General features: G+C 64.7%; 51 protein-coding genes (2 of these 51 cut by a window edge). 28 read left to right on the forward strand and 23 right to left on the reverse strand.

All coding sequences use genetic code 11. From position 1 onward, the window contains the following. On the forward strand, positions 1–314 hold the 3' portion of the coding sequence (locus ASD45_RS22125; protein WP_156381042.1) for a hypothetical protein. It extends 109 nt beyond the left edge of the window; the window shows 314 of its 423 coding nt (coding positions 110–423); the start codon falls outside the window, past its left edge; its stop codon occupies positions 312–314. On the opposite strand, the gene ASD45_RS22130 is transcribed toward ASD45_RS22125, so the two are convergent. From ASD45_RS22130 to ASD45_RS22155, 6 genes are all read right to left on the reverse strand, one after another. Continuing rightward, the gene (locus ASD45_RS22130) at positions 295–1,146 is read right to left on the reverse strand and encodes a DUF2066 domain-containing protein (protein ID WP_056913865.1); all 852 of its coding nucleotides are present in this window, start codon (positions 1,144–1,146) and stop codon (positions 295–297) included. The genes ASD45_RS22125 and ASD45_RS22130 overlap by 20 nt on opposite strands. Before the next feature lie 187 nt (positions 1,147–1,333). Next, positions 1,334–2,056 carry a CarD family transcriptional regulator gene (locus tag ASD45_RS22135; RefSeq protein ID WP_082541117.1) on the reverse strand — a complete coding sequence of 241 codons (723 nt, stop codon included), beginning with the start codon at positions 2,054–2,056 and terminating at the stop codon, positions 1,334–1,336. 345 nt (positions 2,057–2,401) lie between these two features. Then, a complete protein-coding gene (gene fdxA, locus ASD45_RS22140) occupies positions 2,402–2,737 on the reverse strand; it encodes a ferredoxin FdxA (RefSeq protein WP_056913867.1) in 336 nt (111 codons plus the stop codon). A 100-nt stretch (positions 2,738–2,837) separates the two neighbouring features. Next, positions 2,838–3,137 carry a S4 domain-containing protein gene (locus tag ASD45_RS22145; RefSeq protein WP_244485617.1) on the reverse strand — a complete coding sequence of 100 codons (300 nt, stop codon included), beginning with the start codon at positions 3,135–3,137 and terminating at the stop codon, positions 2,838–2,840. Further along, the gene (locus tag ASD45_RS22150) at positions 3,134–6,415 is read right to left on the reverse strand and encodes a helicase-related protein (protein ID WP_056913868.1); all 3,282 of its coding nucleotides are present in this window, start codon (positions 6,413–6,415) and stop codon (positions 3,134–3,136) included. Before ASD45_RS22150 ends, ASD45_RS22145 begins: the two co-directional genes overlap by 4 nt. A gap of 555 nt (positions 6,416–6,970) precedes the next feature. Next, positions 6,971–7,879, reverse strand: coding sequence for a DUF3108 domain-containing protein (locus ASD45_RS22155; protein ID WP_082541118.1), 909 nt, complete (start codon positions 7,877–7,879; stop codon positions 6,971–6,973). 290 nt (positions 7,880–8,169) lie between these two features. Here ASD45_RS22155 and rpmB point away from each other — a divergent pair, with 290 nt between their 5' ends. The 3 genes from rpmB (at position 8,170) to ASD45_RS22170 (ending at position 15,820) form a co-directional block, all read left to right on the forward strand. After that, positions 8,170–8,466 carry a 50S ribosomal protein L28 gene (rpmB, locus tag ASD45_RS22160; RefSeq protein WP_056913869.1) on the forward strand — a complete coding sequence of 99 codons (297 nt, stop codon included), beginning with the start codon at positions 8,170–8,172 and terminating at the stop codon, positions 8,464–8,466. A 238-nt stretch (positions 8,467–8,704) separates the two neighbouring features. Then, entirely contained in the window at positions 8,705–13,261 is a 4,557-nt protein-coding gene (locus tag ASD45_RS22165) for an autotransporter domain-containing protein (RefSeq protein ID WP_162249485.1), read from the forward strand. Between the two features lie 63 nt (positions 13,262–13,324). After that, positions 13,325–15,820 (forward strand): PAS domain-containing protein, encoded by a 2,496-nt coding sequence (locus ASD45_RS22170; RefSeq protein ID WP_244485618.1) that lies wholly within the window; start codon positions 13,325–13,327, stop codon positions 15,818–15,820. Positions 15,821–15,831: 11 nt separating this feature from the next. Here the strand turns inward: ASD45_RS22170 and ASD45_RS22175 are convergent, their stop codons facing one another. From ASD45_RS22175 to ASD45_RS22190, 4 genes are all read right to left on the reverse strand, one after another. Then, positions 15,832–16,872, reverse strand: a complete 1,041-nt coding sequence (locus tag ASD45_RS22175) for an esterase-like activity of phytase family protein (protein WP_056913872.1) — start codon at positions 16,870–16,872, stop codon at positions 15,832–15,834. A 40-nt stretch (positions 16,873–16,912) separates the two neighbouring features. Further along, on the reverse strand, positions 16,913–18,808 hold the full coding sequence (cobT, locus tag ASD45_RS22180) for a cobaltochelatase subunit CobT (RefSeq protein WP_056913873.1): 1,896 nt from the start codon (positions 18,806–18,808) through the stop codon (positions 16,913–16,915). Between the two features lie 122 nt (positions 18,809–18,930). Continuing rightward, the gene (gene cobS / locus ASD45_RS22185) at positions 18,931–19,917 is read right to left on the reverse strand and encodes a cobaltochelatase subunit CobS (RefSeq protein ID WP_056913874.1); all 987 of its coding nucleotides are present in this window, start codon (positions 19,915–19,917) and stop codon (positions 18,931–18,933) included. Positions 19,918–20,110: 193 nt separating this feature from the next. Beyond that, positions 20,111–20,710, reverse strand: a complete 600-nt coding sequence (locus tag ASD45_RS22190) for a J domain-containing protein (protein ID WP_056913875.1) — start codon at positions 20,708–20,710, stop codon at positions 20,111–20,113. Between the two features lie 118 nt (positions 20,711–20,828). Here ASD45_RS22190 and ASD45_RS22195 point away from each other — a divergent pair, with 118 nt between their 5' ends. Next, positions 20,829–21,113: a BolA family protein gene (locus tag ASD45_RS22195; RefSeq protein WP_056913876.1), complete on the forward strand. Its 285-nt coding sequence runs from the start codon at positions 20,829–20,831 to the stop codon at positions 21,111–21,113. A gap of 18 nt (positions 21,114–21,131) precedes the next feature. Here the strand turns inward: ASD45_RS22195 and ASD45_RS22200 are convergent, their stop codons facing one another. From ASD45_RS22200 to ASD45_RS22210, 3 genes are read right to left on the reverse strand one after another with little or no spacing between them, the layout of a single operon-like run. Continuing rightward, on the reverse strand, positions 21,132–22,451 hold the full coding sequence (locus ASD45_RS22200) for a hemolysin family protein (RefSeq protein WP_056913877.1): 1,320 nt from the start codon (positions 22,449–22,451) through the stop codon (positions 21,132–21,134). Next, positions 22,448–23,584 carry a 3-dehydroquinate synthase gene (gene aroB, locus ASD45_RS22205; protein WP_056913878.1) on the reverse strand — a complete coding sequence of 379 codons (1,137 nt, stop codon included), beginning with the start codon at positions 23,582–23,584 and terminating at the stop codon, positions 22,448–22,450. The genes ASD45_RS22200 and aroB overlap by 4 nt, the downstream gene beginning before the upstream one ends. Further along, positions 23,581–24,174 carry a shikimate kinase gene (locus ASD45_RS22210; RefSeq protein ID WP_056913879.1) on the reverse strand — a complete coding sequence of 198 codons (594 nt, stop codon included), beginning with the start codon at positions 24,172–24,174 and terminating at the stop codon, positions 23,581–23,583. Before ASD45_RS22210 ends, aroB begins: the two co-directional genes overlap by 4 nt. Positions 24,175–24,351: 177 nt before the next feature. On the opposite strand from ASD45_RS22210, the gene ASD45_RS22215 reads away from it, so the two are divergent. Continuing rightward, complete coding sequence (locus tag ASD45_RS22215; RefSeq protein ID WP_056913880.1) at positions 24,352–24,504, forward strand: hypothetical protein; 153 nt, start codon at positions 24,352–24,354, stop codon at positions 24,502–24,504. 16 nt (positions 24,505–24,520) lie between these two features. Beyond that, the gene (locus ASD45_RS22220; protein ID WP_056913881.1) at positions 24,521–25,480 is read left to right on the forward strand and encodes a site-specific tyrosine recombinase XerD; all 960 of its coding nucleotides are present in this window, start codon (positions 24,521–24,523) and stop codon (positions 25,478–25,480) included. A gap of 24 nt (positions 25,481–25,504) precedes the next feature. Here ASD45_RS22220 and ASD45_RS22225 read toward each other — a convergent pair whose 3' ends face one another. Together ASD45_RS22225 and ASD45_RS22230 are read right to left on the reverse strand one after the other, a co-directional pair. Then, positions 25,505–26,452 carry a cupin-like domain-containing protein gene (locus tag ASD45_RS22225; RefSeq protein ID WP_056913998.1) on the reverse strand — a complete coding sequence of 316 codons (948 nt, stop codon included), beginning with the start codon at positions 26,450–26,452 and terminating at the stop codon, positions 25,505–25,507. 5 nt (positions 26,453–26,457) lie between these two features. After that, the gene (locus tag ASD45_RS22230) at positions 26,458–27,675 is read right to left on the reverse strand and encodes a GNAT family N-acetyltransferase (RefSeq protein ID WP_082541119.1); all 1,218 of its coding nucleotides are present in this window, start codon (positions 27,673–27,675) and stop codon (positions 26,458–26,460) included. A gap of 258 nt (positions 27,676–27,933) precedes the next feature. Here ASD45_RS22230 and ASD45_RS22235 point away from each other — a divergent pair, with 258 nt between their 5' ends. The 4 genes from ASD45_RS22235 (at position 27,934) to ASD45_RS22250 (ending at position 32,223) form a co-directional block, all read left to right on the forward strand. Then, entirely contained in the window at positions 27,934–28,902 is a 969-nt protein-coding gene (locus ASD45_RS22235) for an acetyl-CoA carboxylase carboxyltransferase subunit alpha (RefSeq protein WP_056913882.1), read from the forward strand. A 196-nt stretch (positions 28,903–29,098) separates the two neighbouring features. After that, a complete protein-coding gene (locus ASD45_RS22240; protein ID WP_082541120.1) occupies positions 29,099–30,598 on the forward strand; it encodes a L,D-transpeptidase family protein in 1,500 nt (499 codons plus the stop codon). Positions 30,599–30,629: 31 nt separating this feature from the next. Next, positions 30,630–30,884: a GIY-YIG nuclease family protein gene (locus ASD45_RS22245; RefSeq protein ID WP_056913884.1), complete on the forward strand. Its 255-nt coding sequence runs from the start codon at positions 30,630–30,632 to the stop codon at positions 30,882–30,884. Positions 30,885–31,062: 178 nt separating this feature from the next. After that, positions 31,063–32,223, forward strand: coding sequence for a PrpF domain-containing protein (locus tag ASD45_RS22250; protein ID WP_082541121.1), 1,161 nt, complete (start codon positions 31,063–31,065; stop codon positions 32,221–32,223). A gap of 15 nt (positions 32,224–32,238) precedes the next feature. On the opposite strand, the gene ASD45_RS22255 is transcribed toward ASD45_RS22250, so the two are convergent. The 3 genes from ASD45_RS22255 to ASD45_RS22265 form a co-directional block, all read right to left on the reverse strand. After that, positions 32,239–32,502 (reverse strand): hypothetical protein, encoded by a 264-nt coding sequence (locus tag ASD45_RS22255; protein ID WP_056913886.1) that lies wholly within the window; start codon positions 32,500–32,502, stop codon positions 32,239–32,241. Between the two features lie 32 nt (positions 32,503–32,534). After that, on the reverse strand, positions 32,535–33,113 hold the full coding sequence (locus ASD45_RS22260; RefSeq protein WP_056913887.1) for an HPF/RaiA family ribosome-associated protein: 579 nt from the start codon (positions 33,111–33,113) through the stop codon (positions 32,535–32,537). A gap of 88 nt (positions 33,114–33,201) precedes the next feature. Continuing rightward, a complete protein-coding gene (locus tag ASD45_RS22265; protein WP_056913888.1) occupies positions 33,202–33,606 on the reverse strand; it encodes a YccF domain-containing protein in 405 nt (134 codons plus the stop codon). Between the two features lie 183 nt (positions 33,607–33,789). On the opposite strand from ASD45_RS22265, the gene ASD45_RS22270 reads away from it, so the two are divergent. Then, a complete protein-coding gene (locus ASD45_RS22270) occupies positions 33,790–34,503 on the forward strand; it encodes an aspartate/glutamate racemase family protein (protein ID WP_056913889.1) in 714 nt (237 codons plus the stop codon). A 71-nt stretch (positions 34,504–34,574) separates the two neighbouring features. Here the strand turns inward: ASD45_RS22270 and secA are convergent, their stop codons facing one another. Next, positions 34,575–37,382, reverse strand: a complete 2,808-nt coding sequence (gene secA / locus ASD45_RS22275; protein ID WP_056913890.1) for a preprotein translocase subunit SecA — start codon at positions 37,380–37,382, stop codon at positions 34,575–34,577. Positions 37,383–37,727: 345 nt separating this feature from the next. Here secA and ASD45_RS22280 point away from each other — a divergent pair, with 345 nt between their 5' ends. From ASD45_RS22280 to ASD45_RS22295, 4 genes are all read left to right on the forward strand, one after another. Then, positions 37,728–38,681 (forward strand): peptidylprolyl isomerase, encoded by a 954-nt coding sequence (locus ASD45_RS22280; protein ID WP_056913891.1) that lies wholly within the window; start codon positions 37,728–37,730, stop codon positions 38,679–38,681. Positions 38,682–38,896: 215 nt separating this feature from the next. Further along, complete coding sequence (argJ, locus tag ASD45_RS22285) at positions 38,897–40,132, forward strand: bifunctional glutamate N-acetyltransferase/amino-acid acetyltransferase ArgJ (RefSeq protein WP_056913892.1); 1,236 nt, start codon at positions 38,897–38,899, stop codon at positions 40,130–40,132. 99 nt (positions 40,133–40,231) lie between these two features. Next, the gene (mutT, locus tag ASD45_RS22290) at positions 40,232–40,630 is read left to right on the forward strand and encodes an 8-oxo-dGTP diphosphatase MutT (RefSeq protein WP_056914000.1); all 399 of its coding nucleotides are present in this window, start codon (positions 40,232–40,234) and stop codon (positions 40,628–40,630) included. A gap of 34 nt (positions 40,631–40,664) precedes the next feature. Then, positions 40,665–40,844, forward strand: a complete 180-nt coding sequence (locus ASD45_RS22295; RefSeq protein ID WP_056913893.1) for a Flp family type IVb pilin — start codon at positions 40,665–40,667, stop codon at positions 40,842–40,844. A gap of 16 nt (positions 40,845–40,860) precedes the next feature. Here ASD45_RS22295 and ASD45_RS22300 read toward each other — a convergent pair whose 3' ends face one another. Next, on the reverse strand, positions 40,861–41,751 hold the full coding sequence (locus ASD45_RS22300) for a methyltransferase domain-containing protein (protein WP_056913894.1): 891 nt from the start codon (positions 41,749–41,751) through the stop codon (positions 40,861–40,863). Positions 41,752–41,767: 16 nt separating this feature from the next. Here ASD45_RS22300 and ASD45_RS22305 point away from each other — a divergent pair, with 16 nt between their 5' ends. From ASD45_RS22305 to ASD45_RS22325, 5 genes are all read left to right on the forward strand, one after another. Further along, entirely contained in the window at positions 41,768–42,574 is an 807-nt protein-coding gene (locus ASD45_RS22305) for a ComF family protein (RefSeq protein WP_082541122.1), read from the forward strand. A gap of 30 nt (positions 42,575–42,604) precedes the next feature. Beyond that, on the forward strand, positions 42,605–42,874 hold the full coding sequence (gene grxC / locus ASD45_RS22310) for a glutaredoxin 3 (RefSeq protein WP_056913895.1): 270 nt from the start codon (positions 42,605–42,607) through the stop codon (positions 42,872–42,874). Continuing rightward, the gene (locus ASD45_RS22315) at positions 42,871–43,752 is read left to right on the forward strand and encodes a carbon-nitrogen hydrolase family protein (RefSeq protein WP_056913896.1); all 882 of its coding nucleotides are present in this window, start codon (positions 42,871–42,873) and stop codon (positions 43,750–43,752) included. The genes grxC and ASD45_RS22315 overlap by 4 nt, the downstream gene beginning before the upstream one ends. Continuing rightward, positions 43,749–44,207 (forward strand): DUF1178 family protein, encoded by a 459-nt coding sequence (locus ASD45_RS22320; RefSeq protein WP_056913897.1) that lies wholly within the window; start codon positions 43,749–43,751, stop codon positions 44,205–44,207. The genes ASD45_RS22315 and ASD45_RS22320 overlap by 4 nt, the downstream gene beginning before the upstream one ends. Before the next feature lie 154 nt (positions 44,208–44,361). Continuing rightward, positions 44,362–45,321, forward strand: coding sequence for a hypothetical protein (locus ASD45_RS22325; protein WP_056913898.1), 960 nt, complete (start codon positions 44,362–44,364; stop codon positions 45,319–45,321). Between the two features lie 23 nt (positions 45,322–45,344). Here the strand turns inward: ASD45_RS22325 and ASD45_RS22330 are convergent, their stop codons facing one another. From ASD45_RS22330 to ubiG, 3 genes are read right to left on the reverse strand one after another with little or no spacing between them, the layout of a single operon-like run. Next, entirely contained in the window at positions 45,345–46,232 is an 888-nt protein-coding gene (locus ASD45_RS22330) for a DMT family transporter (RefSeq protein ID WP_056913899.1), read from the reverse strand. 16 nt (positions 46,233–46,248) lie between these two features. Beyond that, positions 46,249–46,596 (reverse strand): hypothetical protein, encoded by a 348-nt coding sequence (locus ASD45_RS22335; RefSeq protein ID WP_056913900.1) that lies wholly within the window; start codon positions 46,594–46,596, stop codon positions 46,249–46,251. Positions 46,597–46,620: 24 nt separating this feature from the next. Further along, positions 46,621–47,403, reverse strand: coding sequence for a bifunctional 2-polyprenyl-6-hydroxyphenol methylase/3-demethylubiquinol 3-O-methyltransferase UbiG (gene ubiG / locus ASD45_RS22340; protein WP_056913901.1), 783 nt, complete (start codon positions 47,401–47,403; stop codon positions 46,621–46,623). 72 nt (positions 47,404–47,475) lie between these two features. Between ubiG and ASD45_RS22345 the strand changes: the two genes are divergently transcribed. From ASD45_RS22345 to ASD45_RS22375, 7 genes are all read left to right on the forward strand, one after another. Beyond that, a complete protein-coding gene (locus ASD45_RS22345; RefSeq protein WP_056914002.1) occupies positions 47,476–48,699 on the forward strand; it encodes a putative DNA modification/repair radical SAM protein in 1,224 nt (407 codons plus the stop codon). A gap of 10 nt (positions 48,700–48,709) precedes the next feature. Continuing rightward, complete coding sequence (locus ASD45_RS22350) at positions 48,710–50,167, forward strand: UdgX family uracil-DNA binding protein (protein WP_056913902.1); 1,458 nt, start codon at positions 48,710–48,712, stop codon at positions 50,165–50,167. 123 nt (positions 50,168–50,290) lie between these two features. After that, positions 50,291–51,544, forward strand: a complete 1,254-nt coding sequence (locus tag ASD45_RS22355; RefSeq protein WP_056913903.1) for an aspartate kinase — start codon at positions 50,291–50,293, stop codon at positions 51,542–51,544. A gap of 212 nt (positions 51,545–51,756) precedes the next feature. Further along, entirely contained in the window at positions 51,757–54,024 is a 2,268-nt protein-coding gene (gene ptsP, locus ASD45_RS22360) for a phosphoenolpyruvate--protein phosphotransferase (protein WP_056913904.1), read from the forward strand. Further along, the gene (gene prfA / locus ASD45_RS22365; RefSeq protein WP_056913905.1) at positions 54,021–55,094 is read left to right on the forward strand and encodes a peptide chain release factor 1; all 1,074 of its coding nucleotides are present in this window, start codon (positions 54,021–54,023) and stop codon (positions 55,092–55,094) included. Before ptsP ends, prfA begins: the two co-directional genes overlap by 4 nt. 27 nt (positions 55,095–55,121) lie before the next feature. Further along, positions 55,122–56,021, forward strand: coding sequence for a peptide chain release factor N(5)-glutamine methyltransferase (prmC, locus tag ASD45_RS22370; protein ID WP_244485621.1), 900 nt, complete (start codon positions 55,122–55,124; stop codon positions 56,019–56,021). A gap of 697 nt (positions 56,022–56,718) precedes the next feature. Beyond that, positions 56,719–57,149: the 5' portion of a DUF4167 domain-containing protein gene (locus tag ASD45_RS22375; RefSeq protein ID WP_082541138.1), read on the forward strand. 313 nt of this gene lie beyond the right edge of the window; only the first 431 of its 744 coding nucleotides appear in the window; it begins with the start codon at positions 56,719–56,721; its stop codon lies off the right edge, out of view.

The raw sequence follows: 57,149 nt of genomic DNA on the forward strand, positions 1-57,149 counted from the left end.
GCGTGCTGGGCCTGCCGCTTTATATGGCACTCGGACCTCAGGTCTATGAAAACCCGCGACCGCGTCCGCTGAACCCTCTGCTGAACGGACCGATCGTCGGAAAACGCGTTTCGACGCCGCTGCCGCTGGCGCTGCTGGACAAGCCGGTCCTAGTGGACCCCGCCGTCGTCGCCCAGCTCAATGAGCGGCCCCGCCAGGCCAAGCCCGCTCGCCACGTCGTGGCGCATCAGCCCGTGCGGCGCGAACGGGCCGCGGCAGTCGCGGAACTCCCGCAACGGTCCGGTTTCTCGCTGTTCAATCTATTCGGCGGCTGATCGGCGCTCCATTGCCCGACAGCGCCCGCATGGAGCCGCGCAACGCGATGCGAAACGCTTCGTCGTAGTTGATGCCGCTCACCGACCACACAAATTGCCGACCGCCCGCGACGATCCGCCATGTCGCGATCCAGCCATGCGCCTTGTCGCTCCAGACGAGTTCGCCGATCAATGGCTGATCGCCACCCGCGACTTTGGCCAGCGCCTCGGCCTTGTCGCGGACAAGCTTCGGCCCGGCCGCGGGTGTAATGCCGTTGGCGCGTAGCGACTCGGCCGCCGGCAATACGACATTCAGGCCATAGCGTTGCACCGCGTTGCCGAGGGATTCGCGCATGTCGGGATCGAAGTCGCCGTCCTTGGCCAGCACGCCGTCGTGCGTACGCCCGCGCACCGTGACGATCATCGCCAGCGTCGGGCGCTTGCCCTTCCAGGTCTTGCGACCCAGTGAGGCCAGCACAGTGTCGATCTTGGCCGGATTGAAATGGCAGGTGAGGAAATGCGGCCGGTCGTAGGTGCCCTGCTCGTCGTGAATGGCCCGGCCGGACAGTCGGTCGAAGTAGGAGAACGTATCGATATAGTCAGCGGCGCGGCTGGCGAGCGCCGGCACGCGCTTGCTGTCGAGGATGGTGACGTCGCCTGATGCCCGCACCAGCACATCTTCAAAACAGAGCTTGAAGCCGAGCGGCCGGTTGCGCTCGTCTTTGCCGGTGACGACCGCTTGCGCAACGTAAATATCGTCGAGCGCAATCGGCGGCGGCGGCTTGGTCTCGGCCGCATCGGCGTGACCGCCACTCACGATCAGGGCAAAAGCAAACAACAGATATTTGAGCATGCCCACTCTCTCGGACCTACGACGAAAGGTTCGTCAGCAGCGCGTTTCAAGTCAAATGCAGAAAACGAATGACGCGTGGGTGCGTCGTCGCGCCAACGAAAAAGCCCGGCATCGCTGCCGAGCTTGATTTCGTTGTGCGTCTGTCTGGTTTGAGGTCCAGAGGCATTCCGCCTCAATCCTCATCCTTTCAGGCGGCTTCTTCCTCGGAAGCCTCGTCGGTGCCGGCCTCTTCAGCGGGCTTCGGACCGCGGCGCGGACCCTTGGCAAGGGCGCCTTCGATTTCCTTGACCGCTTCGGTCTCGGTCACCTTCTGCACCGCCGCGATCTCGCGCGACAGCCGGTCGAGCGCCGCCTCATAGAGCTGGCGTTCGGAGTAGGACTGCTCCGGCTGCGTGTCCGAACGGAACAGGTCGCGGACCACCTCGGCGATGGCGACGATGTCGCCCGAGTTGATCTTGGCTTCGTATTCCTGGGCGCGACGCGACCACATGGTGCGCTTGACGCGGGCACGGCCCTTGAGGGTCTCCAGCGCCTTCTTCACCAGCGGCGGTTCAGCCAGCTTGCGCATGCCGACCGAGACAATCTTCGCGGTCGGAACGCGAAGCGTCATCTTGTCCTTGATGAAATTGATGACGAACAGTTCCAGCTTGGCGCCGGCAATTTCCTGTTCCTCGATCGCCATGATCTGGCCGACACCATGGGCCGGATAGACGATGAATTCGTTGGTCTTGAAGCCTTGGCGCTGGGTGGTCTTCTTATTGGGGGCAGTCGGCATTCCGGGCATTGCTCCTTCGCCGGCGGCCTTGCGGGCGCCGGTAACTTTGGCTGCGGGTGCTGCGCCACGGACTGGACCGCGGGCCGCATGCGAGGTCCGCCGGGGTTCGGCGGGCTTTTTGGGCTTCCGGCTCATGCCGGTCACACCTTTCTTCGATTTTTGACGCGATTTACCAGCCACAGCTCACGCGTGGATCACACGCCCTTCTATGGAACCTTGGGACGGCCCGCGAAAAATAAAGCTCCCGGTTGGAGGGAGCCAATCCATGTGCGGGTTTCTTCATTTTCATCAGGATTTGGCCGTATGTAGCACATTTTTGGCCAAAATCAAAGTCTTATGACGTTACAAATCGGCAACCCAGACGTCGCAAAGCCGCCATCCTGCCATCGCGGTTAATACCGGCGGGACTATCGGGGAAAAACTTGCCGCTCAAAAGTAAGAGTTCCGTCAGCCGAGGCGGCCGTCCGGACACCGGCGGCGTCAGTCGCCCTGGCCGGGCTTGGGCGAGAATTGTTCGAGCTTGCCCGGCTTGCCATCCCATTCCTTGGCGTCTTCCGGCGCCTCGCGCTTGATGGTGATGTTGGGCCAGCTCTTGGCGTATTCGGTATTGAGCTCGAGCCACTTTTCCAGGCCCGGTTCGGTGTCCGGCTTGATCGCCTCGGCCGGACATTCCGGTTCACAGACGCCGCAATCGATGCATTCGTCCGGATGGATGACGAGCATGTTCTCGCCTTCGTAGAAGCAGTCCACCGGACAGACTTCCACGCAGTCCATGTACTTGCACTTGATGCAGTTCTCGGTGACGACGTAGGTCATTCAAGGCTCCGCAGCACGCAGACGTGCCTACCTAAAGCGCCAAGGGAGCACAAGCCCCGGCCACCGCCATGATCTGGCGCAAATTCCGCTGCCGCCGGGGTCAGGCGCCCGGCTCCAGGCTGCGGTATGTCACGACGGCATCACGCGGCGAACCGCGCCTTTCGCAGAAGCCGGCGACTTCGATGACGCGCACCGACCGATCAAGCGCCACCGTCACCACGTCGCCGAGCCGCAGCGCGTGCCCCGGCGCGGTGACGCGCTGGCCGTTGACGCGGGTATGCCCGGCCTCGACCAGCCGCGCCGCATCGCTCCGCGTGCGCACGATGCGCGCATGCCAAAGCCATTTGTCGATGCGTTGGCGCTCGTTCCCCAGTTCGGGGCGCTGCGCAGCCGCGCTCAAGAATCCTTGCCCTCGAGCTGTTGCTTGAGCGCCGCGAGTTTGGCGAAAGGCGAGTTCGGATCCGGCGCCTTGTCGCGTCCACCCGAACCGCCGCCGGGCCGCGCGAAATATTTGTCGCGGTCGGCCCGCTCGACCTGGTCACGCTCGCGGCGGCGACCCTGCCGCGGCGGCCGGCCGTCCTGCGGACTGTCCTGCTTGCGCTTGTCGAAGCCTTTATTGAAGCTCTTGGCCTGACGCTCCATCCGCTCGCGTCGCTCATTGCGCTCGGGTCGCTCATTGCGGTGTTCCTGACGCGGAGCACCGTCGGCAGCAACGGGCTGCGCAGCGACAGCGGGCGCTGGTGCCGCGCCGTCTGCAGCCGGTGCCTGTTGCGGCCGTTGGCCGCGACGCGGACGTTGATGATGCGGACGGCGTTCGCCGCCATGCCCACCGGGCCGCCAGACTTCGATCAGTTCAGGTTCGGCCTTGGATTCGCTTGCGGCAGCCTCCGGCGACGCAGCCTCCGGCGCCGCGACAGTGCCGTCGCCGGCGATCGGCGCGGAAGCCTCCACGGCCTCCACCAAGCCAGTAACCTCGCCGCCAACTTCGGGCACGGCCGCTGAAACCGGGGCATCGCTGACGCTCTCCGGCACCGGAAGGAGATCCGCCTCCGGAAGCAGGGAAATCGACGACGACGCTTCGGCCGGCGTCTCGGTGACGGCCTCGGCAGGCTGTTCGGTCACGACTTCCGACGGCGCTGCTTCTGCCGCCGTTGCTTCCGTCGTTGCCGTCGCTTCCGCTTCCGCGGGCTTTTCAGTCGGCTTCTCGACCGGCTTGGGCTTGCGATCCATGCGATAGCCGAGCGAGCGCAGGATCGAGGCAAAGTCCTCGCCCGACGCGCCGGTCAGCGACGTCATTGCGCCAGTGATCGTGAAGCTGCGGCCGTCGAACGCACCATCCGGCTTCGGCGACACGCCCTCGCGCCAGGACAAAGCCGGGCGGATGAGGTCGGCGAGGCGCTCCAGGATATCGACGCGCACCGCGCGTTCGCCGCAGATGCGGTAGCCCGACATCCGGTACAGCGCTTTCGGCGTGTCCTTGTCGACCGGGATCGACGTCCGTCCCGACGCGGCAAGATGCAAGAGTTCAGTGACGCCGTGCGCGTCCGGACCCTCGTGCTTGAGCGCATGCAGTTGCGTCGCCAAAGCGCGCGGCGCCGGCTTGAGCAGCGCCGGCAGATAGATGTGATAGGCGCCGAAGCGTACGCCGTATTTGCGCAAGGTGGCGCGCGAGGGCTGATCGAGTCCCTTCACTTCCTCGGCCACCTTCTGCCGCTCGAGCACACCGAGGGACTCGACGACCTGGAAGGCGATACCGCGTCCGATCCCGGTGACGTCCTCGGCGGCCGACAGCGAGAACAACGGCGCGAGCAGTTTCTCGATGTGATTCTTGAGCCAGAGATCGAGGCGGTTCTGCACCAGCTCGCGCGCCGGACCGGTGAGATGTTCATCGGCGACGATGCGCACGCGCGGCCGCAGCGTGTCGTCGCCGGCCACCAGCTTGCCGACCAGTTCGCCGGTCCAGCGGATGACGCCGTCATTGGCGAGCACGATGTGATCGCTCGACGCTTGCGACAGTTTGGTGGCGCGCGCTTCGATCTCGCCGGCCAGCACCTTCTGCGCGGCGGCATTCAGCGCCTTGGCTTCGGAGCCTGCCGCGGAAGCGTCGGGGGCGAACATGAAGCCGTCGAGCCGGCCAATGACATGGCCCTCCACGGTGACGTCGCCGGTTTTTCCGATTTGTGTTTCGAGCATCGTGTTCTCTCGCAGCCTCCGCATCAGGACGCTGGTGCGGCGGTCCACGAAGCGTTCGGCCAGACGCTCATGCAACGCGTCCGACAGTTTGTCTTCGATCGTGCGGGCGACACCTTGCCAGTGATCTGGGTCGGCAAGCCAATCCGGGCGGTTGGCAACGTAAGTCCAAGTCCTGACATGCGCGATCCGGTTGGAGAGGGTGTCGATGTCGCCGTCGGTCCGGTCGGCCTGAGCGAGCTGACGGGCGAACCAATCTGTAGGGATGTTACCCTCTCGCAGCAAGAATCCATAGAGGGTCACGACCAATTCGGCATGGGTCGCCGGTGCGATCTTCCGATAGTCCGGGACCTGACACGTGTCCCACAGGCGCTCGATCGCGGCGGCATTGGTGGCGAGCGCCTTCACATCATCGTCACGCACCGCATGTTCGAGGACCAGAATGTCCTCTCCGGTCGGCGCCCGGGTCAGCCCCTGTTCCTGCGGCGGCATGGCAAGCGAGGCCTGCAGCGCGCCCAGGGAGGTGAAATCGATTGCAGAATTGCGCCACTGCAACATCCGCACCGGCTCGAAGTTGTGGCTTTCCAGCGCGTGGACCAGTTCCTGATCGAACGGATCGCAGCGCCCGGTCGTGCCGAAGGTGCCATCGCGCATGGCGCGGCCGGCCCGTCCGGCAATCTGGCCGAGTTCGGAAGGATTGAGCTTGCGGAACTGGTAACCATCGAACTTGCGGTCCGAGGCGAATGCGACGTGATCGACGTCCAGATTGAGACCCATGCCGATGGCATCGGTGGCAACCAGATAATCCACGTCGCCGGACTGGTACATCGCCACCTGCGCGTTGCGCGTGCGCGGGCTCAGCGCGCCGAGCACAACCGCCGCGCCGCCGCGCTGACGGCGGATCAACTCGGCGATGGCGTAGACCTCGGCGGCGGAAAACGCCACGATCGCCGAGCGCGACGGCAGACGCGTGAGCTTTTTCTCACCGGCGTAAGTGAGCATCGACAGGCGCGGCCGCGACACGATGTTGGCGCCGGGCAGCAGCTTTTCGACGATGCCGCGCATGGTCGCGGCCCCCAGAACCAATGTTTCTTCCCGGCCGCGCATGTTGAGCATGCGGTCGGTGAAGACGTGGCCGCGCTCGAAATCGGCTCCGAGCTGGATCTCATCGACGGCAACAAACGCGACGTCGAGATCGCGCGGCATGGCCTCGACCGTCGAGACCCAATAGCGCGCGTGCGGGGGCTTGATCTTCTCTTCACCCGTAATGAGAGCAACATTGCCCTCGCCGGCGCGCGCCACGACCTTGTTGTAGACCTCGCGCGCGAGCAGCCGCAGCGGCAGGCCGATCACTCCCGAGGAATGCGCCAGCATCCGCTCGATCGCGAGGTGAGTCTTGCCGGTATTGGTGGGACCGAGCACGGCGGTGACGCCGGCGCCGCGAACACGCGACTGGCGCTGGGGCTGCGGAGAGAAGGAAATCGTCATTACGCTCCAGACGCGGCATCGCCCCCGGGTGAGGCCATGCCGCAGGCTCCTCTAACACATTGCGCCATTCCGACAGCTTCAAACAGCCTACCGGACGCCCGTGTTAACTCTTGGAACAGCCGCCGAACGAAACCCGCCCGAATCACTGATCGCCGGCGAATGCGGCTTCGTTCACGGCGATATCTCGTCAACGATACCGGGATAGCCACTAGATAGGGTTCCGAAGGTCTGCCGGCCACCCCGAGAACGCGCGCCAATCGTTAATTGTCCGCGGCCTGGTGTCCCGTTTTTACCGCGGCGCTGCTCGCGCCGGATTGTCTCAAATTGCGACGTGTGCAGTGAGGCGTCTTAAGTTCCGGAACGAGTCTGGAACGAAGCGGGGGCGAATCAGTGACTCGCGGTGACTTCGGATTCGTTCACGGCGATATCTGGGACGATTCTTGGCGAGTCCCACCACATCAGGTGCCGGGCACCGGATTCATTGGGCTTTTCAGGTGGTCAATTCTTAATGCCCGCGCGAGTCGGTCTGGTGGAAAAGAGTCAAGCCAGATTCGCTCACGGCGCGTTGGATTCGGTCGCCGCCGCCTTGGCCGGCTTTTCGCGCGGCTTGATCGACGCTTTGATCGGTTCGCTGGGTTTGGCCGGCACGGCGGTCGCGACGAACTCCGTCGCCTGCAAAATGGCGCGACCGATCGGCGTCGGCCCCTCGGCGCGGAACGGCACCAGCACCCGCGTGCCGGCGATCGGCACCAGCCAGATTTCCATGTCGCGCTGCTCGGACAGATATTTGATGGCCGCGCGCGTCGGGATGTAGCCGGCGACCGGCGAGAAACTCACGGCGCAGACCACCGCCGGCCCGGCATAGCCCTTGTCGGCCTTGACCTGATCGGTGCGCTTGTAGGTGAGGCGTAGATCGTAGCGCAGCCGGCCGTCGAATACCGCAAGGGTGCGGGCGCAGGCTTCGGCAGTCATGAGATCGCCGTGACCCGGCATGCGGATCAAGGTCGCGGTCATCGGGTCGAGCACGCCGCGCTTGGATGCCTCGGTGACCGGCACCCGCTCGGCTTCGGTTTCCGCGGGCGGATCGAGCTTGAGGTCCCGAACCGCGCCGGCATCGACTTTCAGCCTGATTTCATCGACTTTTTTGTAGGAATGGATGCTGGCCGTGTAACTCGACAGCACCGGTTTGCCGCCCTGCACGGTGCCGTGGGTGATGGTCTGGCCGTAGCCGCCGGTGAATGCGCGCATCAGGCCGGTGGTGGTGCCGGTTGCGGTCGCCGAATAGTCGGCGTCGTCCACGGTGATCAGCCAGGACCCCTCGCCGATCGGCAGCCCGGCCAAAGTCGCAACATAGCGCGCGTCGAGCCGGGCCTGGGCCGCCGCCGGACCGGCGAATGCGAGCGCGGCCAGGGCGGCGCTCGCCGCCACCTGACCGATCCGTTGCCATTGCCGATTTGCCCGCACGGAAATTGCTCCTGCACCAAGGGCGCCGCCCTGTGGTCGGCTCGCATTGCGCCAATTCTTTGATGCGTCGCTTGACCCGGTTAATCTAGGCCAACCGGGGCGAAAAAGCCTGAATTCCGGGTCAAATCGGCGCCAATCCCCAACTTGACGCGAAAGCCTGCGATCTCTATACGTCCCCGGTCCAAGCCCCTCATCGCTGGAACGCACTGGCGCAAGCCTAAGCGCTTGTCGGGGCAACAACTTTTCTCGCGGCGCCGGAAAGGCGACGCGCCATACGAAGGATGAGTGCCATGTCCTGGCGTTGCGATCTGACCGGTAAGAAGCCGCTCGTCGGCCACAAAGTGAGCCACTCGAACATCAAGACCAAGCGTCGGTTCATGCCGAACCTGCAGAGCGTCTCGCTGACGTCGGAGATTCTCGGCCGCACCGTGCGCGCCCGCATCTCGACCAACGCGCTGCGCACCGTCGATCATCGCGGCGGCCTCGACGCCTTCCTGCTCAAGGCCAAGGACGCCGACCTGGCGCCGAAGATGCTCGTGCTCAAGCGACAGATCGTGAAGAAGTCGGCGGTCGCGAAAGCGAGCTAAGCTTCTCGACCGATTGTGATTTGAAAACGCCGCCCGCGAGGGCGGCGTTTTTGTTTGTCTTTGTCTGTCCTGAGCGCGATTTCTCGAGCCTCGGGATTCTGAAAGACATTTCAGAAAGACATCAGAACTTCGCCACCGTCCCTTCAGGACATGCGCGACCACGCCATGGGATGAAATCCCGAGAGTACCGTTGTTCGCGGGCCAGCCGGCCTGCCGCGGCCGCTCGGGAGATCGCGGCGTGGTGTCGGGATTCGTGAGGCGTCGGTTCGGAAAGCCGCACCGGCTGCGCGCCGCCTTGCTGGCATCGACGGCGCTGGTCGCCGCCGCGGTCATATCGGCCCCCGGCCCGGCCCGGGCCCAGGACGCGACTTGGCTCGCCAATCCGGGTTCCGCCGACTTCAACACCGGGAGCAACTGGGACACCAGCAGCGTGCCGACCGGCACGGCGTATTTCGACGCGACGAGCACCTCCAGTCTGGTTTTTTCAACCGGCCCAACGACGATTGGCGGCTGGACGTTCAACACGGGCGCTTCGAACTACACGTTTACCAATAATAATCAGCTCTATTTCAACGGCGCCGGAATTGCCGTTAACGGCGGAAGCGTCACCATCAACAGCATTAACGAGCTGATTTTCTTTAACAGCAGCACGGCGGGCAGCGCCACCATCAACAACTCCAGCGACCTGCAATTCTTCGACACCAGCTCGGCAGGTACTGCCACAATCACCAACAACAACACCCTGGGCTTCATCACCTCAAGTACGGCGGGAAGCGCCACTATCACCAACAATAGCGACCTGGGCTTCTACGACAGCGCCACGGCGGGAAGCGCCACCATCACCAACAGCCACAGCGTGACCTTCCATGGCAACAGCACCGCGGGCAGCGCGCAGTTGATCAACAACGGCGCCAGTGCGGTGTTCGATTTCTCCGGCAGCACCGGGCCGAACGGCGACAACAAGATATCGGCCGGTTCGATCGCCGGCGACGGCACATTCTACCTCGGCGCCAACGAACTGACGGTCGGCTCCAACAACCTGTCGACCGAGGTAAGTGGCGTCATCTCCGGCAGCGGTTCGCTGGTCAAGACCGGAAACGGCACGCTGATCCTGACCGGCGCCAACACCTATACCGGCGGCACCACCCTCAGCGGCGTCGGCAGCGAACTGTGGCTCGGCAATAACACCGGTGGGGTTGGCTCAATTCTGGGGGCGGTCACCATCGGTAGTGGAAGCTTGTTCAAGATCGTCGACGCCGACACAAGCGGCATCACGACAATCACGAACAATGGCTACACATTTTTCTACAATGCCACGAGCGCCGGCAACGCCACCATCACCAATAACAACGTCCTGAATTTCTTCAACACCAGCACGGCTGGCAGTGCCACCATCACCAACAATGCCAACCTGAATTTCTACGGCACCAGCACCGCCGGCACGGCCACTTTTACCAACACCGGCTACGGCCTGACAAGTTTCCGCGACTCGAGTACGGCCGGCAGCGCCACCATCACCAACGACGGTACCTTCGGGTTCTACGACACCAGCAGCGCCGGCAGCGCCGCCATTACAAACACCTACAGCATGCTGTTCTACGGCAGCAGCACGGCGGGCAGCGCCACCATCATCAACAACTATGCGCTGACTTTCAGGGACGCCGCCTCGGCCGGCAGCGCCACCATCACGAGCGGCTCCAGCGGAAATTTCGGTTTCTACGGCACCAGTACAGCCGGCAGCGCCACCATCACCAACAGCGGGAGCATGTGGTTCAACGACACTGGCACGGCGGGCAGCGCATCGATCGGCAACAGCGGCACATTGACTTTCTACAACGCCACCACGGCGGGCGACGCTACCATCACGAACAGCAACGGTCACACGACCGAGTTCCGGGGCAACAGCACCGCGGGCAACGCGCAGTTGATCAATAACGGCGCGAGTGCCGCCTTCGATTTCTCCGGCACGGTCGGCCCCAACAGCGATAACAAGGTGAGCGCCGGCTCGATCGCCGGCGACGGTACGTTCAATCTCGGCGCCAACGAACTGACGGTCGGCGGCAACAACCTGTCGACCACGGTCAGCGGCGTGATCTCGGGCTCCGGCTCGCTGGTGAAGACCGGCACCGGCACGATGACGCTGAGCGGGACCAACACCTACACCGGCGGCACCACTTTTGCCGGCGGCACCGTGAGCGTGTCGTCCGATGCCAATCTCGGGGGCGCGGCCGGCAGCCTGACCTTCAATGGCGGCAGCTTGCAGGTCACCGGCACTGCGTTCACCTCGACGGCACGCGCCATCACGCTGGGCGCGGGCGGCGGCACATTCGATATCGCCGACGCCGCCAACTCGTTCTCGGTCACTCAAGGGATGACCGGGACTGGCGGCCTGACCAAGACCGGAGCGGGCACGCTAATCCTCTCCGGGGCCAACACCTACAGCGGCGCTACCACGGTCAGCGCCGGCATCCTGGACATCCAGGACAGTATTGCGTCAAGCACGGTCACCAACAACGCCAGGCTGAACTATTCCAACAGTACCACGGCCGGCAGCGCATCGATCACCAACAATGCCGGCGGGGCGATCGTATTCTACGGCACCAGCACGGCCGGCAATGCCAATATCACCAACAACGCCATCTTGAATTTCAATTCCGGCTCCACGGCCGGCAACGCCACCATTACCAACAACGCAGACCTGACGTTCTCCGACAGCAGCACGGGCGGCAGCGCATCGATCACCAACTTACACGAGTTGACATTCTACGGTAACACAACGGCCGGCAGCGCCGTCATCACCAACTTGGGCACAGTACTGTTCGACGGCAACTCGACGGCCGGCAGCGCGCAACTGATCAACAGCGGAAGCAGCGCCGTCGTCAACTTTTGGACTCCCGGCCCGGCCAGCGACGGCCGGATCACCGCCGGATCGCTCGCCGGCGGCGGCCGCTTCGACCTCAACAGCACCGAACTGACGGTCGGCAGCAACAACCTGTCGACGGAGGTGACCGGCGTGCTGACCGGCGACGGGCTCACGACGGGAACGTCGCTGATCAAGACCGGCACCGGCACACTGACCTTGTCCGGCACCAACACCTACACCGGCGCAACCACCGTGGATAGCGGCACGTTGCTGGTCAACGGCTCGATTGCCAGTTCGCCGTTGGTCTTGGTCAATCCCGGCGCGACACTTGGCGGCACCGGTACCGTTGCGACGACCTTTCTCGACAGCGGCGCGACGCTGGCGCCGGGCACACCAGGCAGCATCGGCACGCTGACGGTTCAGGGCAATCTGACGTTCTGCAATTGCAGCATCTATGCCGTGAAGGTCTCTCCCACGGGGGCCGACAAGACCGTGGTCACCGGACAAGCGGCACTTGGCGGGACTGTGCAAGCCACGGCACTCACCGGCAGTTTCCGCGGCCAGACCTACACGATTCTTAATGCCACCGGCGGATTGGGCGGCACGCAATTCGACAGCCTGACCTTCACCGGCAGCAGCATCAGCCCCGGCGCGCGCAATCCGCACCTGACCTACGACGCCAACAACGTCTATCTGGTGCTCGATCCCGGTACGTTGCAACTTTCCTCCGGCGCCTCCGGCAACCAAAGCAGCGTCGCAGGCGGTATCAACAACGCGGTGCTGAACGGCGGCACGCCGCCGTCAGGCTTCGATACGTTGCTCAATTTGAGCGGCTCGCAGCAAACGAACGCGCTCAATCAACTGTCCGGCCAGCCCGGCGCCGCCATCACGCAAAGCGCGTTCGACGCCATGCGCCAGTTCATGACAATGCTCGGCGGCTCCGCCGATAGCGGCGAAGGTGGCGTGACGTCATTCGCGGACGAGGCGCTCGGCTATGCATCGGCCGGCAAGCGCAACGCCAAAAAATCAGAAGCCTATGCCGCGGTGACGCCGCGCGACCGGCGCGCTGTTTCATTCGAGCGACGCTGGGGCGTCTGGGCCTCCGGCTACGGCGGCTCCAGCACGATCAATGGCAGCACGTCGTCCGGCACCAGCACCACCACAAGCCGCGTTTACGGCACCGTCGTGGGTGCTGACTATCGCGCAACGCCGGACACACTGATCGGCTTCGCGCTTGGTGGCGCCGGCTTCAATTTCTCGCTGACGGATGGGCTGGGCAGCGGCCGCGCCGACCTGTTCCAGATGGGGCTCTATGGCCGGCACAACCTCGGCGCCGCCTACGTCGCCGCGTCGCTCGCTTACGGCTGGCAGGACGTCACCACCGACCGCACCGTGACCGTGTCCGGCGTCGACAAGCTCACCGCCAATTACAAGGCCAGCACATTCGCCGCGCGCGGCGAAACCGGCTGGCGCTTTGCGCCATTGCCGGCGTCTGGCGTTGGCGTCACGCCCTACGCCGCGTTGCAGGTCACCAGCTTCCGCCTGCCGGGCCACAGCGAGACCGCGACCTCGGGCAGCAACACCTTCGCACTCTCTTACAATGCGCAGACCACGACGAACGTCCGCACCGAACTCGGCAGCCATCTCGACCGGCCGTTCCTCGTGCGCGACGGCCTGTTCACCGTGCGCGGGCGGGTCGCCTGGGCGCACGATTCCAACACCGACCGGCCGGTGACGGCGACGTTCCAGACCCTGCCCGGCTCGACGTTCACCACCAATGGCGCCAAGCCCACCGCCGACGCCGCGCTGATCAGCGCCGGCGCCAAGATGGACTGGCTCAACGGCTTCTCGCTCGCCGGCACCTTCGAGGGCGAATTCTCCGCCACCACCCGCAACTACGCCGGCAAGGCGACCCTGCATTACGCCTGGTGACCTGGGTCAAACGGTCGCGGTAGCAAATTACCTAGTTGGAACTTTCGCGCTCGGACTCGCGTTTTGGCTGACCGTACCGAGTTGCAGGAACGCATGCGCCAGGAAGCCGACAATCTCGCGGAGATTTTCCCCGGCGACAGCGAAATGGCACGTCTGATGCGGCAGTGGGATTGGGCCAGCACGCCGCTGGGCTCGCCCGAGAGCTGGCCGGACGCCCTCAAGATCCCGCTGAAGATGCTGCTGACGTCCCGCTTCGAAATGTGGCTCGGCTGGGGACCCGAACTCTGCTTCTTCTATAACGACGCCTACATCCCGACGCTCGGCCTCAAGCATCCGAAGATGCTGGGTAAGCCGTTCCGTGAAGTCTGGGCGGAAGTCTACGACGACGTTGCCGATCAGGTGGAGCGCGTGCGCGCCGGCGAGGCGACCTGGAACAAGTCGCTGCTGCTCCTGCTCGAACGCAGCGGCTATCCGGAAGAAACCTATCACAGCTTCTCCTACAGCCCGCTGTACGGCCCCCAAGGCGCGGTCGACGGTTTGCTGTGCGTCGTCAGCGAGGACACCGAAAGTGTCATCGCCGATCGACGCATCGACATGCTGCGGCAATTGAGCATGGAGCTGGTCGGCGCGGCCGACCGGCAAGCCGTGGTGGACGCCGTCCGCGCGGTGCTCAATTCCAACCGCCGCGACTTTCCATTCGCGCTGCTGTACCTGCCGGACGAGGCCCGAGCCTGCAGCACCGACGCCGAGCCTCTGCTGGCGCACCCCTGGCCATTCGAGCGCGTCTCGGACGCCATTCACAAGATCAACCTGCCGAGTGATCTGCCCTGTCCGGCCGGCGCGTGGAAGCGTCCGCCGACCGAAGCGCTCATCGTTCCGATCTCCGGCGCGATCGGGCAACGCAGTCGCGGCTCACTGGTGTTCGGCCTCAACCCGCATCGCCGCGGCGACATCGAAGTCTTCGACATCGCGCGGCTGGTGTCCGGGCAGGTCGGCGGTGCGCTCGCCAATGTCGAGACGTTGCGGTCCGAGCGTCGGCGCGCCGATCGCATCTGGTCCAATTCGCGCGATCTCATGGTCGTGACCGACGCCGAAGGAGTCTTCCGCTCGGTCAGCCCCGCCTGGACGCGCATTCTCGGCCACTCCATCGAGAACGTGGTCGGCCGCCATTTCCACGACTTCATCTTTCCCGACGATCTGAAAGCGTCGATCGACGCCTTCAGCCGCGCAACCTACGACGCCGATCTCACGGCCTTCGAGAACCGGCTTGTCGGAGTCGACGGCAAGCCGCGCTGGTTCTCGTGGCACACCTCGACGGAGCAAGACCAGGTCTACAGCTACGGCCGCGACATCACCGAGCAGAAGGAAAATGCCGCGGCCCTGGCCGCCGCCGAAGACGCATTGCGGCAGGCGCAGAAGATGGAAGCCGTTGGGCAGCTCACCGGCGGCATCGCGCACGACTTCAACAACCTGCTGACCGGCATCATCGGCTCCCTCGAGATGATGAAGCGGCGCGCGAACGAAGGCCGTCGCACCGACGTCGACCGTTACGCGGCGGCGGCTTCGTCCGCCGCGCACCGCGCCGCCGCGCTGACCCAGCGGCTGCTCGCCTTCTCGCGCCGGCAACCGCTCGATCCCAAGATCATCAACGTCAACGAACTCGTCGGCGACATGGTGGAGCTTGTCCGCCGTTCCATCGGCGAGTCGATCGATCTCGAGATGAATGCTGCGCCCGATCTCTGGTATGCGCGGTGCGACGCCAACCAGCTGGAAAACGCCCTGCTCAATCTCGCCATCAACGCGCGCGACGCGATGCCCGATGGCGGCCGTCTCACGATCGGCACCGCCAATACGTTTGTCGACGGCATCAAGGCGCGGCGGCTGCGCGGCGGCGGCCCCGGCGCCTTCGTCATGATCACGGTGACCGACACCGGCCACGGCATGTCTGCGGACGTCAGGGAAAAAGCCTTCGAGCCGTTCTTCACCACCAAGCCGATCGGCCAGGGCACCGGCCTCGGCCTCTCGATGATCTACGGTTTCCTGCAGCAGTCCGGCGGCTTCGTCGAAATCGACAGCGAGGAAGGCCGCGGCACGGCGGTCCGTCTCTATCTGCCGCGCAGCCAGGCGCCCGAACAGCAACTGGACGGCGCCGCCGCCGGCGAGACAGCCGTTCGAGCCGACAATGTCGGCACGGTGTTGGTGGTGGAAGACGAAGCCGCGGTCCGCGCCATCGTCGTCGATGCGTTACGCGACTGCGGCTACCGGACGATCGAAGCCGCTGAAGCCGCGACCGGCCTCAAATATCTGCAGTCGGAAGACTGCATCGACATTCTCGTCACGGACGTCGGCCTGCCGGGCGGCCTCAATGGCAGGCAGCTCGCCGATGCCGCCAGGGTGGTCCGGCCGAACCTCAAGATCCTGTTCATGACGGCCTATGCCTACAACCTGCAGGTCGGCCCCGAATCGCTCGAGCCGGGCATGGAGTTGATCGCCAAGCCATTCATCGTCGGCAGCCTCGTCGATCGCGTGAACGGCATGGTCGGGGCCAAGGCGCCGTAACCGCGCGACGGTTATTCGACGAGCGCGAACTGCAGCATGATATTGCGCTGGATGGCCGAGAAGTTGTCGTCCGACACCAGCGTGATGATGGTCTCGCCGGCAGCATTGCGGGTGACCGCGACGCCTTCCATGTTGTCGATCTGGTAGCCGAGATCGGCCTTGATGAGAACCGGGCCATCGACGACGGCGCCTTCCTTGATGTCGGTCACCGGCACACGCCGGATGCGCATGGCCACGCCGCGCAGCGGCGAATAGCTGCGCTCGAGCAGCAACAGATCGCCCGGCGGCAGGATGGTGCAATCACTGATATCGAAGTCGTCGCTGCGCTTCACCGTGAAACGCAGGGTCCCGGCCGCGTTGCGCGCCGCCGGATCGAGCACGAAGGACCGGTGATTGCCGGCCTCGTCCAGACTTTCCTCGGTGACGGCGATGAGCTTGCCGGCGTAAGGCTGACCCGGCGGCGGCGAAGCCAGGCATTCGAGGCTCTTGTTGAATTTGAAGGACTTGAAATCCGGCGGCGTCGCGATCGCGTTGCCGCGCGCGGCAAAACCGCCCCTGGCGGCGAAGCGCTCGATGCGTTCGATGCGCTCGATGCCGACATAGAAAGCGTCGCCGATCTGCGCGAGCGACTCCGAATCGTAGGCGCGCTGCATCGCCAGCGGCTTGCCATTCTCGCCGAGCAGCGGCGCCATCTCGGCATCGGCGAGACCGTCGAGGCGGCCGTCGCGGTACACCATGCGGGCCTTGAGCCATGAGCCATTGTCGGTGACGGCGAGAATGTGGGCGCCGTCGGCATCGACATGGAGCCCGGAAATGCCGCCGAACGCGGCGAAGTCGGAGGTCAGCGCCAGGCCGCCGCGAAACTCGAGCGCGCCGAAACGCACGCGTGTCGGATCGCTGTTGTCGAACGAGGCGATTGGCGTCGCGCGGATCTGGACCGCCGTCGGCTCGGTAGCAAAACGCGGCCCGCCGGCCAGCGCCCAGGTGCCGGCGACGGCTGTGACGCCGGCGATGAGCGCGGCAAAGATGAAGGTGCGGCGGCTGAACTTCATGGTCGCCTGCGCTTCGGTAAACCCGGCAACGCCAGGGACGTCACGCCACCCGGCGGCGCGGGCGGCGCGGCGTCGGAGCAGCGGTCGCGCCCTCGGCGAACAGTTCGGCCAGCTTCTCGGTCATCGCGCCGCCCAACTCCTCGGCATCGACGATGGTGACGGCACGGCGATAGTAGCGCGTGACGTCGTGACCGATGCCGATGGCGATGAGTTCGACCGGCGAGCGCGTCTCGATCTCTTCGATGACCCAGCGCAGATGACGTTCCAGATAGTTGCCCGGGTTGACCGAGAGCGTCGAATCGTCGACCGGCGCGCCGTCCGAGATCATCATCAGGATCTTGCGCTGTTCGGTGCGCGCCAGCAGGCGCTTGTGCGCCCAGTCGAGCGCCTCACCGTCGATGTTTTCCTTGAGCAGGCCTTCGCGCATCATCAGACCGAGATTCTTGCGCGCGCGCCGCCACGGCGCGTCGGCCGACTTGTAGATGATGTGACGCAGATCGTTGAGGCGCCCCGGATTGGCGGGCTTGCCGGCCGAGAGCCAGTGCTCGCGCGACTGCCCGCCCTTCCAGGCGCGCGTCGTGAAGCCGAGGATTTCAACCTTGACGCCGCAGCGCTCCAGCGTCCGCGCCAGAATATCGGCGCAGGTGGCGGCGACCGTGATCGGCCGGCCGCGCATCGAACCGGAATTGTCGAGCAGCAAAGTCACCACGGTGTCGCGGAATTCGGTGTCCTTCTCCCACTTGAAGGACAAAGCATGCATCGGATCCATGATGACGCGCGTCAACCGCGCCGGATCGAGGATACCTTCCTCGAGGTCGAAGTCCCATGACCGGCTCTGCTGCGCCATCAGCCGGCGCTGCAGGCGGTTGGCCAGGCGCGCGACGACGCCCTGCAGGCTCGACAACTGCTTGTCGAGATAGCCGCGCAGCCGGTCGAGCTCTTCCGGCTCGCACAGATCCTCGGCGGCGATCGTCTCGTCGAACTTCATGGTGAAGGCGCGATAGTCCGGGCCGCGCGGCTCGTTCTGGCCGTACTGGCGCGGACGCTGCGGCTCGCCGGGCGTCTCGGCATCGCCAAGTTCGCTCTCGTCGGCCATGTCGGCGGTCGCCGCCTCGGCGGCCTCTGAGGCATCGTCCGGCATATCCTCGGTCGACATCTCGGTGTCTTCCGACGACATGCTCTGATCTTCGTCGGACTCGGCCGATTCGCCGTCGTCGCCGGATTCCTGGTTCTTCTGCTCTTCCTCGTCGCCCTCGTCTTCGTCTTCGCTCTCGGAAGAACGATCCTCGCCCATTTCAAGCGAGTCGAGCAGATCGTGCACGGCGTCGCTGAACTTGCGCTGGTTCTCGATGACGTTTTCCAGGCGATTGAGGTCTTCGCCGGCGCGTTCCTCGATCAGCGGCCGCCATAGATCGACGAGTTTTTTCGCGGCCGGCGGCGGCGCCAATCCGGTGAGACGCTCGCGCACCATCAAGGCCAAAGCTTCCTCGATCGGCGCGTCGGCGCGCTGAGATATCTGATCGAATTTGGCGCGGGTATAGCGGTCGTCGAGCATCGCCGTCAGGTTCAGCGCCACGCCGTCCATCCGGCGCGAGCCGATCGCTTCGACGCGAGCCTGCTCGACGGCCTCGAACACGGCGCGCGCCTGCTGGCCCTGCGGCTGCAGCTTGCGATGCATCGCGACGTCATGACAGGCGAGCTTGAGCGCGATCGAATCGGCGTTTCCGCGGACAATAGCGGCCTCGGCGCGCGTCAGCTTGCGCGGCGGCTCCGGCAGCCGAACCTTGCCGCCGATGAGACCGGGACGCTCGGCCGCATAGGCGATTTCCAGATCCGGCGTGCGCGCGATAGCACGCAGCGCACCGGCCACCGAGCGCTTGAATGGCTCGGTGGGGGAATCCTTGGGGGACGGCTTTGTTTTGCTGTTCGAGGCCATTGTCTCTTCTTCGTCATTCCGGGGCGCCTACGCAGCACGCGAACCCGGAATCCGGAAAACAACTCCTGAGTAAACGTCTGGATTCCGGGCCGCGAACTTCGTTCGCGGCCCGGAATGACAGATCAGGAGAGCGCCACGTTCACCGACGATTCCGGCAGCTCGACGCCGAAACAGCGCTGATAGAACTCGGCGACGATCGGCCGCTCGAGTTCGTCGCATTTGTTGAGGAACGTCAGGCGGAAGGCGAAGCCGATGTCCTGGAAAATGTCGGTGTTCTCCGCCCAGGTGATCACCGTACGCGGGCTCATCACGGTCGACAGATCGCCGTTCATGAAGGCGTTACGCGTCAGATCGGCGACGCGCACCATCTTGCTCACGACATCGCGACCCTTCTCGTTGCGGAAGTGCTTGGCCTTGGCGAGAACGATCTCCACTTCGTTATCGTGCGGCAGATAGTTCAGCGTCGTGACCAGATTCCAGCGGTCCATCTGCGCCTGATTGATCTGCTGCGTGCCGTGATAGAGGCCCGAGGTATCGCCGAGACCGATGGTATTGGCGGTCGCGAACAATCTGAATGCAGGGTGAGGCTTGATCACGCGGCTCTGATCGAGCAGCGTCAGCCGGCCCGAGGATTCCAGCACGCGCTGGATCACGAACATCACGTCCGGACGGCCGGCGTCGTATTCGTCGAAGCAGATCGCGACATTGTGCTGATAGGCCCAGGGCAGGATGCCGTCCCGGAATTCGGTGACCTGCTGGCCATCCTTGAGCACGATGGCGTCCTTGCCGATGAGGTCGATACGGCTGATGTGGCTGTCGAGGTTGACGCGCACCATCGGCCAATTGAGCCGCGCCGCGACCTGTTCGATGTGGGTCGACTTGCCGGTGCCGTGGTAGCCGGTGACGATCACGCGTCGGTTGCGCGCGAAACCGGCGAGGATCGCCAGGGTCGTCGGGCGGTCAAAACGATAATCCGGATCGATGTCCGGGACATGTTCATCGGTCTTGGAATAGGCCGGAACTTCCATGTCGCTGTCGATACCGAAGAGCTGTCGGACGGACACCTTCAGATCGGGCAGATTGGCGGGTTCTTGAACTGCGGTTGCCATTGCTACTCCGTGGCCCCGGAACGGCGCGGGGCCGCACATTTTCGCCGGGATGAGGCTTTTTCAGGATTGTGACGCGCCAAACTACCAGAAAGCCGGGGCGAAGCGGAAGCACCCGCGACCCCCGACACGGCATAGCTCCAAAGCGCTACGATTTCAGGCTGTTAGGCCGGAATAAGGGCCGCGCCTCAGGCGCTTAGCCCATACCCACAGACTTGAGATACTTATAAGCCTGAATGATTTCAATGAGCCGGTCCTCGGTCGACCGGTCGCCGCCATTGGCGTCGGGGTGGTGACGCTTGACCAGATCCTTGTAGCGGGCGGAAACCTGAGCCCGCGTGGCGCTGACCTCGAGACTGAGTGCCTCAAATGCCTTGCGTTCCGCGTTGCGGATGACGCGGGCTTCCTTGCGGACCTTCTGTTCGGACCGCGCACCGTCACTGAAGATACCCAAGGGATCGCCGTCGGGACCCAGGGCGGAAAGGTCCGGCTTGACGCGGCCTTTCTTGCCGGTGCCCATCTTCCAGGTCGGACGATGGCCGGTCAGAGCGTCCTTCTGGTAGGCGAGCACGGCGTCATCGGCCATGCCGGCGAAGAAATTGTAGTTCTGGTTATATTCGCGCGCGTGCTTGAGGCAGTAATGCCAATAGCCGGACGTGTTCGGACCTTTCGGCGCCTTGTTGGTCGCCTTGTCCTTGCAATTCGCCCATTGGCAGGTCGGACCGTCGTTCTTGACGCGACGATCCTTGTCCGGCTTGACGCGAATGCTATCGAAAATCGAGGAGGTAGTTTTCATGACCGAACGTTATGCGCTCTTTTCGAGAATGCTCGCAAGTCTTGACAACGGTATGGCAGGGCCGATTCGGCGCCGAGACGCCATTGACCGAAGCCATCCGGTTGCCTAACTGCGTGCCATGCCCATCGACGATCTGCGTACCGCCGACCGGATTGAAAAGAAGCTGACCGAAGCGCTGGCTCCGGACAGCGTGAAGGTAGTGGATGAATCCCACCAGCATGAAGGCCATGCCGGCCACCGCCCAGGCGGGCAGACCCACTTCAGGGTGTATATCGTGGCGAAAGCCTTCGCCGGCAAGACCCGCGTCGACCGTCATCGGCTGGTCAACGCGATACTTTCGGATGAATTAGAAGGCGGCGTGCACGCGCTCGCTCTTCATACCCAGGCGCCGGGCGAAGGCTGACCGTCCACCAGTCGTTGATTACTCGGCCGGCTGCGCCCGCGACAAGGGCTGGATGCGCAGCGCGGTGATGCGATTGCGCGCGCGGCGCAGCACGCGGAACCGAAAGCCGTGGAACGTGAAGCTCTGCCCGACTTCCGGAATGGTGCGCGCCTCGTGAATGACAAGGCCTGCGATGGTCGTCGCTTCCTCGTCTGGCAAATTCCAGTCCATGACACGGTTCAGGTCGCGGATCGGCACGGCGCCATCAACATTGACTGAGCCATCGGGCTGACGGCGGACGCCGGGCATCGCCACGTCGTGCTCGTCCGTGATGTCGCCGACGATCTCCTCGAGAATATCCTCGAGCGTGACCAAGCCTTCGACTTCGCCGTACTCGTCGACGACCAGCGCGAACGGCGTCCTGCGGCGGCGGAACGCCTTGAGTTGTTCGGCAACCGGACGCGTATCCGGCACGTACCACGGCGGCGTCAGCAGCGACGCGATATCGACCTTGGCGGCGTCGCCGTCGACCGCGTGCAGCGCGCGCAGCAAATCGCGGACGTGCAGAATACCGATGATATTCTCCGGGTTGCCGCGCCACAGGGGAATGCGCGTCACAGGCGACGCGATGACCGCATTGACGACATCTTCGGCTTTTTCATCGGCGTTGAGCGTGACCATGTTGGTGCGGTGGATCATCACATCCGACACCGCGAGCTCGCCGACGCGAAACACGTTCTGAATATATTCGGCCTGGCCCTCTTCCAGCTTGCCGTATTCGGCGGAGGTCGCAACCAGGCCTTCGAGCTCGACATCGCTCAACACGTCGTGCGGCACCGCCTCCTTGACGCCGAGCAGCCGCAGAATCCAGCGCGACACCGCGTTGAGCATCCAGTTCAGCGGATAAAAGGCGATGAAGGATGCGTGCAGCGGATAGGCGACCCACAGCGATACCGGCTCGGGTTCGCGGATCGCCAGAGTCTTCGGCACCTGTTCGCCGACGACGATGTGCAGCGACGAGAACAACAGGAAGCCGACGATGAAGGCGGTCAAATGCACCGCCTTCTCCGGCATGCCGAGCGGCTCGAGCACCGGCGTCAGCAGCGCGGCCACGGTCGGCTCGCCGACCCAGCCGAGACCGAGCGAGGCCATGGTGATGCCGAGTTGGCAGCAGGCGAGGTAGGCTTCGATATTGCCGAGAATCTTCTTGACGAGCGGCGCGGCGAAACGTTGCTCCTCAACCATGGCATCGACGCGGAAGCCGCGGCTCTTCACCAGCGCGAATTCGGCCGCGACATAGAAGGCGTTGGCCGCGAGCAGCAGGAACGCCAGCAGCAGATTGAGGAATGCGCCGCTCATGATGCCCGCTTGTCGGCCAGGAAGGCGCGGATCGCCGCGGGATCGACATCGTTGGCGACGAAGGCCTGACCGACGCCGCGCACCAGAATGAAGGTGAGCTTGCCGCGCTTGACCTTCTTGTCCTGCGCGATCAACTCCATCAGCCGGTCGACGTCGGGCGTTCCGCCTTGCACATCGCTTATCTTGGTCGGCAGGCCGGCATCGGCAAGATGCGCGCGCACGCGTGCGACACTATTGCCGCCGACCAGACCCTGGCGCTCCGAGAACTCGTAAGCCAGCACGCAGCCGAGCGAAACAGCCTCGCCGTGCAGCAGCCGCTGCGAAAAGCCGGCGCCGGCTTCGAAAGCATGGCCGAAGGTGTGACCGAGATTAAGCAGCGCGCGGTCGCCGGTCTCGCGCTCGTCGCGGGCGACGATCGCCGCCTTGGCGCGGCACGACACGGCGATGGCATGTTCGCGCGCTGCGCCGCCGGCGAACACGTCGCGCCAGTTGGTTTCGAGCCAGGCGAAGAAATCGGCATCGCCGAGCAGGCCGTATTTGGCGACCTCGGCGTAGCCGGCGCGGAACTCGCGCGCCGGCAAGGTGTCGAGCACCGCGGTGTCGGCGATCACAAGGATCGGCTGATGGAACGCGCCGATCAGATTCTTGCCCTGCCGCGAATTGATGCCGGTCTTGCCGCCGACCGAGGAATCGACCTGCGCCAGCAGCGACGTCGGCACCTGAACGAAATCGAGTCCGCGCCGCACGCTGGCCGCGGCAAAGCCGGCGAGATCGCCGATGACGCCGCCGCCGAGCGCGACGATGAGGTCGCTGCGCTCGATGCGCGCCGCGATGATCGCCTCGCAGACCGTCTCGAACGTGGCGTAGCCCTTCGAGCTCTCGCCCGGCTTGACGACGATCGGCGTCGATTCGATGCCGCTGGCTTTGAGAATATCGGTGACCCGGGCGAGATGCGTCGCCGCGACATTGTCGTCGGTCAGGATCGCGACCCGGGCGCCGGGACGCAGCGTCTTGATGCGGCTGCCGAGCGTCACAATGGCGTCGCGGCCGATGACGATATCGTAGGCGCGATCGCCAAGCGCGACCGGCACGATGGTCTCGCCCGATGCAGGCTGGCGCAGCGGCGCGGTCATGACTTGAACTCCAGGCCCAGATGCTTCGGCAACTCGGCGATGATCTCTTCGACGATGACTTCGTGCGGTTCGTCGCGCGACTGCACGACGATGTCGGACAAGGCATAGATCGGTTCGCGCAGCGGCAACAGCTCCCTGATGCGGTCGGCGAGCGGCCGGTCGCCGGTGCGCCGCTTGGTGCGCTTGCTGAGGACGTCGAGATCGGCCTTCAGCCAGATCGAGATACCCTTGGAGCGGATCAGATCGCGGGTGCGCGGATCCATCACCGCGCCGCCGCCGGTCGCCAGCACCTGCGGCCCGTGATCGAGCAGACGGGCGATGACGCGGGCCTCGCCGGCGCGGAAATAGGGCTCGCCGTGCCGGGCGAAGATCTCGGGAATGGTCATGCCCGCTGCGGTCTCGATTTCGGTATCGGCGTCGATGAAGCCGAGGCCGAGCCGGGTCGCCAGCCGGCGGCCGACCGAGGATTTACCGGCGCCCATCATCCCCACCAGCACCAGCGACCGCGCGCCCAGGGCGCGCGCGATCCCCGCCTGTACGGCAGGGTCGAGCACGCTTTCCGCGGGCTTTTGGACGGCGCTGTCAACCATGATAGAGTTCCGGAACGACGCAACGGTTCCATATAGCAGCAAATGACACAACTGCGACTGCCTGGCTGGTTAACGGGCTTGTTAACGGCTTGCCAGAGGTTCCGGAACGTGGTCGTTCAGCGTGACATTGCGTACTGATTTGGGGCGTATCGCGGGGACGCGAGCCGGGTAGCGACCATGCCGAGCCTGTTCCGATTCATTGTCATCGTCGGCTTCATCGCCGGGCTGGGTTACGTGGCCGTATTTTCGCTCGCCAATTTCATCAAGTACCAGCCGCGCGAGATCGTCGTGACGGTGCCGCCCGACAAATTCTTCAAGCAGCCGAAGTAACCCGGCGAGCGCCATCATGGCAGCAGCCCGGCCGAGCGACGACTCCCTGATCGAACTGTTCCTCGACATGCAGGCGGCCGAGCGAGGCGCCGGCGAGAATACGCTGGCGGCCTATCGCAACGACCTCACCGATCTCGCCGCGCATCTGCGCGCCGCCGGCACCTCGGTCGGCAAGGCCGGCACCGACGATCTGCGCGGCTTCCTCAAGAGCCTCGACGACCGCGGCTTTGCCGCCTCGTCGCTGGCGCGCCGGTTGTCGGCGACGCGGCAGCTCTATCGTTTCCTTTATGCCGAAGGAAAACGCGGCGACGATCCCGCCGCGGTGCTCGAGGGTCCGAAGCGCGGCAAGACCCTGCCCAAGATTTTATCGATCGCCGATGTCGACCGGCTGCTGACGCAGGCGCGCGCCAATGCCGAGAACACCGAGCAGCCGATAGCCGCGCGGCTGCGCGCGTCGCGCCTGCTGTGTCTGCTCGAAGTCGTCTATGCGACCGGCCTGCGCGTCTCCGAACTCGTGGCTTTGCCCGCGTCCGCGGCGCGGCCGCAGCAACAGATGCTGGTGGTGCGCGGCAAGGGCAACAAGGAACGGCTGGTGCCGGTGGGTGGCGCGGCCAAGCGCGCGATGGGCGAGTATCTGGCGCTGCGCGCCGACGCGGCGACGAAAGATCCGAAGAAAGCCGCGCCGTCGAAGTGGCTGTTCCCCTCGTTCGGCGAACAGGGCCACATCACGCGTCAGCATTTCGCGCGCGAACTGAAGGCGCTCGGCGCGGCCTGCGGGCTCATCCCGTCGCAGCTGTCGCCGCACGTGCTGCGGCACGCCTTCGCCAGTCACCTGCTGCATAACGGCGCCGATCTGCGCGTCGTGCAGACGCTGCTCGGCCACGCCGACATCTCGACCACGCAGATCTATACCCACGTGCTCGAAGAGCGGCTCAAGAGCATGGTGCGCGACCTGCACCCGCTGGCGGATGAGTAGCAGCGCGAACGGCGACGTCTGAGCCTACGCCGCCTGCTTGGGCTTCATGTAGTAGTTGGCGTTGCGGCCGAGCACGAGCTTGCGGATCAGCGCCCGCATCGCGAGGCTCTTGCGCAGCGGATCGACCACGGCCTTGACGCTACGGAACAGCGCCAGCTTTACGGTGTCGAGCGCCGGGTTGCGGCCGGGCGCGGCCTGCGGGAAACCGATACGGCGCAGCAGCGAGTTGACGACGAACACGTCGTTCTTGCGCATCACCGCCTTGGTCTTCCAGGTCACCGCCATCGAGATCGAATATTGCGAGCCGGTGCGCACCCAGTGCGGCCACAGATACGGCACGAACACGCCATCGCCCGGGTTCAGCGCATAGCACTTCGACTTCGTTTCGAAATCGGCGCTGTAGCTGACGTTGCGATGCTTGGTCAGCGAATGCTCGATGGCGTCGTCCGTAACCACCGAACCGTCGCGGTTGTCGCAGATGGTGAAGAATTTCTCGCCGTGGATATGGACGAAAATGTTGTCCTCGGCATCGACGTGGAACGGCGTTGTGGCGTTCGGCGACGACACGAACATGAAGCCGCGGAGATCTTCGAAGCCGGCGGCTTCGAGATCGGCGTGACCATGCGCGCGAGCCAGCGCGTTGAGGCAATCCTCGATTACGGCGCGATAGGCCGGGTGCTGCTCGACGCGCTTGAGCACCATCCAGGCGCCGGCGGTCTCGATGCTGCGCACCACCTCTTCGGGGTCGAGATCGATGAATTTCGTCTTGCTGGCATCCTGACCGATGGAGGCATCGCCCGAATTGTATTCGATCGAGTCGGCCGGCAAATGACGCACCAGATCGACGACCTTCGGCAGCGTGAACAGCGGATTGCCGGCCAGTTGATGACGCAGCGAGAACGGCTGCATCGGAAAATTGGCGGCAAAGGCGGCGTGATCGACGGGCTCGATCGTGGCGGTGGCGGCGGTCATGGAGTTCATCCTTTCAGCTTGCGCAAGCGGCGATAGAGGGCGCGCGCGGCGTTGCGCAGCGTGCGCCGTGTTTCAATCAGGGCGGCAAAGAGCGCGAGCGCCGCGGCGCCCGGTTGGGTCGGTAACAGCAGGTCGCCGATCGGCTGGCGGTCGCGCCAGATGTGATCGATCATCGGGTGGTTGGCGATCGCGGTTGAATCGACGCTGTCGATTTGCCCGTCGGCGCACATCGCGCGCGTGATGTCGAGCGTGAGTTGCACGCCGGGCGACATCTTGGCCGCGCCCTCGTCGTAAGCGATCTTGAAGAAATAGGCGCGGCGCAGATGCCGGATCAGCACGCCGGCGGCCACGACCTTGTCGCCGCTGGCCAGCGTCGCAATCTGGGCGGCGCCGTCGCGCACCATCGCCGGCAAGGCTTCCCTCATGAAGGCGATGTCGCCTTCCTTCGCGGCCAGTGCGGTGCCCGCCGCGCCCTTCCAGCCGGCGGCTTCCAGCGCCAGGAACGATTCGAGCGCGGCTTCGGCCTCCGCGCCCGGCGCGGCGATACGGAATTTGACTTCGCCGTTGTCGGCGAGGCGGTTGCGCTGCCGGCGCAGTTCTTTCAGCTTCTTCGAACCGAGAGCGGCGATGGCATCGTCTTCACCTTGCGTGGCGTCGAGACGCGCGCGCTCATGCATATCGAAAACGCGCGGCGCGACCCCGAAGCCTTCGACCGCGCTGCGCAGCGCCGTTGCCGCCGGGCCATCCTGCGCCATCGCCGGCAGCATCACGGCGTAAGCGCCGGCCTTGCGTGCGGCCGCCATCAAGGCCCGTCCGGCGGCTTCCGGCTGATCGCGATCGAGCAGCGGCGTCGTCAGCGGACCATAGGCGTACCAGCCGACAAAGAACGGCAGCGGCAGTCGCAGACAATTCCACGCCGGGGCAACCAGCATCAGCCCGATGAGGCGTCGGCGCGCCGGGCTTTCCCAGGCCAGCAACGCCCGCATGCCGATCTGACCTTTGACGTGGCGTGCGACGGCGCGCGCCCAGGCCGGATGATAGAATGCGTTGGCTTCGATCGCGCGCACGGCAAGGTCCGCCCATGCGGCTTGCGGCACGGCCAGGACGTCGGTGACCTCAAAGGTCGCAAGATCGCCGCGCGCATACGCGCGGTCGCGTTTCAGCGCCGCACGGGCTCCGGCAATCCAGCCTTGAACGGTGTAACGACTATCGACGACCGACATGGATCCCCTGTCCCTTGCCTCGGCCGGGACAGTGAGGGCCGCGATCTTAAGGCCGGGCAAAAATGACCCCGGTATCCACGGTTAAAGCGCGTTCACCGTTAAATCCCGGTAAGGCGGGCGGGTGGTATTGGCCGGTAATCATTAAGGAATTGGAGGGCATGATCGCCCTCGCTTGACTAACGCCCCACTATGGGTCAGTTGGCCCACCGTGACCGGCCCGCCGGTTTCCCCGATTTTTCAGCGAAATATCCGGACCTCATGCGCAGCTATCTCGACTTCGAAAAACCGGTGGCCGAGCTTGAGGCCAAGGTCGAGGAACTGCGCGCGCTGGCGGCAACCGACAATGCCGTCTCCGTCACCGAGGAAATCGGCAAGATCGAGGGCAAGGCCGCACAGGCGCTCAAGGAGCTCTACAGCGGCCTGACGCCATGGCAGAAAACTCAGGTCGCGCGCCACCCTCAGCGTCCGCACTGCCTCGACTACATCAACAATATGATCACGGACTTCGTGCCCCTCGCCGGCGATCGCAAGTTCGGCGATGACGCGGCGATCGTTGCCGGCTTCGGCCGCTTCCGCGGTGAAAGCATCTGCATCCTCGGTCACGAGAAAGGCAGCGACACCGAAAGCCGCCTCAAGCACAATTTCGGCATGGCCCGCCCGGAAGGCTATCGCAAAGCGGTGCGGCTGATGGAAATGGCCGATCGTTTCGGCATTCCGGTGCTGTCGCTGGTCGACACCGCCGGCGCTTATCCAGGCATCGGCGCTGAAGAGCGCGGTCAGGCCGAAGCCATCGCGCGCTCGACCGACGTTTGTCTCGGCCTCACGGTGCCGAATGTCGCGGTCATTCTCGGCGAAGGCGGGTCGGGCGGCGCGATTGCGCTCGCCACCGCCAACAAAGTGCTGATGCTCGAACACGCGATCTACAGCGTGATTTCGCCGGAAGGCGCGGCGTCGATCCTGTGGCGCGATTCCACCAAGGCCCAGGAAGCTGCGACCAACATGAAGATCACGGCGCAGGACATGGTCCGCTTTGGCGTCATCGACACCATTGTGCCGGAGCCGACCGGCGGGGCGCACCGCGACCCGCGCGAGGCCATCGCCTCGACCGCCGATGCCATCGCCGCCGCATTTGCTGAATTGCGCGGCCTGGATCGCGACGCCGTGCGCAAGGCGCGCCGCGACAAATTCCTGGCCATGGGCCGGATTCCGGCGCGTTCGGCCGGCTGACGTACCGGCCCGGCCCTGCCCGGCCGTGGCCCCGCCGCGACCGCCCCTATCCGGCATCAAAAACGCCTGTCTCCGGGCTTTAGGCCAGATTCACCATAGGGTTAGCGCAGAAGCCTGCGACGCCGGATTGCCTTGCAGATGCCATATCTTCTGGCTAACCATATTCGTATGGGGCCTGCCCCCGGGGAGTACCGTTTTGACTGCACGCTTCGTACGCGCCGTGATGGCGGCCGCCGCTCTTTCTGCGGCCATGGCGCTTGCTGCCTGCAATCCCGACGATCTTGCGCCCAACAGCCGCGCCGCGGCCCCGCTGTCGTCGGCCATGGTTTCGGACATCGCGTCCAAGAACATGGATACCGGCTCGCCGATCCTCGCCCGCATCTTCAAGGAAGAAGCGGAGATGGAAGTCTGGAAGCAAACCCGCGACGGCCAGTACGCGCTGCTCAAGACCTATCCGATCTGCCGCTGGTCCGGCGACCTCGGTCCGAAGAAGAAGGAAGGCGACCGCCAGGCGCCGGAAGGCTTCTATACGATCACGCCGGGTCAGATGAATCCGGCTTCGAGCTACTATCTCGCGTTCAACACCGGCTTCCCCAATGCCTATGACCGTTCGCACGGTTACACCGGCTCGGAGCTGATGGTGCATGGCGACTGCTCGTCGCGCGGCTGCTACGCGATGACCGACGAACAGATCCAGGAAATCTATGCGTTGGCGCGCGAGTCTTTCCACGGCGGCCAGCGCGCATTCCAGCTGCAGGCCTTTCCGTTCCGCATGACCGCGCTGAACATGGCCAAGCATCGCAACAATCCGAACTTCGCGTTCTGGAAGATGCTGAAGGAAGGCTACGACAACTTCGAGGTCACGCGTCAGGAGCCGAAGGTCGCGGTGTGCGAGAAGCGCTATGTGTTCGATCCGGCGACGACCGATGCCGAAGGCAGGCCGCTGAAGTTCAATGCCGCCGGCAAGTGCCCGGCCTATGAACTCGACAAGAACATCGCCGACGCCGTGCTCGAGCATCGCCGTCAGGAACAGACCCAGATGGCGCATTACATCGCGCAGGGCGTCGCCACCGTGCCGTTCCGCACCGGCATCGACGGCGGCATGAACCAGGTATTCGCCGAGAAGCTCGGCACCCAGGAAGGCTACGACGCCAAGGGCCGTCCGATCTTGGTCGCGACGGCGCCCGGCGCGCTGCCGCGCGGCGACAACCAGCCGATCCCCGCCACTTTGGTGAGCGTGCCGAAGCCGGTCCAGGCGGAGCCGGCCGAGCCGCAGGTGCAACTGGCGAGCGCCCCGGCGGCCGCCGAACCGGCTGCCACTCCGTCGGCTGCCAAGGGTCTCCTGGGCAGCCTCTTCGGCGACTCGAAGGCCGCCGAGGCGGGAGCGTCCGCCATGGCGACAGCCGTTCCCGCGCCAAAGCCAGCACCGCGTCAGACCGCCAAGCCGGCTGCGGTCCGCACCGCCAATGCCGCGCCGAAGGCGCAGGCGCCCGCCAGCAAACCGCAGGTGGCGCAGAGCGAACCGGCCGCAAAGCCGCGCGTGGCGACGATCGAGAAGCCGGCGGCAAACGAAACACCGCAGCTTCGCACTGCCTATTCCGCAGCGCCGCCCGCCAACAACAACAGTTCTCTGACGGGCGCGCAGCCGGTGGTGCCGGTCGGCAGCTTCAGCTCACGCTGGTCCGGCGTTCAGTAATTTCCAATTTCGAATCGTGTAGGCTGGGCTGATGTCCGCCTACGTGTACGTTCTCGGTTGCCGCAGCAACGATCGCGTCCTGACCTACGTCGGCTGGACCAACGATATCGAGCGCCGGGTCGCCCAGCACAATGCCGGCAAGGGCGCGCGCTCGACCCGCGGGCGCCTGTGGCAGCTTCTGCACTCCGAAAGCTTCGCCACCAAGGCGGAGGCGATGAGCCGCGAGTGGCATCTCAAGCGCGAGCGCGCTTTCCGAAAGGCGCTTGCCGAGAAAATCGGCCGTTAGCGGCGCATAAAAATCAAACCTGCGACAGATGGACACAGCCGCTGCGCGGGTTTAGGCATACCGCCTCAGGCCTCCACGCCGTCCGCCGAAGGAGCATGCCATCAATTACGCAGCCCCCATCGCCGCCGCCGCCCTGCCGCGTTTCAACGACGGCACCTGGGAATTTCCGGTTCTTCACGTGCGCGGCGGCACCTCGACCGGCCTCGTCATCTGGGACCGCGCCGCGCCCAAAGACGTCGCGCTGCGCGAGGAACTGCTGCGCCATCTGATGGGCCTGCCGCTGCAAGGCACCAGCAGCGACGCCAAGCAGATCACCGGGCTCGGGCGCGGCTATCCGACGAGCAACAAGGCGTTCTTCGCCGCGTTCGAACAAAAGCCCGACGGCGCGCCGCGCATCGTCTCGACGCTGGCGCAACTGGCGCACGGCAAGGCCGAGGTCGACTGGAGCGTGAACTGCGGGAACATGTCGGCGGCGCTGCCGTTCTGGGCGATCGATCAGAAATTCCTGCCGCGCCAGCTCGACGGCAGCGGCGAAGTCGAGATCTTCAACACCAACACCAAGACGGTGATGACCGGCCGCGTCGCGCTCGACGGCGACGGTTTCGCCATGACGGAAATTCCCGGCGTCGACGGCGCGTTTCCCGGCGTCGATCTGTTCATCGCCAATCCGGTCGGCGCCAAGACCGGCAAGGCGCTGCCGACCGGCAATGTCACGGACAAATTCGGCGCCTACACCGTGTCCTGCGTCGATGTCGCGGTGCCGATGGTGATCGCGCGCGCGTCCGAATTCGGCAAGACCGGCACGGAAGACGTGAAGGCCCTACGTGGCGACGCCACCTTCTTCAACGCGCTGCGCACTCTGTGGATCGAGGCCGGCCTGAAGATGGGCCTCAAGGGCAAGGGCGGCAAGCCGATGACCGCGGACGAACTCGCCAACAGCGAGACGATCCCGAAAGTCTGCATCGTCGGTCCGGCCGTGAACGGCGGCAACATCTCGACGCGCTACTTCACGCCGCAGGAAGGCCACGCCACCATGGCGGTGACCGGCGGCTGCTGTCTCGCCGCGGCCTGTCTCATCCCCGGCACCGTGGCGCACGAACTGGCGCGCGGCCTGCCGGCGCTCGGGGCGACACCGTCCGAAGCCACCGTCGATATCGAAAATCCCGCCGGCATTCTCTCCGCGACCATCGAAGGCACGCACGCGCACGGCGAAACAAAAATCACGCGCGCCGCCTACAAGCGCTCGGCGCAGATTCTGCTGCGCGGCTATGTGCCGCTGTACCGCGCCTCGGCTGCGCTCAACGGCGCGCTCGCCGAAATCGCCGCCGCCAAGGCGTGAGGCTCTTGCAGGCGATCAGTGCGGCCGGCCGTCTTCGTCGGCCGCTGCCGCCATCGTCCGCGTCAGATCGACGATGTCCTGCTCAATATCGCTCAGCCGCGTGGTGAGCTCGAGATAGCGCAGCGTCGAAGCGCCGTTCTCCGCCCAGACGCCCTGGCGACGCGAGGCTTCGGGCTGCTCGGCCATATCGGCGATCATGATTTCGATCGCCGCCTCGAGTTCGTCGCGCTGACGCTGAAGCTCGGCGAGCTGAACGGTCTTGTCGGGTTTCCTTGCCATCGGCGCACTTCGACCATGCGTGCCTTGCGCGGTCAAGCGCGTTCGAGCACCCGCACCTTGCTGGCGGTCGGGCCGGTGTCGCCTTCGCCGGCAACGTACGTCACGCCGTCGCCGCGGCGCAGCGCGTCGAATTCGCCGGTCAGCAGGCTGTTGCGATGGAAGTAAAGCAGGCCGCCCTCGGCGGTCATGACGAAGCCGTGGTCCTCATCGGGATGCATCTCCGCGATCTGGCCGCGAAATTCATGCGCTGCCTCGTGCGTCCGGACCTGCTGATGATCGGTCACGATGTCCTTGACCTGCGCCAGCCGTTGCTCCGCGATGCGGAAAGCTTCATTGACTGCGTTGTGCACGTCCGGCGACTGAAACTTGCGTTGCAGATGGCCGGTTCCGTGCGCCACCACGATGTCCTTGCGACCGGGCAGCGAAATCTCGATCCGCACCACCGGCGGCATTGTGCCGGCAGCGTTCTGGTTGAGCTGGTCGATACGAACCCGGCAGGTCGTCATGCGGCCGTAGATGCGTTCGAGATTATCGATGTGGCGGCCGATCGCGTCCTTGACGGCATCGGACGGCTCGCAGCGATGGAACGAGATTTCAGGTTCGATTTGCATGATGCTGTCTCCGCTCGCCCTCTTGAAGAGTAATGCGGAAACGCCGGCTTTGGTTTCGCGGATTGATCGTGCGGTTCCGGACCGCGCGTCAGGCCGGAACGATGACCTTGCCGATCGGCCACAGCGCGAGACCAGCGAGCTTGAGATGCGCCCAGGCGAACGGAATGCCGACGATGGTGACCGCGAGCAGCAGCGCAGTGACGAGATGACCGAGCGCCAGCCACCAGCCGGCCAGCACGAACCAGATCACGTTGCCGAGGAGGCCGAGCGGACCCGTGCCGATGTCTTCCTGACCGAAATACGCGTCACGAGAAACGGCGCGCTGCCCGAACGGCAGCAGCGTGTAAGCCGCGATGGTGAAGGCGGCTCGCGCCCAAGGCAGGCCGATGATGGTGATCGCCATGATCACGCCGGCGACGGCCCAGCCGACCGCCATCCAGAAACCGCCGAAGACGATCCAGAGCAGGTTGAACAGCAGCGAGAACGGTCCCATCGCCAACTCCTATCGCGCGCCCGGCGCAGGGGAGATATGTGCGCGCCGCAGCCGAATCCAAGACCCGTGTCCGGTACCGGACGGCCGTCCGCCGCCGGGACCTGTGCTATGAACGGCGCCTGGCGCGTCGCCGTGCGCGAGCCGCGCCGGGACCAATCTCGTGCAGCAAGCTCAGGGCAGGCCATGCGTGTCACCGGTGGGAAGTCAGTCTACGGAGCATCCGTCGGCATTCTGATGCTCGACGCGCGGTTTCCGCGCATTCCGGGCGACATGGGCAATGCCACGACCTGGCCCTTCCCGGTGCAGTATCGCGTCGTGCAAAACGCAACGCCCGATGCCGTGGTGCGCAAGGGTGCGCCGGGGCTGCTCGATGCGTTCATCGACGCGGCGTGCGATCTCGCCCGGCACGGCGTCGATGGCATCACGACGAACTGCGGCTTCCTGTCGCTGTTTCAGCAGGAGCTCGCCGACGCGGTTAACATTCCGGTGGCGACCTCGTCGCTGATGCAGGTTGAGTTCGTCAACCGGCTGCTGCCGCAGGGCAAGCGCGCCGGCGTTCTCACCATTTCCGCTTCGACGCTGACGCCGGCACATTTGCAGAAGGCGCGCGTGCCGAAAGGTACGCCAATCGGCAGCACCGAAGGCGGCCGCGAATTCACCCGCGCCATTCTCGGCAACGAGTTCGAGCTCGACGTCGAAGCGGCGCGGCAGGACAATGTCGATGCGGCGGTCGCCTTTCACAAGGCGCACCCGGATCTCGGCGCCATCGTGCTCGAGTGCACCAACATGATCCCGTACGCCGCCGATATCCGCCGCGTCACCGGACTGCCGGTGTTCTCGATCTACAATTTCGTCTGCTGGTTTCAGCAGAGCCTGGTGCCGCGGACATTTCCGTAGGTCGGCCACAGGCGCATGAAAAAGGCCGGGACTTGAACGTCCCGGCCTGAGCCATCAACGATGCGACGCGCTTATGCGTACTGGCCGTGGCAGTGCTTGTATTTCTTGCCCGAGCCGCAGGGGCACAGTTCGTTGCGTCCCACCTTGCCCCAGGTCGCCGGATTCTTTGGATCGCGGGCCGCGGCTTCGACAACCGCGGTGTCGCCCATGGCGAGCGACGCCGTACCGGTCAGCGGCTGCGCGCCAAACTCGTCGCTGCCCGTGGTGGCATCGACGTGGTGCGCTTCCATGTAAGGCAGCTGCTGCTCTTCCTCGGCGGGCGGCGCCACGACTTCGACACGCATCAACTGCGCCGTCACCGCCTCGCGCAGATTGGCCACCATTGCTTCGAACAGTGCGAAGGCTTCGGCCTTGTATTCATTGAGCGGATCGCGCTGCGCATAACCGCGCAGGCCGACGACCTGGCGCAGGTGCTCGAGCATCACGAGATGCTCGCGCCACAGATGATCGAGCGACTGCAGCAGGATCGACTTCTCGACGTAACGCATCACGTCGGGACCCCATTTGGCGACCTTGGCCGCCATGAACTCGTCGGCGCTGCGCTTGATGCGCTCCTTCACCTCTTCGTCAGCAATGCCTTCTTCCTTGGCCCACTCCCTGACCGGCAGGTCGAGGGTCAGCACCTGCGACACCGCTTCGTGCAGACCATCGACGTCCCACTGCTCGGGATAGGCATTCTCCGGAATGTGCTTGGCGACGAGATCGTCGATCACCGTGTGGCGCATGTCGGCCACGGTGTCTTCGGTGTGATCGTCGCGCATCAGGTCGAGCCGTTGCTCGAAGATCACCTTGCGCTGATCGTTCATCACGTCGTCGTATTTCAGCAAGTTCTTGCGGATGTCGAAGTTGCGCGCCTCGACCTTCTGCTGCGCCTTTTCCAGCGCCTTGTTGATCCACGGGTGAACGATCGCCTCGTTCTCCTTGAGACCGAGCTTGGTCAGCATGCCGTCGAGCCGGTCGGAGCCGAAGATGCGCATCAGATCGTCGTCGAGCGACAGGAAGAACTTGGAGTGGCCCGGGTCGCCCTGACGGCCGGAGCGGCCGCGCAACTGATTGTCGATGCGGCGGCTTTCATGCCGCTCGGTGCCGAGCACGAACAGACCGCCGGCGGCCAGCGCCTTTTCCTTCAGCCTGGCGACCTGCTCGCGAATCTGCGCCGCGTGCGGGCTCTTGTCGCGTTCGTCCGGATCCTCGATCTCGGTGACTTCCTGGCGGATGCGCATGTCGGCGTTGCCGCCGAGCTGAATGTCGGTGCCGCGGCCGGCCATGTTGGTCGCGATGGTGATGGCGCCTGGCACGCCGGCCTGGCTGACGATGAAGGCTTCCTGCTCGTGATAGCGAGCGTTGAGGATGGCGAAGACCTTCTTCTTCGTCGCGCCTTCGTCGCCCGTGTAGAGCGCGGCAAAGGCGTTCGGATCGGAGAAGTCGTGCGATTCCCAACCCTGCTCGCGCAACATATCGGCGAGCTGCTCGGATTTCTCGATCGAAGTCGTGCCGACCAGCACCGGCTGACCGCGCTTCTTGCAATCCTCGATCAGCGCGATGATGGCGCGATACTTCTCGATCTGCGAGCGATAGACCTCGTCATGATCGTCGATGCGCGCCAGCGGCATGTTGGTGGGCACTTCGAGCACTTCGAGGCTGTAGATATCCATGAACTCGTCGGCTTCCGTCAGCGCCGTACCGGTCATGCCGGCGAGCTTCTCGTACATGCGGAAGTAGTTCTGGAACGTGATCGAGGCGAGCGTCTGGTTTTCCGGCTGGATCGCCACGTGCTCTTTCGCTTCGAGGGCCTGATGCAGGCCTTCCGAATAGCGGCGTCCCGGCATCATGCGGCCGGTGAATTCGTCGATGATGACGACTTCGTCGTTGCGGACGATGTAATCCTTGTCGCGCTGGAACAGCTTGTGGGCGCGCAGCGCCTGATTGACGTGATGAACGACGGAGACGTTCTCAACGTCGTACAGCGATTCACCTTTCAGCTCGCCGGCGGCGCGCAAGCGCTGCTCGAGCTTTTCCATGCCGGCTTCGGTCAGCGTGACGGTGCGCTGCTTCTCGTCCACTTCGTAGTCGGACTTGTCGAGCGCCGGGATGTAGCTGTCGATCGTGTTGTAGAACTCGGAGCGGTCGTCGAGCGGACCGGAAATGATCAGCGGCGTGCGCGCTTCGTCCACCAGGATCGAGTCGACTTCGTCGACGATGGCGAAGACGTGGTCGCGCTGGACCATGTCCTCGGGACGATACTTCATGTTGTCGCGCAGATAATCGAAGCCGAGTTCGTTATTCGTCGCGTAGGTGACGTCGCAGTCATAGGCCTGCTTGCGTTGCGCGTCGTCGAGGCCGTGAACGATGATGCCGGTGGTCAGGCCGAGGAACGAATAGACCTTGTTCATCCATTCGGCGTCGCGCTTGGCGAGGTAGTCGTTGACGGTGACGACGTGGACGCCGCGGCCGGTGAGCGCGTTGAGATAAACCGGCGCGGTGGCGACCAGGGTCTTGCCTTCGCCGGTCTTCATCTCGGCGATCTTGCCTTCGTGCAGGATCATGCCGCCGATGAGCTGGACGTCGAAGTGGCGCTGGCCAAGCACGCGCTTGGCCGCTTCGCGCACGGTGGCGAAAGCCGGCACCAGGATGTCGTCGAGCGTCTTGCCGTCGGCGAGCTGCTTCTTGAACTCGGCGGTGCGCGCTTTCAGCGCCTCGTCGGACAGCGCGGCGACCTCTGGCTCCAGCGCATTGATGGCCTTGACCCGCGGCTGATAGCTGCGGATCCGCCTTTCATTGGCTGAGCCGAACAGCTTGCGGGCGACGGCGCCGATCATCGGTGAAGCTCCTGATTACTGGCCGGGGCGCTTTAACACGCCGCAACGACCGGATTTTGCTGCCGGCGCTCCGGAATTGGGCACTTTAGGGCAAATTCAGCGCCAAAATCGCGGGGTTAGGCGCCACAAGCCAAGGTCATGGGAGAGATAGGAGGGGGTCAAATCAATGTCAATTGGTGCGCCAGGTTGGCCTTAACCCGCCCGGCGCCCCCGTTTGTGACGGCATTGAGAACGCCTGCGCGCGGCCTGGGTTCCTGGCGTCGGCCATTGCAAAGCCATGGTTGTTAGGTGACAAGGACGCGTTCGCCGCTTGACAGGCGGACGACGTTTTCCAGGGACAAACAGATGACGAACCCGAATAACGCCGGTGCGCCGGTAATCGGCCTGACCGTGTCGCGCTGGGCCGGCCTTGCCTTCGGCGCGCTGGCGCTGACTTTGGCCGCGACCGCGTCGCTTCAGGCGCAGGACGCCAAGGATCCGGTTGTGGCCACCGTCAACGGCACCCCGATCCACCAGAGCGACCTCGCCGTCGCCGAGGAGGAAGCCGGCCAGCTGCCGCCGATGTCGGAAGACGCCAAGAAGGACTACCTGGTCCAGTTCATGGCCGACGCGATCCTGATCACCAAGGCCGCCGAGGACAAGAAGGTCTCGAATGACGAGACCTTCAAGCGCAAGCTCGAATTCGCGCGCAAGAAGCTCCTGATGGAAGCCCTGCTCGCACAGGTGGCCAAGGAAGCCTCGACCGACGCCGCCATGCATAAGGTCTTTGATGACGCCGTCGCCAAGCTGCCCGCCGAGGAAGAGGTCAAGGCCAGCCACATCCTGATCCGCGTCCCCGCTGGCGATGACAAGGCGAGCGCCGCCGCCGAAGACAAGATCAAGGCGGTGATCGCGCGGCTCAACAAGGGCGAGGATTTTGCCAAGGTCGCCGACGAAGTGACCGAGGACCCGTCGGGCAAGGGCAAGGGCGGCGATCTCGGCTACTTCACCAAGGACCAGATGGTGCCCGAATTCGCCAACGTCGCCTTCGCGCTCGACAAGGGCAAGATCTCCGGCCCGGTGAAGACACAGTTCGGCTGGCACGTCATCAAGGTGACGGACAAGCGCGAGAAGCCCAAGCCGTCCTTCGAAGACGTCAAGCCGCAGGTCGAGCAGTTCGTCGCCCGCAAGGCGCAGGCAGATTTCGTCACCAAGCTGCGGGCCGACGCCAAGATCGTGAAGAACTACAAGGTCGAAGAGCCCAAATCTGACACGCCTAAGGCCGACGCCCCGGCGGCGCCCGCCGCACCGAAGCAGTAACGGCCTTCACCGACACAACGACAGGAATGCCCGGCGAGAGCCGGGCATTTTTTTGATCAGGCTGTCATCGAGGTCTGTCATGCCCGGCCTTGTGCCGGGCATTCCGCTTAGGTAGGCACTGTGCTTCCCTCCGCGGGATGCCCGGCACATCAGGGCGTTTACGCCCGTCTTTCTACGGGCTATGCCCCGCGACGACAGTCATTGGATGACCACCGATGTCCACCACCATTTCCCCACTCGCCCCGACCAACGTCCCCGACATGCCGGCGATCGCCGGCGTGCGCATGGCGACCGCCGAAGCCGGCATCCGCTACAAGGGCCGCACCGACGTGCTGCTGGCGCTGTTCGATCCGGGCACGACGGTCGCCGGCGTGTTCACCACCTCGAAGTGCCCGTCGGCGCCGGTCGAGTGGTGCCGCGCCAATCTGAAGTCGGGAAAGGCGCGCGCGCTAGTGGTCAACTCCGGCAATGCCAATGCCTTCACCGGCAGAACGGGCCGGCAGGCGACCAAGCTCACCGCCGACACCGCCGCCAAGGTGATCGGCTGCAAGCCGAACGAGATTTTCCTCGCCTCGACCGGCGTGATCGGCGAGCCGCTCGACGCCACGAAGTTCGCCCCGGTGATGCAGGGCCTCGCCAACAGCGTGTCCGGCCAGTTCTTTCATGAAGCCGCCAGCGCGATCATGACCACCGACACCTTTCCGAAAGTTGCCACCGCGACGGCGAAGATCGGGAAGACGAAGGTGACGATTTGCGGCATTGCCAAGGGCGCCGGCATGATCGCGCCGGACATGGCGACGATGTTGTCGTTCGTGTTCACCGATGCGGCGATTTCCGCGTCCGCGCTGCAGGCCCTGCTCAAGGAAGGCGTCGGCTCGACATTCAACGCCGTCACCATCGACGGCGACACCTCGACCTCCGACACGCTGATGATGTTCGCGACCGGCCAGGCCAAGGATTGTCCGAAGATCGCGCGCGCCGCCGATCCGAAACTAAAGGCGTTCAAGAAGGCGCTGCACGACGTGCTCGCCGATCTCGCCGAACAGGTGGCGCGGGACGGCGAAGGCGCGCGCAAGCTCGTCGAGATCGTCGTCGAGGGCGCGGTGTCGGATAAGTCGGCGCGGAGGATCGCGATGTCGATTGCGAATTCACCCCTCGTCAAAACCGCCATCGCCGGCGAGGACGCCAACTGGGGCCGCGTCGTCATGGCGGTCGGCAAGGCCGGCGAGCCGGCCGATCGCGACAAACTGTCGATCTGGTTCGCCGGCGTCCGCGTCGCTCACAAGGGCGCCCGCGATCCGTCTTACGACGAGTCCAAGGTCTCGGCCGAAATGAAGAAGCCAGAGATCTTCCTCAAGGTCGCGCTCGGCATGGGCAAGGGCCGTGATCGTGTGCTGACCTGTGACCTCACCAAGGAATATGTCGCCATCAACGGCGACTACCGCTCCTAACGCCTCGTTAACTACTGCATCACCGCGTGAAAAGCAGAGTGGGCCGTTGAATGGAACTTAACCTGGCCTGGCTAGCGTGAGGCTCGTAGGGCTGTGAGCATCAAAGTCGTTCTCGTCGCCGCCTGCGCTCTCGTCGATGCCGACGGCCGCGTGCTTCTCGCACAGCGTCCCGCAGGCAAGCCGATGGCAGGCCTGTGGGAGTTTCCCGGCGGCAAGATCGAGGCTGGCGAGCGGCCCGAGCAGAGCCTGATCCGCGAACTCAAGGAAGAACTCGGAATTTCCGTCAAAGAGGACTGTCTCGCACCCTTCACCTTCGCCAGCCACGCCTATCCGGACTTTCATCTCCTGATGCCGCTCTATGTCTGCCGGCGCTGGGAGGGCACCGTCACCGCGCTGGAAGGGCAGCAACTCGCCTGGGTGAGACCGAACAGACTGCGCGACTACGAAATGCCGCCGGCGGACATCCCGCTGATTTCGCACCTGATGGCCTTGCTCTGACGGATGTTACGCACTTCCCGCAGGAGGCGAGGATATGAGTAAAGAACAAAGCGACAGAACGTTGCGCGGTTTTCTCATCGATCAGGATGGCGCCACCGCCATCGAGTACGGCCTGATCGCCGCCGGCATCGCCGCCGCCATCATCGCGACGGTCACCAGCCTCGGCACATCGGTGAAAACGATGTGGGAAACGATCAGCAACGCCTTCGGCTGACGTCACATCCCGCGGCCTAGGACTCGCCCGGTTTCTCTCCCGTCGAAATCTCTTTGGTGCCGAGCGCGTCGGCGAGTCGGCGCGTCGCCGAGCCGGGCTTGAGCGGCTTCTGCTGACTTTCGTGCGGCGCCCAGCCGGTGAGCCAGACGATCTCGAAGGTCGCGCGCACGCGGCCGTCGGCATCGGCGAAACGCTGCGCATAGATTTCCAGCATGCGCTGCAAGGTCGCACGCTTCAGCGGCGTGCGGCGCCGCTCGACGAGCATGTTGGTGGCCGCCATGGCGCGCAGGTCGCGCATCAGCGCAATCGGCGATGCGTAACGCACGACGATGCGATCGGAATCGACCACCGGGAGGGCAAAGCCCGCGCGCTGCAACAGCGAGCCGAGATCGCGCACGTCGGCGAACGGCGCCACGCGCGGCGACAGGCCGCCCTCGATTTCGCTTTCGGCCTGCGCGAAGGCCTCGCGCAACTCGGTGAGACTGTCGCCGCCGATCATCGCCGCCAGCAAAAGCCCGTCCGCCTTGAGCGCGCGGCGAACCTGGATGAGCGCGCCGGGCAGGTCATTGACGAACTGCAGCGCCAGCGCCGAGACGACGAGATCGAGCGACGCCTCGGAAAACGGCGAGCGTTGCGCGCCGACCATGACCTCGAGCCCGTCATCGCTGACGATCGACGCACGCTCCAGCGCGCCGACCTTGCCGGCCAAAGTCAGCACGTCACGCAGCGCATCGGTCGGCGTGTCGAGATCGGCGGCGCGCTCGAAGGTGCGCAGCACGACCGATAGCCGTTCTGCCATTTCTTCCGCGACGCGCTCGATCAGAAACGTCGCCGGGCCAAGCGCCAGCGCGCGTTGCCGCCGCACCGGCAGCAAGGTACGGTCGAAGATGGTCGGGCCAGTTGTCATCTGCTAGCCTTCCAGCATGAACGAGCTTGTCGAGGCAAGCGAGGATCGGCGGCCGCCGGGCATAGCTGCCCGCGTCGGCGGCACATTGCGCAGCCTGTTCCGTATCGGTCTCGACGCGGCCCTGCCCTCGCTCTGCCCCGCCTGCCGGGAACCGCTGGGCGACGGCGCCGGCCTTTGCGCCGCCTGCTGGGCGAAACTATCGCCAATCGAGAAGCCCTACTGCGCGCGGCTCGGCATTCCCTTCATCTACGATCCCGGTCCCGGCCTCCTGTCTATGGAGGCGATGGCCAATCCGCCGGCCTATGACCGGGCCCGCGCGGCGGTGCGCTACGACGAGGTGGCGCGGTCTCTGGTCATCAGCTTCAAGTTCGGCGACCGCCTCGATCTGGCGCCGATGATGGGCCGCTGGATGGCGCGCGCCGGGACGGAACTGCTGGCCGACGCGGACGCCCTGGTGCCGGTGCCGCTGCACTGGCGGCGCCTGTGGGGCCGCCGTTTCAATCAGTCCGCCGCGTTGTCCGGAGCGATCTCCGAGGTCTCCGGCGTCCCCGTCCTCTACGACACGCTGCGCCGCATCCGCCCGACCCCGCAACAGATCGGCCTGTCCAAGACCGACCGCGCCAACAACGTGCAGGGCGCCTTCCGGGTGCCGGACGAACGCAAGGCGACGCTCAAGGACCGGCGGGTCATCCTGGTCGACGATGTGCTGACCTCGGGGGCGACCGTCGATACCTGCGCCCGGGCCCTGCTGCGCGCCGGGGCGGCCCATGTCGACGTGCTGGTCTTTGCCCGGGTTGTCGCGCCCGCCCGCGCTACCATATAGAAAAGGTTCGGGATTTTCGGAAGCGAGCCCATGCCCTCGGTCGATATCTATACCACCCAGTGGTGCCCCTATTGCAACATGGCCAAGGCGCTGCTGAAGCGCAAAGGCGTCGCCTATAACGAGATCGACGCCTCGGCCGGCAATGTGCGCCAGGCCATGATCGAGCGTGCCAACGGTCGCATGACCGTGCCGCAGATCTTCATCGGCGACACGCATGTTGGCGGCAGCGACGATCTGCATGCGCTGGAGCGCGCCGGCAAACTCGACGCGCTGCTCGCGGACAAGGGAACCACGGCATGAGCGCGAAGCCTTCTACCTTCAAAGCCGGCCTGATCCAGATGCGCACGGGCGTCACGCCCGCGGCCAACATCGACGCCGCCGCCCGCCTGATCGCCGAGGCCAAGGCGGCCGGCGCCGACTACGTGCAGACTCCCGAGATGACCAACATCATGGAGGTCAAGCGCGACCGGCTGTTTGAAACGATTCGCGAGGAAGAGAGCGATCCGTCGCTTGCCGCTTTTCGCGAGTTGGCGAAGAAGCACGGCCTGTTCGTTCATGTCGGGTCGCTGGCGATCAAGCTGCTGCCGGATCGCGCCGCCAATCGCGGCTTCCTGATCGACCCGCAGGGCGAAATCGTCGCGCGCTACGACAAGATCCACATGTTCGACGTCGATCTGGCGAATGGCGAGAGCTATCGCGAGTCGCGCACCTATCGTCCCGGCGAGATCGCCGTGACCGCCGATCTGCCGTGGGGCCGGCTCGGCATGACCATCTGCTACGACCTGCGCTTCCCGGCGCTGTATCGCGCGCTGGCCGAGGCCGGCGCAACGCTGCTCGCCATTCCGTCGGCCTTCACCAGGCAGACCGGCGAAGCGCACTGGAACGTGCTGATGCGCGCCCGCGCCATCGAGACCGGCTGCTTCGTCATCGCCGCCGCACAAGGCGGCAAGCACGAGAACGGCCGCGAGACATTCGGCCATTCCATCGTGGTCGATCCATGGGGGCGCGTCCTCGCCGAAGGCGGCACCGAGCCAGGACTGATCATGGCGGAGATCGATCCGGCGCTGATCACCGAAGCACGTTCACGCGTGCCGTCGCTGGAGCACGGCCGCCGCTTCGAGATCGCCGAGCCGATCGCGGAGCCAGCGCACTTGCATCTCGTGCGAGGCGCCGAATGATCAAATACACGCTGGCGTGCGACAAAGGCCATTCCTTCGAAAGCTGGTTCGCCGATAGTGCTGCCTATGACAAGCAGGCCAAGCGCGGCCTCGTCGCCTGTCCGCAATGCGGCTCGCCGAAGGTCGAGAAGGCGATCATGGCGCCGCGCTTGTCCGGCACGCGCAAGCGTGGCACCGCGCCGGAGATCACGGTGCCGCCACAGCAAGCGCCGGTCGCGGTGATGTCGCCGGTGGAGCAGGAGCTGCGCAGCAAGCTCAAGGAACTGCGCGAGCACATCGTCAAGAACGCCGACAATGTCGGCGAGAAGTTTCCCGAAGAAGCCCGCAAGATGCATTACGGCCAGACCGAGCATCGCTCGATCTATGGTGTCGCCTCACTCGACGACGCCAAGGAGCTCGCCGAGGAAGGCATCGACGTGCATCCAATCCCGGTGCTGCCGGACGAGCGGAATTAGCGCTTCACCACCACTGTGGGGTGTCATGAACGTCCGAACCGGGGCCTGCCACCGCGCAAATTGTCTGACAATTTAAGATTGACTCTTTTGAAATAACAATTCAGGATTGCAGTCGCTTCCGGGGGAATGTTCAACATTTTCCCGGAGTAAGCTCATGACTGACATCCAGGCGAGTTTCGAGAAGCACAAAGAGCACCTGCTATCCCTGCGAGGCTGCACCGCAGTCGCCATTGCTCTCAAAATATCCGGCGGCAAGACGTCAAAGACACCGGCCATCGTCGTGTTCGTGGCGCAGAAACGTCGCGATGTCCCTTCCGATCAATGTGTGCCGGTCACGCTGGACGGCGTCCCAACCGATGTCGTGGAACGGAAATTTGGCGTTGTGCTCACCGCCACCGACCCGTTTGCACGCCATCAGCGCCTGTTCAGCGGTATCTCCGTCACGCCGCGCTGCGCGGCGGAAGTCTGGGGAACGATCGGTTGCATCATTCAGACCAATGGCAACGGCGCCAACATTGCCGCGGGCAACTACCTGCTCACGAACCAGCATGTCCTGAAATGGGCAGACCCCACTTATTCCAACTTCGAAAGCACCCGCATCATCCAGCCCGGCAACGCCGACTCTCCGGCACCGGCCAATTACGACTGCGGCGACTTTGTCGCCGGCATACGCGATGCCAGTAACGACTGTGCCATTGCTACGATCGATCCGATGCGCGGATGGCGCAATGAAGTGCCCAATCATCCGCGACACCGGGGGCGGCGTGACCTGCAAGGCGTTGCGGTCGCGCAGCTCCGGGACGAGGTCTATAAATTTGGTGCATCGACGCTGAGCACTTGCGGGCGCGTCCGAGCGACCCACTTCCATTCCGACAATGGGCTCATCCGCAATGCGCTCTATATCGAGCACGAAGAAAACAAGCCCTGGGTGGCGGAAGGCGATTCGGGATCGGTCGCGATTCTGTACGAAGGCGATCTGGTGGTTGGTTTGAACTTCGCCGGAGACGACAAAACCGCCCTTCCCGATGGCGGCTACCGAGCCGGCTTTGCCTACGACATCCAGGGGCAGATGAACAACTTCGGCAATAACGTCATGCTGGCGCCGAATCCATAAGGCCTAACTCGGCGTCGCGATGATCAATGCGCCCAGATCAGCAGCACCACGCCGACAATGATCATGACGATGCCGAGAATTTCGCGCGGCGCGGTCGGCTGCTTGAAGGCGAACTTAGACACGCCCTGGGCGAACAGCACTTCGACCAGGGCCAGCGTGCGCACGCTCGCCGCGGAAGCAATCGCAAAGCCCAGGAACCAGAACTGCGAAGCCAGCGCTCCCATGAATCCGGCCAGCATTGACGGCCGCCATGCCTTGATGATCGCCCGCAGCACGTCGGGCTGGCGCCAAAGCAAATAGATCATCAGGACCGCAGCCTGAGTGACGAGGCTCACTGCCAGCGTGAAGGTGGCCGCCAAGACAAACTGCTCGGGAATGCCGAGCGACAGGATCGCCCCGCGAAAAGCGATCGCGGACAGGCCGAACGTGCCTCCGGCGACGATGCCCATGATCGTCGGCTTGATGCCGTTGACCCGTGCCGCGCCCGGCTTCACGGCCATGACGACAACGCCGGCGGTGGCGATGACGATGGCAAGCGCCAGCATCGGCGTCAGTTTGTCGCCAAGCAATACCAGTCCGAAAACCGCCGTCTGCACCGGTTCGGTCTTGATATAGGCCGTGGTAACCACGAAGGACCGGTCGTTCATCGCGGCCAGCATCAAGGTCGTGGCGACGATCTGCCCGCCGGCACCGAGCAAGATCCACGGCCAGTACGACAGCGACGGCGACGGCAGCCCGCTCTCGGTCACGGCACAGACGCCGATCAGGAACAGGATGGCGAACGGAAACCCGAACAGGAAGCGCACCTGCGTGGCGCCGACAGTGCCGAGCGTCGACGTCAGTTCGCGCTGCATGGCGTTGCGCGCGGTCTGCGCCGCCGCGGCGATGATGGTGAAGACGGCCCAGAGCATGATGTCAGAACAACTTTTAGGCGGCGGGCTGCTTTATCATCTCGGGCGCTTCGGGGAATTCCTTGAGTTCGCCGTGCGCGTTATCGATCATCGCCAACAGATCAAAATAGCGGATCGTCGGCGCCGCGCCCGTGCGCTTGATGACCCTCTGGCGCCACTCCTCATTGTGCGCACGCTGCGCAGCCTCGACCGACGGCCAGACATAGACGCCGCCGCCGCTCTTGCCGTTGAGCTCGAGCACGAAGGCCTTGCTCACGAGGTCCTTGTTGCCCTGCCATTTGGCGAAGACACTGCGCGCATCCGCGGCAACCTGCTCGCGCGTCGCGCCTTTCGGCGAATTGAATTCGACCAACTCGAGAATCATGAAGCTCCCCCCTCGCGCGCGGCTCTATTCCGAAATGCCGACGGCATTTTCGGGGACCGCGTGCTGGCCTTCCTTGCGCGCCACCAGCATGTAATTGACATCCATGTCGGACGACAATTGCCAGCGGTCGGCAAGCGGATTGAAGATGACGCCGCGCTCGCCGATGACATCGAGGCCGGTCGCCTCGATCGCGCGTTCCAGTTCGCGCGGCGTGACGAACTTGTCCCACTGATGCGTGCCGCGCGGCAGCCAGCGCAGGACGTATTCGGCGCCGACGATCGCCAGCGCGAAACTCTTGAGTGTGCGGTTGAGCGTCGCCGCGATCATCAGCCCACCGGGCTTCACCATCGAGGCGCAGGTCGCGACGAATTCCTCGACATTGACCACGTGCTCGACGACTTCCATGGCGAGGACCACATCGAACGTCTCGCCGCCCTCGGCCACCGCCTCGGCAGTGGTGGCGCGATAGTCGATCGTCAGGTCCTGCTCGTCGGCATGGGCGCGGGCGACCGCGATATTTTCCTCGGCCGGATCGACGCCGACCATCGTCGCGCCAAGCCGGGCCAGCGGCTCCGATAGAATGCCGGCGCCGCAACCGATGTCGAGGATACGCAGATCGGCGAGGCTGCCCAGCGTCAGCGGATCGCGGCCGAAATGGGCGGCGACCTGGTCGCGAATATAGCCGACGCGGACCGGGTTGAGCTTGTGCAGCGGCGCCATGGGGCCGCGCTCGTCCCACCAGCGCGCCGCCATGCGGCCGAAGCGCTCGACCTCGCCGCGATCGATCGAATTTCCGGCAATGTTCATCGGATCAACCCCTTGGAACAACGGCAGAAGTTCCGCATTGACACAGCCACGCCGAAAGAACAAAAAGAGAACATGGCCTCTCCGGACCTTAAGACCAAACTCGAGATCCTCGCCGACGCCGCCAAGTACGACGCGTCCTGCGCCTCCTCCGGCGCGCCGAAGCGCGACTCGAAAAACGGCAAGGGCATGGGCTCCACGACCGGCGCCGGCATCTGCCATTCCTATACGCCGGACGGCCGGTGCGTGTCTCTCCTGAAAATCCTTTTGACCAATTCCTGCATCTTCGATTGCACCTATTGCATCAACCGGCGCAGCAGCAATGTGCGGCGAGCGCGCTTTACCGTGGACGAGGTCGTCGGCCTGACGCTGGAGTTCTACAAGAGGAACTACATCGAGGGCCTATTTCTCTCCTCCGGCATCATTCGCGATGCCGACTACACCATGGAGCAACTGGTCGCGGTGGCGCGGCGGCTGCGCGAGGAGCATCACTTCCGCGGCTACATCCACCTCAAGGCCATTCCCGAAGCGAGCCAGGAACTGATCGCGCAGGCCGGCCGCCATGCCGACCGGCTGTCGATCAATATCGAGTTGCCGACCGAGACCGGTCTTGCGCAATACGCGCCGGAAAAGAAGCAGACCACGATCCGCGGCACGATGGCGAAGCTCAAGCTGCGCATCGACGAGGTCCAGGCCGAGCGAAAGGCGCCGCGATTTTCGCCATCCGGCCAGAGCACGCAGATGATCGTCGGCGCCGACGGCGCCAATGACGCAACCATCCTCACCACCAGCGCGGCGCTCTATGCCAGCTACGGCCTGCGCCGCATCTATTACTCGGCGTTCAGCCCGATCCCGGATTCGAGCCGCGCGCTGCCGCTGAAGGCGCCGCCCTTGATGCGCGAGCACCGGCTGTATCAGGCCGACTGGCTGATGCGTTACTACGGCTTCGACTCATCGGAGATCCTCGCCGGCGATGCCGCCGGCATGCTCGACCTCGAGATCGATCCGAAATTCGCCTGGGCACTGCGCAACCGCGCGCAGTTTCCGCTCGATGTGAATGCCGCGCCGCGCGAGATGCTGCTGCGCGTGCCGGGTCTCGGCGCGCGCACCGTCGATCGCATGATCGAGACGCGGCGGCACAAGACGCTGCGACTCGACGACATCGCGCGGCTCAAGGGCGCGGTGAAGCGGGCGCGGCCTTTCATCGTCACGCCCGATCACCGGCCGGTGCAGGACCTCGACAGCGCGGCGATCCGCGCCAGGCTGGCGCCACCACCGAAACAGTTGTCGCTGTTCTAGGGAGCGGCCCATGTACCGCGTCACCATCCAGAACGAGACGTCGCTGCCCGAATTCCGCGATCATGTCCGCACTCTGATCGGCGCCCGCATCAAGCCGCGTGATGTGACATTTTCAACGGCGGAGTCGGCCGATCTGTTCGGCGAAACCCCGCCCGCCGACCGCAAAGTGCCGGCATTTACGGTGCCGGGCGCTTATGTCGAACTGGCACAGGTGGTGTTGAGCCACCGCGATCCGGCGCGGTTTGCGCTGCTGTACGAGCTGCTGTGGCGGCTTCTGCACGAGGATCGCAAGCTGATGTCGATCCACTCCGACCCGCTGCTTCACAAGCTGCGGCACATGGAAAAATCCGTCCGCCGCGACCTCCACAAGATGACGGCGTTCTTGCGTTTCCGCAAAGTCGAGGACGACGACGGCGAGCTCTACATCGCCTGGTTCGAACCGCAGCATCTCATTCTCGGCGCGGCGGCGGCGTTCTTCATCAAGCGCTTCGCCAACATGCGCTGGTCGATCCTGACGCCGGACGGCACGCTGAACTGGGACACCAATGCGCTCAGCTACGGACCGGCGGTGCCGAAAGCGCAGGCGCCGCAGGACGACGCCATGGAGGACTGGTGGAGAAGCTACTACGCTTCGACCTTCAATCCGGCGCGCGTCAATCCGGAGATGATGCGCAGCGAAATGCCGGTGCGCTACTGGAAGAACCTGCCGGAGACGTCGCTCATCCCCGGCATGATCGCCGCGGCGCGGGCTCGCACCGGCGCGATGCTCGACACCGCGCCAACCGAACCGCGCAAGAACAAGTCGGGCGACATCGTCATGCGCGAGTTCTTCGCCAGCGACGCGCCGCAAGTCAGCGTGATTGCCGGCACGCTGGCGGCATTGCGGGCGGAAGCGGCGTCGTGCCGGCGCTGTCCGCTCTATGGTCACGCCACGCAGACCGTCTTCGGGGAAGGACCGGAACGCGCGCCGGTCGTATTCGTCGGCGAGCAGCCGGGCGACCAAGAAGACCTCGGCGGCAAGCCCTTCATCGGCCCGGCCGGCCAGATGTTCGACCGCGCGCTGGCGGAAGCCGGCATCGCCCGGCCCATGGTCTATGTCACCAATGCGGTGAAGCACTTCAAATTCGTGCCGCGCGGCAAGAAGCGCATTCACCAGAAGCCGAACGCCGGCGAGGTCGAGCACTGCCGCTGGTGGCTCGAACGCGAGCTGACCCTCATTCAACCGAAACTGGTCGTCGCCCTCGGCGCCACCGCCGTGAAGGCGCTCATCGGCAAGGATGTGAAGATCACCGAGATGCGCGGCCGCCTGCTGACGATCCGCGACGGCCTCACTTTGGTCGCGACCGCGCACCCTTCCTATCTGCTGCGGCTGCCGGATGCCGCGGTCAAGGCCGCCGAATACGGCCGCTTCGTGGAGGACCTCACCGCCGTGGCCCGCTATCTGCCGGAAATCGCCAAAACGGCTTGACGTTCGGCCGATTTCCCGTGTTGCAGCGCGATGATACGGCCGTTATGAATACGCGCCTTTTCGGCCGGCCGGGGACGCCCCTCGGGCCGGCCTTGTGTTACCTACCGTCTGTCCGGGAAGCTTATGCCTCGCCTCGTCATGAAATTCGGCGGCACCTCCGTCGCCGACCTCGACCGCATCCGCAACGTCGCGCGTCACGTCAAACGCGAGGTCGATGCCGGCTATGATGTCGCCGTCATCGTCTCGGCCATGTCCGGCGTGACCAACCAGCTCGTGGCCTGGTGCCGCGAGGCCGCGCCTATGCACGACGCCCGGGAATACGATGCGGTGGTGGCAACCGGTGAGCAGGTCACGGCCGGGCTCCTCGCGCTCGTGCTGGAAGGCATGGGCGTCAACGCCCGCTCCTGGCAGGGCTGGCAGCTCCCAATCCTGACCGACAATGCCCACGCCTCGGCCCGCATCAAGGACATCAACGGCGCCGAACTGATCAAGCGCTTCGAGGAGCACAAGCAGGTCGCCGTCATCGCCGGCTTCCAGGGCATGCACAAAGATACGGGCCGCATCACCACGCTCGGTCGCGGCGGCTCCGACACTTCGGCGGTCGCGGTCGCCGCCGCTATCGGGGCAGAGCGCTGCGACATCTACACCGACGTCGACGGCGTCTACACCACCGACCCGCGCGTCGAGCCGAAGGCGCGCCGCCTCGACAAGATCGCGTTCGAGGAAATGCTGGAAATGGCGTCGCTCGGCGCCAAGGTCATGCAGGTGCGCTCGATCGAGCTCGGCATGCTGCACAAGGTGCGCATCTTCGTCCGCTCCAGCTTCGTCAAGCCGGAAGACATCGACCCCAAGGCCAAGTTCGTTGGCACGCTTATCTGCGACGAGAGTGAGATCATGGAACAGCAAACCGTCACCGGCATCGCCTTCTCCAAGGACGAAGCGCAAATCTCGATCCGCCGCGTGCAGGACAAGCCCGGCATCGCCGCCGCGATCTTCGGACCGCTGGCCGACGCCAGCATCAACGTCGACATGATCGTGCAGAACATTTCACCGGACGGCTCGACCACCGACCTGACCTTTACCGTGCCTTCGGCCGACTACGAGCGCGCCCGCGTCACCATCGAGAAGGCCAAGGCCCAGATCGGCTACGAGCGCCTCGACGGCGCCACCGACGTCGCCAAGGTCTCGGTCATCGGCATCGGCATGCGCAGCCACGCCGGCGTCGCCGCCATGGCGTTCAAGGCGCTGTCCGAGCAGAAGATCAACATCCTCGCAATCACCACCTCGGAGATCAAATTCTCGGTGCTGATCAAGGCCTCGCAGACCGACCAGGCGGTACGGACGCTGCACACGCTGTACGGGCTCGATAAGGCGTAACGCGTCCGTCGGCCTTCCAGACGACCGTGAAGAAAAACAACGGGGCGCGGGTTCGATAGGCCCTTTCCCTTGCCCCCCTCTATCCGCAACGGCTATAGCCTCCCATATGCGGCTTTGAGGGCTTTGCCGGCCTTTTTGGCCGCGTTTCGAGCATAATCGGGCCGTAGACGAAGCTTCCGGGCTTCGGAATCGGCTGAAAAGGGGCTTCTTCAATGCGTGGCGCGCTGGGCGGCCCACGCGTGCTGTTGCGACGGCTTCGCGAGGTCATGGCGGAGCCGGTCAGCGCGCAGGACCGTCTCGACAAGGTGGTCGTTTTGATCGCCGCCAACATGGTGGCGGAGGTGTGCTCCGTCTACGTGTTGCGCGTCGACGGCACCCTTGAGCTGTACGCCACTGAAGGCCTCAAGCGCGAGGCGGTCCACAATACGGTGATGAAGGCCGACGAGGGCCTGGTCGGCCTGGTGGCGAGCGAAGCCACCAAGATCAACCTGTCCGACGCGCAGAATCACCCGGCTTATTCATTCCGTCCGGAAACCGGCGAAGAAATCTACCACTCCTTCCTCGGCGTGCCGATCCTGCGCGCCGGCAACACGCTCGGCGTGCTCGTTGTGCAGAACCGCGCGCGGCGGACCTACACCGAGGAAGAAGAAGAGGCGTTGCAGACCACGGCGATGGTGCTCGCCGAGATGATCGCCTCGGGCGAACTCTCGTCGCTCGCCAGGCCCGGCGCCGAGCCGATCGCGCGCCACGCCATTCACATCGAAGGCTCGTCGCTGTCCGATGGCATCGCGCTTGGTCACGTTGTGCTGCACGAACCGCGCGTCGTCATCACCAATGTCATTGCCGACGACGTGCCGCGCGAGCTGAAGCGCCTCGAAGCGGCGCTGGCGACTTTGCGCGCCGATCTCGATCGCCTGGTCGAACACCGCGACCTAGCCGACGGCGGCGAGCATCGCGAAGTGCTCGAGGCCTATCGCATGTTCTCCTACGACCAGGGTTGGGCGCACAAGATCCGCGAAGCCGTGACCACCGGCCTGACTGCTGAAGCCGCCGTCGAACGCGTTCAGTCCGATACGCGAGCCCGTATGCTGCGCGCGTCCGATCCGTATCTGCGCGATCGTCTGCACGATCTCGATGACCTGTCGAATCGGCTGATGCGCGTTCTGATGGGCCAGGACCACGCGCCGACCCGCGAGCAGCTGCCGGACAACGCCATCATCGTGGCCCGCTCAATGGGTCCCGCCGCCCTGCTCGACTATGACCGCAAGAAAGTGCGCGGTCTCGTCCTCGAAGAAGGCGGGCCGACGTCTCATGTCTCGATCGTGGCCCGCGCACTGGGCATCCCGGCGGTCGGCGACATTGCAAACGCCACAGGTCTGGTCGAACAGGGCGACGCCATCATCGTCGACGGTTCGACCGGCCACGTGCATATGCGGCCGCCGCAGGACATCGAGGCGGCCTACGGCGAGCGCGTCAAGCTGCGTGCCCGGCGGCAGGCGCAGTACCGCGCGCTGCGCGACAAGCCCTGCGTGACCAAGGACGGCTGCACCATCAGCTTGATGATGAATGCCGGCCTCACCATCGACCTGCCGCACATGGCGGAAACGGGCGCCGGCGGCATTGGTCTGTTCCGCACCGAAATGCAGTTCATGGTGGCGCCGACCATGCCGCGCGTGTCCGAACAACTCGCGCTCTACCGCACCGTGCTGAACTCCGCTGACAAGAAGCCGGTCACCTTCCGCACGCTCGATATCGGCGGCGACAAGGTGCTGCCTTACATGCGCAACTTCGAAGAGGAAAACCCGGCGCTGGGCTGGCGCGCCATCCGCCTCGGCCTCGACCGTCCCGGCCTGTTGCGCAGCCAGGTTCGCGCTCTGCTGCGCGCTGCGGGCGGCCGCGAATTGCGCGTGATGTTCCCGATGATCGCCACCGTCGAGGAATTCGACCAGGCGAAGGCACTGGTCGATATGGAGCTGACCCATTTGCGCCGCCACGGCCACCAGTTGCCGGAGCGGGTGCATATCGGCGCCATGCTGGAAGTGCCGTCGCTGCTGTTCCAGCTCGACGAACTGCTCGAGCGCGTCGATTTTCTTTCGGTCGGATCCAACGACCTGATGCAGTTTCTCTACGCCGCCGACCGCGGCAATACCCGCGTGTCGTCGCGCTTCGACACGCTTTCGGCGCCCGTGCTGCGCGCGCTGAAAGACATTGCCGACAAGGCCGCCAAGCACGGCAAACCGGTGGCGCTGTGCGGCGAGATGGCATCGCAGCCCTTGGGCGCCATGGCGCTCGCCATTCTCGGCTATCGTGCGATGTCGCTGACGCCCTCCGCCGTCGGCCCGATCAAGGCCATGCTGCTCGCCCTCGATTGCAAGAAGGGTGCGGACGTGCTGTTGCCGGCATTGGCGAAACCGGTCGGCAGCGTGCCGATCCGCGCCATGCTCGAAGAATTCGCTCAATCCGAAGGCCTGCCGATTTGATTTCAATTCCCGAACATCGCCTCGATGCGCTGCTGCACCGCCACGCCATGGTGGAACGCGAGCTCGCGACCGACCTCAAGCCCGAGGAATACGTCAAGCTCTCGCGCGAGTTCTCGGAACTGACGCCGGTCATCGACACGATCAAGGAATATCGCGCCATCGTCGGCGAGATCGCCGATCTCGACGCCATGATGGCGGACACCGATCCGGACATGCGCCGCATGGCCGAAGCCGAGAAGCCTTCGCTGCAGGAAAAGCGCGAGGAGCTTGAGAAGAAGATTCGCCTCGCGCTCATTCCCAAGGACGCGATGGACGATCATGACGCGATCCTCGAAATCCGCGCCGGCACCGGCGGCGACGAGGCCGCCCTGTTCGCCGGCGACCTGTTCCGCATGTACGAGCGCTATGCGGCGCGCCAGGGCTGGACCGTCGAGATCCTGTCCATCAGCGAAGGCGCCAAGGGCGGCTTCAAGGAAATCATCGCCGAAGTGCACGGCCGCGGCGTCTTCGCGAAGATGAAATTCGAATCCGGCGTGCACCGCGTTCAGCGCGTGCCGGATACGGAAACGCAGGGCCGCGTTCACACCTCGGCGGCGACCGTCGCGGTGCTGCCCGAAGTGGAAGACGTCGACATCCAGATCAAGGACGACGACCTCAAGATCGACACCATGCGCGCGCAGGGCGCCGGCGGCCAGCACGTCAACAAGACCGAGTCGGCGATCCGCATCACGCATATTCCCTCGGGCACGATCGTGTTCGTGCAGGAGGAACGCTCGCAGCACAAGAACAAGGCGAAGGCTTTGAAGATGCTGCGCGCCAAGCTCTATGACGAGCAGCGCTCGAAACTGGACAAGGAACGCTCCGCCGACCGCAAGAGCCAGGTCGGCTCCGGCGACCGCTCTGAGCGCATCCGCACCTACAATTACCCGCAAGGGCGCATCACCGATCACCGCATCAACCTGACGCTCTACAAGCTGCCCGCCGCGATGGAGGGCGACATCGGCGATCTGATCGACGCGCTGATCACCGAGCATCAGGCCGAATTGCTCGCCGCGGAAGCCGCGGCGTAGCAAGGAACGTCGTTGGGCGGCACGACCATGATGCGTATCATTCCCGGACTGAAGACCGACGCCTCGGTTGCGGAAGCGCAGCGGCTGATGACGCAGGCGTTTCGGCTCGCCGGCCTCGATTCTCCGGAAGCCGATACGCGGTTGCTGCTCGGCCATGCGTTGCGGCTCGATCGTGCGCGCTTGTTGTCGCAGTCCGATCGACTACTGGAGGCACGCGAGGTCGAGGCTATTCAGGGACTGGCCGCGCGCCGGCTTCGGCATGAACCGGTATCGCGCATTCTCGGCCGCAAGGAATTCTGGAGCCTGACGCTTCAGGTCGGCGACGCCGTTCTGGTGCCGCGGCCGGAGACCGAAACCGTGATCGAACTCGCGCTCGATCTTATCGGGCGCGACGGCGCGCGCGACCGGCCGCTGCGCATTCTCGATATCGGTACCGGCACTGGCGCCTTGTTGCTGGCACTATTGTCCGAACTCACGCATGCGACCGGCATCGGGACCGATGTCAGTGTCGGCGCGCTCGAAATGGCCCGCGCCAACGCTCGACAGAATAAACTCGCGGCGCGCTCGCAATTCGTCTGCTGCAATCTCGCCGATGGCATCAGCGGGCCGTTCGACCTGGTGGTGTCCAATCCGCCGTACATCGCGCGCGGCGAGATTGAAACCCTGCAGCCCGAGGTCCGCGACTACGATCCGGCGCTGGCCTTAGACGGCGGCACCGATGGCCTCGATTTCTATCGCGCCATCGCCCGCGAGGCACTGCGGCTGCTCGCGCCGGACGGCCGCCTGATCGTCGAGTTGGGCGCCGGCCAGGAGGCGCCGGTTGCGACGTTGTTTCAAAGCGCAGGGTTAACGGTTGCGCCGGCGCGCCTTGATCTGGCCGGAATTCCGCGGGCCCTTTCCGCCGTGGCGGCTAAAAATGCGTCCTGAAGGCCGCCATTACCGCCTCCCCGGAACTGCAGAGCAGCTAAAACGGATAAAAAACCGCTTGGAATGCCGCGCGGAAACGACTAGCTTCCGGTCACGGAATCGACCGTGAGGTCGCGCCGCCAAGGACCCGGAGCGGATTGATTGATCCAGAGGTTCTGTGGGGCGGCGCCGGAACACCGACGAACCGATGTCGATCAACCAAGTCGATGAGCCCGCTGAAACCGCGCGGCATATCGGAATCGACAGCGACGGGTGCGGATGTTTTCATCGGTTGGGCGCATCGCTGATTGGATCTCGGCTGACCAGGTCGCTGCATTGATCATGAGAGATGCGCATAATGAAAGGTTGGCGGCGTTGCGGATTGAAGCCGCGGCCTTGGGGTTGCTGTAGCCATAATAAACAACCGGCGCATAGAGGGTCGTCGAGGGCGCGGACCGTCGGATAGGTCCGGCTGCGCGCGGAGGGCGTGCGGGCGCTCTGAACGGGAGTGGTGAAACGGCGCGGCGCGGACAACCCTGACAAAAAGGGCGCGCCCGGATCGGCCGGTTCATTCAGGGGTGACAAATCCGGGTGATCAAGTCCGGGTGAGCGAGTCTGGGCAACCGGTCAGTGAAGTGAACCGGACTGTCGGTGAAGGAAATGCCGCTGGAACGACCGGCGGCAAGACGTGGCAATTTGACTAGCGAATAGGATGAGCATGAGAAACGGTCAGAAGCGCATGCGTGGTCGCGGCGGCGGTGGTGGCGGCGGCGGCGGCGGTGGTGGAGGCGGTGGCAATCACCGCAAAGGCCAGAACCCGCTGACGCGCGTCTACGAGTCGAACGGCCCCGACGTTAAGATCCGCGGCACCGCGTCTCATATCGCCGAGAAGTACATGCAACTCGCGCGCGATGCGCAGGGCTCGGGGGATCCGGTCGCGGCGGAGAACTACTTCCAGCACGCCGAGCATTATTTCCGGCTCATCGCCGCGGCGCAGGAACAGTTCCGCCAGCAGAACCCGTATTACAATCAACAGCAGCCGCCGCAGCAGGGTGTCCCGCAAGGCGCTGCCGACGAGAACTACGACGACGAGGAAAACGACTCGCAGCCTTTCGCCGCGCAGGACCCGGGTTTCGCGCCGCAGCCTCA

Source organism: Pseudolabrys sp. Root1462 (assembly GCF_001426945.1).
In the GTDB taxonomy this organism is placed as follows: Bacteria; Pseudomonadota; Alphaproteobacteria; order Rhizobiales; family Xanthobacteraceae; genus Pseudolabrys.

Excerpts from the sequence above, each read along its gene's own strand:
- ASD45_RS22325 (WP_056913898.1), top strand. The coding sequence starts at position 44,362 with ATGACTGACATCCAGGCGAGTTTCGAGAAGCACAAAGAGCACCTGCTA.
- ASD45_RS22330 (WP_056913899.1), bottom strand. The coding sequence starts at position 46,232 with ATGCTCTGGGCCGTCTTCACCATCATCGCCGCGGCGGCGCAGACCGCG.
- ASD45_RS22200 (WP_056913877.1), bottom strand. The coding sequence starts at position 22,451 with ATGAGCGGCGCATTCCTCAATCTGCTGCTGGCGTTCCTGCTGCTCGCG.
- ASD45_RS22280 (WP_056913891.1), top strand. The coding sequence starts at position 37,728 with ATGACGAACCCGAATAACGCCGGTGCGCCGGTAATCGGCCTGACCGTG.
- secA (WP_056913890.1), bottom strand. The coding sequence starts at position 37,382 with ATGATCGGCGCCGTCGCCCGCAAGCTGTTCGGCTCAGCCAATGAAAGG.
- ASD45_RS22320 (WP_056913897.1), top strand. The coding sequence starts at position 43,749 with ATGATCAAATACACGCTGGCGTGCGACAAAGGCCATTCCTTCGAAAGC.
- rpmB (WP_056913869.1), top strand. The coding sequence starts at position 8,170 with ATGTCCTGGCGTTGCGATCTGACCGGTAAGAAGCCGCTCGTCGGCCAC.
- ptsP (WP_056913904.1), top strand. The coding sequence starts at position 51,757 with ATGCGTGGCGCGCTGGGCGGCCCACGCGTGCTGTTGCGACGGCTTCGC.
- grxC (WP_056913895.1), top strand. The coding sequence starts at position 42,605 with ATGCCCTCGGTCGATATCTATACCACCCAGTGGTGCCCCTATTGCAAC.
- ASD45_RS22175 (WP_056913872.1), bottom strand. The coding sequence starts at position 16,872 with ATGAAGTTCAGCCGCCGCACCTTCATCTTTGCCGCGCTCATCGCCGGC.
- ASD45_RS22355 (WP_056913903.1), top strand. The coding sequence starts at position 50,291 with ATGCCTCGCCTCGTCATGAAATTCGGCGGCACCTCCGTCGCCGACCTC.
- ASD45_RS22210 (WP_056913879.1), bottom strand. The coding sequence starts at position 24,174 with ATGGTTGACAGCGCCGTCCAAAAGCCCGCGGAAAGCGTGCTCGACCCT.
- ASD45_RS22295 (WP_056913893.1), top strand. The coding sequence starts at position 40,665 with ATGAGTAAAGAACAAAGCGACAGAACGTTGCGCGGTTTTCTCATCGAT.
- ASD45_RS22150 (WP_056913868.1), bottom strand. The coding sequence starts at position 6,415 with ATGACGATTTCCTTCTCTCCGCAGCCCCAGCGCCAGTCGCGTGTTCGC.
- ubiG (WP_056913901.1), bottom strand. The coding sequence starts at position 47,403 with ATGAACATTGCCGGAAATTCGATCGATCGCGGCGAGGTCGAGCGCTTC.
- ASD45_RS22315 (WP_056913896.1), top strand. The coding sequence starts at position 42,871 with ATGAGCGCGAAGCCTTCTACCTTCAAAGCCGGCCTGATCCAGATGCGC.
- fdxA (WP_056913867.1), bottom strand. The coding sequence starts at position 2,737 with ATGACCTACGTCGTCACCGAGAACTGCATCAAGTGCAAGTACATGGAC.
- ASD45_RS22230 (WP_082541119.1), bottom strand. The coding sequence starts at position 27,675 with ATGTCGGTCGTCGATAGTCGTTACACCGTTCAAGGCTGGATTGCCGGA.
- ASD45_RS22305 (WP_082541122.1), top strand. The coding sequence starts at position 41,768 with ATGAACGAGCTTGTCGAGGCAAGCGAGGATCGGCGGCCGCCGGGCATA.
- ASD45_RS22350 (WP_056913902.1), top strand. The coding sequence starts at position 48,710 with ATGTACCGCGTCACCATCCAGAACGAGACGTCGCTGCCCGAATTCCGC.
- cobT (WP_056913873.1), bottom strand. The coding sequence starts at position 18,808 with ATGGCCTCGAACAGCAAAACAAAGCCGTCCCCCAAGGATTCCCCCACC.
- ASD45_RS22345 (WP_056914002.1), top strand. The coding sequence starts at position 47,476 with ATGGCCTCTCCGGACCTTAAGACCAAACTCGAGATCCTCGCCGACGCC.
- ASD45_RS22220 (WP_056913881.1), top strand. The coding sequence starts at position 24,521 with ATGGCAGCAGCCCGGCCGAGCGACGACTCCCTGATCGAACTGTTCCTC.
- ASD45_RS22270 (WP_056913889.1), top strand. The coding sequence starts at position 33,790 with ATGCGTGTCACCGGTGGGAAGTCAGTCTACGGAGCATCCGTCGGCATT.
- ASD45_RS22215 (WP_056913880.1), top strand. The coding sequence starts at position 24,352 with ATGCCGAGCCTGTTCCGATTCATTGTCATCGTCGGCTTCATCGCCGGG.
- ASD45_RS22135 (WP_082541117.1), bottom strand. The coding sequence starts at position 2,056 with ATGAGCCGGAAGCCCAAAAAGCCCGCCGAACCCCGGCGGACCTCGCAT.
- ASD45_RS22260 (WP_056913887.1), bottom strand. The coding sequence starts at position 33,113 with ATGCAAATCGAACCTGAAATCTCGTTCCATCGCTGCGAGCCGTCCGAT.
- ASD45_RS22130 (WP_056913865.1), bottom strand. The coding sequence starts at position 1,146 with ATGCTCAAATATCTGTTGTTTGCTTTTGCCCTGATCGTGAGTGGCGGT.
- ASD45_RS22235 (WP_056913882.1), top strand. The coding sequence starts at position 27,934 with ATGCGCAGCTATCTCGACTTCGAAAAACCGGTGGCCGAGCTTGAGGCC.
- ASD45_RS22195 (WP_056913876.1), top strand. The coding sequence starts at position 20,829 with ATGCCCATCGACGATCTGCGTACCGCCGACCGGATTGAAAAGAAGCTG.
- prmC (WP_244485621.1), top strand. The coding sequence starts at position 55,122 with ATGATGCGTATCATTCCCGGACTGAAGACCGACGCCTCGGTTGCGGAA.
- ASD45_RS22265 (WP_056913888.1), bottom strand. The coding sequence starts at position 33,606 with ATGGGACCGTTCTCGCTGCTGTTCAACCTGCTCTGGATCGTCTTCGGC.
- ASD45_RS22335 (WP_056913900.1), bottom strand. The coding sequence starts at position 46,596 with ATGATTCTCGAGTTGGTCGAATTCAATTCGCCGAAAGGCGCGACGCGC.
- ASD45_RS22245 (WP_056913884.1), top strand. The coding sequence starts at position 30,630 with ATGTCCGCCTACGTGTACGTTCTCGGTTGCCGCAGCAACGATCGCGTC.
- cobS (WP_056913874.1), bottom strand. The coding sequence starts at position 19,917 with ATGGCAACCGCAGTTCAAGAACCCGCCAATCTGCCCGATCTGAAGGTG.
- ASD45_RS22255 (WP_056913886.1), bottom strand. The coding sequence starts at position 32,502 with ATGGCAAGGAAACCCGACAAGACCGTTCAGCTCGCCGAGCTTCAGCGT.
- ASD45_RS22225 (WP_056913998.1), bottom strand. The coding sequence starts at position 26,452 with ATGACCGCCGCCACCGCCACGATCGAGCCCGTCGATCACGCCGCCTTT.
- ASD45_RS22300 (WP_056913894.1), bottom strand. The coding sequence starts at position 41,751 with ATGACAACTGGCCCGACCATCTTCGACCGTACCTTGCTGCCGGTGCGG.
- aroB (WP_056913878.1), bottom strand. The coding sequence starts at position 23,584 with ATGACCGCGCCGCTGCGCCAGCCTGCATCGGGCGAGACCATCGTGCCG.
- ASD45_RS22190 (WP_056913875.1), bottom strand. The coding sequence starts at position 20,710 with ATGAAAACTACCTCCTCGATTTTCGATAGCATTCGCGTCAAGCCGGAC.
- argJ (WP_056913892.1), top strand. The coding sequence starts at position 38,897 with ATGTCCACCACCATTTCCCCACTCGCCCCGACCAACGTCCCCGACATG.